The organism is Burkholderia sp. BC1, from assembly GCF_052683555.1.
On the sequence record NZ_JBQYLP010000009.1, the window covers coordinates 57,399 to 113,618 of the forward strand.

General features: G+C 69.2%; 50 protein-coding genes (2 of these 50 running past the window's edge). 23 read left to right on the top strand and 27 right to left on the bottom strand.

Translation table 11 applies throughout. The annotated features are described in order from the left end of the window. Positions 1-114: the 3' portion of an ABC transporter substrate-binding protein gene (locus tag ACSHSS_RS06555; RefSeq protein ID WP_445544742.1), read on the top strand. It extends 1,548 nt beyond the left edge of the window; 114 of the gene's 1,662 nt are visible here — the last part of the coding sequence; its start codon lies beyond the left edge, outside the window; its stop codon occupies positions 112-114. Between the two features lie 72 nt (positions 115-186). Here ACSHSS_RS06555 and ACSHSS_RS06560 read toward each other — a convergent pair whose 3' ends face one another. The 6 genes from ACSHSS_RS06560 to ACSHSS_RS06585 form a co-directional block, all read right to left on the bottom strand. Continuing rightward, positions 187-1,134 carry a TauD/TfdA dioxygenase family protein gene (locus ACSHSS_RS06560; RefSeq protein ID WP_035954476.1) on the bottom strand — a complete coding sequence of 316 codons (948 nt, stop codon included), beginning with the start codon at positions 1,132-1,134 and terminating at the stop codon, positions 187-189. Positions 1,135-1,308: 174 nt separating this feature from the next. After that, a complete protein-coding gene (locus ACSHSS_RS06565) occupies positions 1,309-2,253 on the bottom strand; it encodes a TauD/TfdA dioxygenase family protein (protein WP_006412438.1) in 945 nt (314 codons plus the stop codon). Between the two features lie 148 nt (positions 2,254-2,401). Beyond that, complete coding sequence (locus ACSHSS_RS06570; protein WP_445544743.1) at positions 2,402-3,247, bottom strand: ABC transporter ATP-binding protein; 846 nt, start codon at positions 3,245-3,247, stop codon at positions 2,402-2,404. 39 nt (positions 3,248-3,286) lie between these two features. Beyond that, a complete protein-coding gene (locus ACSHSS_RS06575; RefSeq protein WP_445544744.1) occupies positions 3,287-4,111 on the bottom strand; it encodes an ABC transporter permease in 825 nt (274 codons plus the stop codon). A 33-nt stretch (positions 4,112-4,144) separates the two neighbouring features. Next, on the bottom strand, positions 4,145-4,987 hold the full coding sequence (locus ACSHSS_RS06580) for an ABC transporter permease (RefSeq protein ID WP_445544745.1): 843 nt from the start codon (positions 4,985-4,987) through the stop codon (positions 4,145-4,147). Between the two features lie 13 nt (positions 4,988-5,000). Then, a complete protein-coding gene (locus ACSHSS_RS06585) occupies positions 5,001-6,068 on the bottom strand; it encodes an ABC transporter substrate-binding protein (RefSeq protein WP_445544746.1) in 1,068 nt (355 codons plus the stop codon). A 200-nt stretch (positions 6,069-6,268) separates the two neighbouring features. On the opposite strand from ACSHSS_RS06585, the gene ACSHSS_RS06590 reads away from it, so the two are divergent. Continuing rightward, complete coding sequence (locus ACSHSS_RS06590) at positions 6,269-6,643, top strand: phage protein NinX family protein (protein WP_445544747.1); 375 nt, start codon at positions 6,269-6,271, stop codon at positions 6,641-6,643. A gap of 17 nt (positions 6,644-6,660) precedes the next feature. Here the strand turns inward: ACSHSS_RS06590 and ACSHSS_RS06595 are convergent, their stop codons facing one another. Continuing rightward, a complete protein-coding gene (locus ACSHSS_RS06595; RefSeq protein WP_105773445.1) occupies positions 6,661-7,650 on the bottom strand; it encodes an ABC transporter substrate-binding protein in 990 nt (329 codons plus the stop codon). Positions 7,651-7,914: 264 nt separating this feature from the next. Here ACSHSS_RS06595 and ACSHSS_RS06600 point away from each other — a divergent pair, with 264 nt between their 5' ends. Further along, positions 7,915-8,859, top strand: coding sequence for an AEC family transporter (locus tag ACSHSS_RS06600; RefSeq protein WP_155821956.1), 945 nt, complete (start codon positions 7,915-7,917; stop codon positions 8,857-8,859). Between the two features lie 41 nt (positions 8,860-8,900). Here ACSHSS_RS06600 and ACSHSS_RS06605 read toward each other — a convergent pair whose 3' ends face one another. Then, positions 8,901-10,058, bottom strand: coding sequence for a LysR family transcriptional regulator (locus ACSHSS_RS06605; RefSeq protein WP_445544748.1), 1,158 nt, complete (start codon positions 10,056-10,058; stop codon positions 8,901-8,903). 413 nt (positions 10,059-10,471) lie between these two features. Next, positions 10,472-10,810 carry a hypothetical protein gene (locus tag ACSHSS_RS06610; RefSeq protein WP_039218805.1) on the bottom strand — a complete coding sequence of 113 codons (339 nt, stop codon included), beginning with the start codon at positions 10,808-10,810 and terminating at the stop codon, positions 10,472-10,474. Positions 10,811-10,881: 71 nt separating this feature from the next. Between ACSHSS_RS06610 and ACSHSS_RS06615 the strand changes: the two genes are divergently transcribed. Continuing rightward, positions 10,882-11,433 (top strand): DUF3005 domain-containing protein, encoded by a 552-nt coding sequence (locus ACSHSS_RS06615; protein WP_445544749.1) that lies wholly within the window; start codon positions 10,882-10,884, stop codon positions 11,431-11,433. Between the two features lie 78 nt (positions 11,434-11,511). Here ACSHSS_RS06615 and ACSHSS_RS06620 read toward each other — a convergent pair whose 3' ends face one another. The 3 genes from ACSHSS_RS06620 to ACSHSS_RS06630 are packed head-to-tail and all read right to left on the bottom strand — an operon-like array spanning position 11,512 to position 13,994. Further along, positions 11,512-12,279, bottom strand: coding sequence for a DUF4397 domain-containing protein (locus tag ACSHSS_RS06620; RefSeq protein WP_039218802.1), 768 nt, complete (start codon positions 12,277-12,279; stop codon positions 11,512-11,514). Beyond that, positions 12,276-12,635, bottom strand: a complete 360-nt coding sequence (locus ACSHSS_RS06625) for a hypothetical protein (protein WP_445544750.1) — start codon at positions 12,633-12,635, stop codon at positions 12,276-12,278. The genes ACSHSS_RS06620 and ACSHSS_RS06625 overlap by 4 nt, the downstream gene beginning before the upstream one ends. A gap of 51 nt (positions 12,636-12,686) precedes the next feature. Continuing rightward, on the bottom strand, positions 12,687-13,994 hold the full coding sequence (locus tag ACSHSS_RS06630; RefSeq protein ID WP_054317796.1) for an MFS transporter: 1,308 nt from the start codon (positions 13,992-13,994) through the stop codon (positions 12,687-12,689). A gap of 509 nt (positions 13,995-14,503) precedes the next feature. Here ACSHSS_RS06630 and ACSHSS_RS06635 point away from each other — a divergent pair. After that, the gene (locus tag ACSHSS_RS06635; protein WP_006399733.1) at positions 14,504-14,950 is read left to right on the top strand and encodes a MarR family winged helix-turn-helix transcriptional regulator; all 447 of its coding nucleotides are present in this window, start codon (positions 14,504-14,506) and stop codon (positions 14,948-14,950) included. A 52-nt stretch (positions 14,951-15,002) separates the two neighbouring features. Here the strand turns inward: ACSHSS_RS06635 and ACSHSS_RS06640 are convergent, their stop codons facing one another. The 5 genes from ACSHSS_RS06640 to ACSHSS_RS06660 all read right to left on the bottom strand — a co-directional run bounded on the left by ACSHSS_RS06640 (position 15,003) and on the right by ACSHSS_RS06660 (position 20,886). Then, a complete protein-coding gene (locus ACSHSS_RS06640) occupies positions 15,003-17,294 on the bottom strand; it encodes a molybdopterin cofactor-binding domain-containing protein (RefSeq protein ID WP_445544751.1) in 2,292 nt (763 codons plus the stop codon). Between the two features lie 221 nt (positions 17,295-17,515). After that, on the bottom strand, positions 17,516-18,187 hold the full coding sequence (locus ACSHSS_RS06645) for an isochorismatase family protein (RefSeq protein WP_445544752.1): 672 nt from the start codon (positions 18,185-18,187) through the stop codon (positions 17,516-17,518). A gap of 11 nt (positions 18,188-18,198) precedes the next feature. Continuing rightward, positions 18,199-19,239 (bottom strand): 2,5-dihydroxypyridine 5,6-dioxygenase, encoded by a 1,041-nt coding sequence (locus ACSHSS_RS06650; RefSeq protein WP_035954503.1) that lies wholly within the window; start codon positions 19,237-19,239, stop codon positions 18,199-18,201. Between the two features lie 36 nt (positions 19,240-19,275). After that, the gene (locus tag ACSHSS_RS06655) at positions 19,276-20,106 is read right to left on the bottom strand and encodes an alpha/beta fold hydrolase (protein ID WP_006399738.1); all 831 of its coding nucleotides are present in this window, start codon (positions 20,104-20,106) and stop codon (positions 19,276-19,278) included. 27 nt (positions 20,107-20,133) lie between these two features. Beyond that, complete coding sequence (locus ACSHSS_RS06660; protein WP_060099562.1) at positions 20,134-20,886, bottom strand: maleate cis-trans isomerase family protein; 753 nt, start codon at positions 20,884-20,886, stop codon at positions 20,134-20,136. Between the two features lie 299 nt (positions 20,887-21,185). On the opposite strand from ACSHSS_RS06660, the gene ACSHSS_RS06665 reads away from it, so the two are divergent. The 4 genes from ACSHSS_RS06665 to ACSHSS_RS06680 all read left to right on the top strand — a co-directional run bounded on the left by ACSHSS_RS06665 (position 21,186) and on the right by ACSHSS_RS06680 (position 26,103). After that, positions 21,186-22,343 carry an FAD-dependent monooxygenase gene (locus ACSHSS_RS06665; protein ID WP_006416588.1) on the top strand — a complete coding sequence of 386 codons (1,158 nt, stop codon included), beginning with the start codon at positions 21,186-21,188 and terminating at the stop codon, positions 22,341-22,343. A gap of 216 nt (positions 22,344-22,559) precedes the next feature. Continuing rightward, positions 22,560-23,063 (top strand): (2Fe-2S)-binding protein, encoded by a 504-nt coding sequence (locus ACSHSS_RS06670; RefSeq protein WP_006411088.1) that lies wholly within the window; start codon positions 22,560-22,562, stop codon positions 23,061-23,063. Further along, a complete protein-coding gene (locus ACSHSS_RS06675; protein ID WP_445544753.1) occupies positions 23,053-25,548 on the top strand; it encodes a c-type cytochrome in 2,496 nt (831 codons plus the stop codon). Before ACSHSS_RS06670 ends, ACSHSS_RS06675 begins: the two co-directional genes overlap by 11 nt. A gap of 222 nt (positions 25,549-25,770) precedes the next feature. Continuing rightward, complete coding sequence (locus tag ACSHSS_RS06680; RefSeq protein WP_012467877.1) at positions 25,771-26,103, top strand: hypothetical protein; 333 nt, start codon at positions 25,771-25,773, stop codon at positions 26,101-26,103. Positions 26,104-26,226: 123 nt separating this feature from the next. On the opposite strand, the gene mmsB is transcribed toward ACSHSS_RS06680, so the two are convergent. The 3 genes from mmsB to ACSHSS_RS06695 all read right to left on the bottom strand — a co-directional run bounded on the left by mmsB (position 26,227) and on the right by ACSHSS_RS06695 (position 30,084). Beyond that, the gene (gene mmsB, locus ACSHSS_RS06685) at positions 26,227-27,117 is read right to left on the bottom strand and encodes a 3-hydroxyisobutyrate dehydrogenase (RefSeq protein ID WP_445544754.1); all 891 of its coding nucleotides are present in this window, start codon (positions 27,115-27,117) and stop codon (positions 26,227-26,229) included. 11 nt (positions 27,118-27,128) lie between these two features. Continuing rightward, entirely contained in the window at positions 27,129-28,655 is a 1,527-nt protein-coding gene (locus ACSHSS_RS06690; RefSeq protein ID WP_445544755.1) for a CoA-acylating methylmalonate-semialdehyde dehydrogenase, read from the bottom strand. Between the two features lie 109 nt (positions 28,656-28,764). Beyond that, the gene (locus ACSHSS_RS06695) at positions 28,765-30,084 is read right to left on the bottom strand and encodes an MFS transporter (protein ID WP_006403883.1); all 1,320 of its coding nucleotides are present in this window, start codon (positions 30,082-30,084) and stop codon (positions 28,765-28,767) included. Between the two features lie 160 nt (positions 30,085-30,244). Between ACSHSS_RS06695 and ACSHSS_RS06700 the strand changes: the two genes are divergently transcribed. After that, on the top strand, positions 30,245-31,207 hold the full coding sequence (locus ACSHSS_RS06700) for a LysR family transcriptional regulator (protein WP_445544756.1): 963 nt from the start codon (positions 30,245-30,247) through the stop codon (positions 31,205-31,207). Between the two features lie 79 nt (positions 31,208-31,286). Here ACSHSS_RS06700 and ACSHSS_RS06705 read toward each other — a convergent pair whose 3' ends face one another. Together ACSHSS_RS06705 and ACSHSS_RS06710 are read right to left on the bottom strand one after the other, a co-directional pair. After that, positions 31,287-32,006, bottom strand: coding sequence for a haloacid dehalogenase type II (locus ACSHSS_RS06705; RefSeq protein ID WP_006399749.1), 720 nt, complete (start codon positions 32,004-32,006; stop codon positions 31,287-31,289). Positions 32,007-32,137: 131 nt separating this feature from the next. Continuing rightward, positions 32,138-33,109: an AraC family transcriptional regulator gene (locus ACSHSS_RS06710; RefSeq protein ID WP_445544757.1), complete on the bottom strand. Its 972-nt coding sequence runs from the start codon at positions 33,107-33,109 to the stop codon at positions 32,138-32,140. A gap of 94 nt (positions 33,110-33,203) precedes the next feature. Between ACSHSS_RS06710 and ACSHSS_RS06715 the strand changes: the two genes are divergently transcribed. Both ACSHSS_RS06715 and ACSHSS_RS06720 read left to right on the top strand, forming a co-directional pair. Continuing rightward, positions 33,204-34,037: an oxidoreductase gene (locus ACSHSS_RS06715; protein ID WP_253606410.1), complete on the top strand. Its 834-nt coding sequence runs from the start codon at positions 33,204-33,206 to the stop codon at positions 34,035-34,037. A 349-nt stretch (positions 34,038-34,386) separates the two neighbouring features. Continuing rightward, a complete protein-coding gene (locus tag ACSHSS_RS06720) occupies positions 34,387-36,636 on the top strand; it encodes a putative bifunctional diguanylate cyclase/phosphodiesterase (protein WP_060114224.1) in 2,250 nt (749 codons plus the stop codon). A gap of 20 nt (positions 36,637-36,656) precedes the next feature. Here ACSHSS_RS06720 and ACSHSS_RS06725 read toward each other — a convergent pair whose 3' ends face one another. The 3 genes from ACSHSS_RS06725 to ACSHSS_RS06735 form a co-directional block, all read right to left on the bottom strand. Beyond that, on the bottom strand, positions 36,657-37,691 hold the full coding sequence (locus tag ACSHSS_RS06725) for a diguanylate cyclase (RefSeq protein ID WP_276538302.1): 1,035 nt from the start codon (positions 37,689-37,691) through the stop codon (positions 36,657-36,659). Between the two features lie 54 nt (positions 37,692-37,745). After that, positions 37,746-38,750 carry a chemotaxis response regulator protein-glutamate methylesterase gene (locus tag ACSHSS_RS06730; RefSeq protein ID WP_445544758.1) on the bottom strand — a complete coding sequence of 335 codons (1,005 nt, stop codon included), beginning with the start codon at positions 38,748-38,750 and terminating at the stop codon, positions 37,746-37,748. Positions 38,751-39,200: 450 nt separating this feature from the next. Next, a complete protein-coding gene (locus ACSHSS_RS06735; protein WP_006399758.1) occupies positions 39,201-39,425 on the bottom strand; it encodes a hypothetical protein in 225 nt (74 codons plus the stop codon). Between the two features lie 227 nt (positions 39,426-39,652). Between ACSHSS_RS06735 and ACSHSS_RS06740 the strand changes: the two genes are divergently transcribed. Genes ACSHSS_RS06740 through ACSHSS_RS06750 form a run of 3 tightly spaced genes read left to right on the top strand, consistent with a single transcriptional unit; the run spans position 39,653 to position 42,330 of the window. Beyond that, positions 39,653-40,342 (top strand): DUF969 domain-containing protein, encoded by a 690-nt coding sequence (locus tag ACSHSS_RS06740; RefSeq protein WP_217059763.1) that lies wholly within the window; start codon positions 39,653-39,655, stop codon positions 40,340-40,342. Then, positions 40,339-41,289: a DUF979 domain-containing protein gene (locus ACSHSS_RS06745; RefSeq protein ID WP_006399760.1), complete on the top strand. Its 951-nt coding sequence runs from the start codon at positions 40,339-40,341 to the stop codon at positions 41,287-41,289. The genes ACSHSS_RS06740 and ACSHSS_RS06745 overlap by 4 nt, the downstream gene beginning before the upstream one ends. A gap of 18 nt (positions 41,290-41,307) precedes the next feature. Beyond that, the gene (locus tag ACSHSS_RS06750; RefSeq protein WP_217059765.1) at positions 41,308-42,330 is read left to right on the top strand and encodes a DUF2891 domain-containing protein; all 1,023 of its coding nucleotides are present in this window, start codon (positions 41,308-41,310) and stop codon (positions 42,328-42,330) included. Positions 42,331-42,428: 98 nt separating this feature from the next. On the opposite strand, the gene ACSHSS_RS06755 is transcribed toward ACSHSS_RS06750, so the two are convergent. Beyond that, positions 42,429-43,250 carry an IclR family transcriptional regulator gene (locus tag ACSHSS_RS06755; protein ID WP_006399762.1) on the bottom strand — a complete coding sequence of 274 codons (822 nt, stop codon included), beginning with the start codon at positions 43,248-43,250 and terminating at the stop codon, positions 42,429-42,431. Between the two features lie 182 nt (positions 43,251-43,432). On the opposite strand from ACSHSS_RS06755, the gene ACSHSS_RS06760 reads away from it, so the two are divergent. The 7 genes from ACSHSS_RS06760 (at position 43,433) to ACSHSS_RS06790 (ending at position 54,847) form a co-directional block, all read left to right on the top strand. Continuing rightward, positions 43,433-45,085: a GMC family oxidoreductase gene (locus ACSHSS_RS06760; RefSeq protein ID WP_060114215.1), complete on the top strand. Its 1,653-nt coding sequence runs from the start codon at positions 43,433-43,435 to the stop codon at positions 45,083-45,085. Positions 45,086-45,211: 126 nt separating this feature from the next. Continuing rightward, positions 45,212-46,516 carry an MFS transporter gene (locus ACSHSS_RS06765; RefSeq protein ID WP_445544759.1) on the top strand — a complete coding sequence of 435 codons (1,305 nt, stop codon included), beginning with the start codon at positions 45,212-45,214 and terminating at the stop codon, positions 46,514-46,516. Between the two features lie 405 nt (positions 46,517-46,921). Continuing rightward, positions 46,922-48,331 carry an NAD(P)/FAD-dependent oxidoreductase gene (locus ACSHSS_RS06770; protein WP_006399767.1) on the top strand — a complete coding sequence of 470 codons (1,410 nt, stop codon included), beginning with the start codon at positions 46,922-46,924 and terminating at the stop codon, positions 48,329-48,331. A gap of 191 nt (positions 48,332-48,522) precedes the next feature. After that, positions 48,523-49,944, top strand: a complete 1,422-nt coding sequence (locus ACSHSS_RS06775) for an amino acid permease (RefSeq protein ID WP_006403866.1) — start codon at positions 48,523-48,525, stop codon at positions 49,942-49,944. A 208-nt stretch (positions 49,945-50,152) separates the two neighbouring features. Next, the gene (locus tag ACSHSS_RS06780; protein WP_445544760.1) at positions 50,153-53,089 is read left to right on the top strand and encodes a molybdopterin-dependent oxidoreductase; all 2,937 of its coding nucleotides are present in this window, start codon (positions 50,153-50,155) and stop codon (positions 53,087-53,089) included. A 16-nt stretch (positions 53,090-53,105) separates the two neighbouring features. Further along, entirely contained in the window at positions 53,106-53,849 is a 744-nt protein-coding gene (locus tag ACSHSS_RS06785; protein ID WP_445544761.1) for a 4Fe-4S dicluster domain-containing protein, read from the top strand. Between the two features lie 50 nt (positions 53,850-53,899). Next, the gene (locus tag ACSHSS_RS06790; protein ID WP_445544762.1) at positions 53,900-54,847 is read left to right on the top strand and encodes a dimethyl sulfoxide reductase anchor subunit family protein; all 948 of its coding nucleotides are present in this window, start codon (positions 53,900-53,902) and stop codon (positions 54,845-54,847) included. A 14-nt stretch (positions 54,848-54,861) separates the two neighbouring features. Here the strand turns inward: ACSHSS_RS06790 and ACSHSS_RS06795 are convergent, their stop codons facing one another. Then, positions 54,862-55,614 carry an IclR family transcriptional regulator gene (locus ACSHSS_RS06795; RefSeq protein WP_053298768.1) on the bottom strand — a complete coding sequence of 251 codons (753 nt, stop codon included), beginning with the start codon at positions 55,612-55,614 and terminating at the stop codon, positions 54,862-54,864. A gap of 188 nt (positions 55,615-55,802) precedes the next feature. Here ACSHSS_RS06795 and ACSHSS_RS06800 point away from each other — a divergent pair, with 188 nt between their 5' ends. After that, on the top strand, positions 55,803-56,220 hold the 5' end (the start) of the coding sequence (locus tag ACSHSS_RS06800; RefSeq protein ID WP_012217220.1) for an AAA family ATPase. Its footprint extends 569 nt past the window's final position; 418 of the gene's 987 nt are visible here — the first part of the coding sequence; its start codon is at positions 55,803-55,805; its stop codon lies off the right edge, out of view.

Consider the following 56,220-nt stretch of genomic DNA (forward strand, 5'->3'; position numbering starts at 1 on the left):
CCGTTCACGCCGATCGCGACGTCGATCGTGTCGCTGCCGGTGTCGAAGCGTGTGCACGGGCTCGTGTTTTCGCCGCTCGGCGGGCATCGGTTCGACGGCGTGTGGCTCGAATGACGTGCAGCGGCGCAGCGAATCGCCGTGCTGACGACGACGGACCGGCGTGCCGGTCCGTGCGCGCGCGACGCGTCAATTGAGCGCGACCGCCGCCGCGGCTTCCACCGGCGAGCCTTCGAGTGCGACCGACGGCCGTCCGTCCGGACCGACCGGCACGTCGCCGACGAGCGTGGTGCGGTAGAGCTGGCGATCGAAGTCGAGATCGAAGATGTCGACGGGCGCGAGATGGGCCGTCGCGCGGTTGTCCCAGAACGCGATGCTGCGCGGTTCCCACTTGAAGCGGATCGTGAATTCCGGCCGCGTCACGTGTTCCCACAGCAGTTCGAGCAGTGCCTGGCTCTCGCGCGGCGTCAGGCCGACGATCGATTTCAGGAAACTCGGGCTCACGTACAGCGCACGCTCGCCGGTTTCCGGATGGACGCGCACGAGCGGGTGCTCGGTCACGAGCGGACGCCGCTCGACGGCTTCGTCGAAGGCGCCGGTCGCGCGCGCGCCGGCCGGCGGCGTGAAGCGGTGAATGCCGCGCAGCCCGTCGACGAAGCCGCGCAGCGGCGCGGACAGCGTCTCGTACGCGCGCACGAGATTGGTCCACTGCGTGTCGCCGCCGTACGGCGGAATCGTCACGCCGCGCAGGATCGACGCCCACGGCGGATTCACGGCTGCGGTGACGTCGGTATGCCAGCCGGTCCACGGCCGCCGCACCGGTTCGCCTTCGAAGCGCGTCGCCTTGCGATGCTTCGCGATCGAGTAGACGGCGGGGTGTCCTTCGACATGACCGAACACCGGATGGCCGACCGTCGGTTCGCCGAACTGCGCGGAGAACGCGACGTGCTGCTCGTGCGTGAGGAATTGTTCGCGGAAGAAAATCACGCGCCATTTCAGCAGTGCGTGGCGGATCGCGGCGATCTGCGCGCTGGTCAGCGGCTGGGTCAGGTCGACGCCGCGAATCTCCGCGCCGATGTGGGCGGACAGCGGAATCACGTCGATCGGCTGGCCGGCGGGTTCGAGTAGGGCGCTCATGCGACGCTCCTGGCGGAAGTGAACGGAACGAACGGCCGACATCGCGACAGGTGGGCGAGCCGGTTCGGCGGGCGAGGATGCATGGTCGGGTTTCCTGTCACGCGGCACGGGCCGCCGCGCAGGCACGAACGGCGACGCATCGCCGTTGCCGCCTGCGCGACACGCATTACTGCATTACTGCAGCGTCGCGCCCGGCCCTTTCAGCACGACGCTTTGCCGGCCGTCGATGCCCACCGGCACGTCGCCGTGAACCGTCGCGCGCCGCACGACGCGGCGCGCATCGCCGTAGTCGTTGATCGCGTAATGCTGCGTCGCGCGGTTGTCCCAGATCGCGACGTCGCCTTCCTGCCAGCTCCAGCGCACGGTGTTCTCGAGGCGCGTCACATGTTCGTGGAAGACCTGCAGCAGATGCGCGGAATCCTGCGTCGACAGGCCCTTGATCCGCTGCACGAAGTGGCCGAGCACGAGCGTGCGCTCGCCCGTTTCGGGATGCACGCGCACGACCGGGTGCTCGGTCTCGTAGACGGTCGAGGTGAACACTTCGCGGTAGCGCTTCAGTTGCGTTTCGTCGGCGTGCACATGCGTCGACGCGTAGTCGTACGCGTTCGTATGGACGGCCCACAGCGTATCGGCGAGCGTGCGCAGCGTGTCGGGCAGATGCGCATACGCGGCGGCCGTGTTGGCCCACACCGTGTCGCCGCCGACGGGCGGAATCACGACGGCACGCAGGATCGAGATCTTCGGATACGCGTCGACGAAGGTCACGTCGGTGTGCCACGAGTTGGCGCGCGCGCCGTGCGCGGAATCCAGTTCGAGCAGATGCGCGCTGCCGTCGACGGACGGCACGGTCGGATGCGCGACGGTGTCGCCGAAACGGCGCGCGAACGCTTCCTGCGCGGCATCGTCGAGATGATGCTGGCCGCGGAAGAACAGCACCTTGTGGCGCAGCAGCGCGGCCTGGATCGCGTCGAACGTCGCATCGTCGAGCGTGGCCGACAGCCGCACGCCGGAGATTTCGGCGCCGATCCGGCCGGCGACCTGACGAAGCTGGAGCGGGGCAGCGGCCGTGCGCGGCGCGGCGTGCGATGACGGGTGAGCGGCGTGCTGGACTTCGGACATCGGGAGTCTCCTGAGGTGAGGACGTGCGGGTTTCCATTCAAGCAGGGACCGCGCGGAACCGGAACCGATCAATCGTCACAACCTTAGCGTGCGGATGCGAACGATCGATATGCGCGGGCGTGCGATGCAACGATGCGTGCGTGTGCGCCTACCATGCGAGCCGCCACGCGCCGATCCGCTGCGCGTGCGGCTTATCGGCCCGCGCAGGCGTGCCGCCCGGCCGATCGTCGTCGCCGCCGTCGTCGAAGTCGGCGAGCACCGTGGCGCGCAGCCGCGCGAACTCCGCCGAATCGCGGCGGCGCGGGCGCGGCAGCGCGACGTCGACGATGCGCTCGATGCGGCCGGGGCGCGGCGCCATCGTGACGACGCGATCGCCGAGATAGACGGCCTCGTCGACGTCGTGCGTGACGAGGATCATCGTGATGCGTTCCTGTTCCCAGATGTGCAGCAGCTCGTTCTGCATGCGTGCGCGCGTCTGCGCGTCGAGCGCGCCGAACGGCTCGTCGAGCAGCAGCACGCGCGGACGGTTCACGAGGCCGCGCGCGATCGCGACGCGCTGCGCCATGCCGCCCGACAACTGGTTCGGATACGCGTGCTCGAAGCCGTTCAGGCCGACCAGCGCGATGTGGTCCGCCACTGCGCGGCGCTTCTGCTGCGCATCGAGCGGCGCGTTGCGCAGCGCGGCCTCGATGTTCTGAGCGACGGTCAGCCACGGGAACAGCCGATGGTCCTGGAACACGATGCCGCGTTGCAGCGAGGTGTCGCGCACGACCTCGTCGCCCGTGCGAATCTCGCCCGCATAGTCCGTGTCGAGCCCCGCGATCAGCCGCAGCAGTGTCGACTTGCCGCAGCCGCTCGCCCCGACGATCGTGACGAACTCGCCGGCACGCACGTGCAGCGACACGTCGTCGAGCACGGCAAGCGTTGCACCGCGCTGTGCATAGCGTTTGCTCACGTGAAGGATGTCGAGCGAATCGGAGGCGAGGGTCGTCATGGCGGAGCAGGCGTAGGAAGTCACGGAGAAAAGGGACGATCAGGCGTTCAGGTCGCCGCGCCGCGCGAGCACCTTGCGCTCGAGCGCGCGGGCGAGCGCGTTCAGCGCCCATCCGGTCGCGCCGACGACGATGATGCCGAACAGCACGAGATCCATGCGGAACTGCTCGCTGCCGTCGATCAGCGTGTTGCCGATGCCGCTGCCGGCGACGAGCAGGTATTCGGCGCCGAGCGTCGCGAGCCACGAATAGATGAGGCCGAGGTAGAGCCCGGTGAAGATCGACGGCAGCGCGGCCGGCAGGATCACGTCGCGCACGAGCTGAAGCCGCGAATAGCGCAGCGCACGCGCGACGTCGACATACGCGCGCGGCACCGCGTGAATGCCGTCGCAGGTATGCGCGGCCACCGGCAGTAGTGCGGCGAGCGACAGGAACACGACCTTCGCGACGTCGCCGAGGCCGAACCAGACCGAGATCAGCGGGATCCATGCGAACAGCGAGATCTGCTTGAAGGTGTCGAAACTCGGGCCGACGATGCGCGTCGCGATGCGCGACAGACCGAGCGCGGTGCCGAGCAGCAGCCCGCCCGTCGCGCCGATCGCGAAGCCGCATGCTTCGCGCGCAAGCGACGCCGATAGCGCGCGGGCCAGCGCGCCGCTCGCGATCTGCGTCCATGCCGTGCGCAGCACGTCGGCGGGGCTGACGAGCAGCCCGCTGTTGATCAGGTGCGCGGATGCGATCGCCCACCAGATCGCGAGCGCGGCCAGCGGCAGCACGAGGCCGCGCCAGTCGGGCGCATGGCGGCGTCGCGTCAAGACGGTAGCGCGCTGCGCGTCGTGCGATATCGGCGTAGCAGAATGCGGCATGACAGGATTCCTCGGGAAGCGCGGCACATGGCGTCAGCCGCGAAACGCGGACGGCACGCCGCGCCGCAGGCGCGCTTCGAGCGCGTCGAGCAGCCGGTTGATCAGCAGGCCGACCGCGCCGACCACGACGACGGCGGCCATCACGAGATCGAGCTGGAACAGTTGCCGGCCGTACACGATCAGGTAGCCGAGCCCTTCGGACGACGCGACGAGCTCGACGACGACGAGCGCGAGCCACGACTTCGTGAACGCGAGCCGCACGCCGGTCGCGAGCGTCGGCACGGCGGCCGGCAGCACGACGTGGACGATGCGCTGGCGGCGCGTGTAGCCGAATCCGCGCGCGACCTCGTCGAGCGCGGCGGGCGTCTGACGAAAGCCCTGCAGCGTGCTCAGCGTGACCGGCACCAATGCCGCATGCGCGATCAGCAGGTACTTGAGCGGCTCGCCGACGCCGACGAGCAGCAGCAGGAACGGCAGCCAGCCGAGCACAGGAATCTGCACCAGCGCATTGAAGCTCGGCAGCACGTACGCTTCGAACGTGCGCGACAGGCCGAGCGCCGCGCCGATCGCGAAGCCGAGCAGCGTGCCGGCCGCGAACCCGACCAGCACGCGCTGCAGGCTGATCAGCGTATGGCGCAGGAGATCGCCGCTCGCCGCGAGTTCGGCGAGCGCATGATAGACCTGATCGGGGGGCGGCAGGATCTGCGGCGCGATCCAGCCGCGCGCGCTGCCGATGCTCCATAGCGTGAACAGCAGCGCGGGCAGCGCCCACGGCGCGAGCAGCCACGCCAGCCGCTTCACGGCCGCGCGACGGCGCGACGACGCGCCGAGCGCATGCGGGTCGGACGACGGGATCGGGATCGCGGTGTCGCTCATCGGCGGCTCCGGTTCAGGACAGCGGCTTGCCGGACGCGTCGTAGCGCGGCCAGTACTGTTCGAGCTTCTGCGCGCGCAGCGCGTTGTCGAGATACTTCGGCTCGAACCAGCCGTCGACGTCGATCGGCTGGCGGATCAGCTTCAGCCGCAGCGCATCCTGCGCGACGGCCTTGTAGCGCGCGACGAGGAACGGGTCGATCAGCGGCGACAGGCGATCCTTCAGGCGCTGGTTCGCATAGTCGGCCTGCCACGACGACACCGGCACGCCGCTCTTCGCCCACAGCTTGAACAGCGCATCGCGGTTCGCTTCGTCGGACGACCAGCGCGCGCCTTTCACGACCGCGTCGACCACGCGCTGCACGATGTCGGGATGCGCGCGCTCGAAATCGTCGAGCACGAGCAGGTGTGTCTGGCGCGTGAACTGCGGGCCGTCGTTCTGCGATTCGTAGATGATTTTCGCGAGCCCCGCGTCGCGCAGCTTGTACAGCTGATAGTCGTTCACCGACGCGTCGATGCCCTTCGACGCCAGCGCGACCAGCGCGCTCGCGGTGTCGAGGTTGGTCACGCGCAGGTCGCGTTCGTCGAGGCCGTTCTTCGCGAGTGCGTTGTCGGCGACGAGCTGCAGGTTCGTGCCGCGGAAGATCGAGACGCGGCGGCCCTTCAGGTCCTTGATCGACTTGATGTCGGAATCGGGCGGCACCGCGATCTTGACGCCCGAGCGGACGCTGGTGGCGAGCAGCAGATGCGTCTTGAGCCCGTTGGCGCGCGCGAGCACGGCGGGCAGGTCGCCCTGGTACGCGAAGTCGAGCGCCTTGTTGGCGATCGCTTCGTTGACGGCCGGCCCGGCGCCCTTGAAGAACAGCCACTGCACCTTGATGCCGTCGGCCGCGAATTCCTTCTCGACGAGCTGCTGCAATTGCACGGTCGCGGCGGACGAGCCGCCGAAGGTCGGTGGGTCGCCGGCACCTTGCTGCGCGACGCCGATGCGGATGACGGCGGGTTTGTCCGCGTGCGCGGCGGCGGCCGGCAGCGCGAAGACGGAGGCGATCAGCAGCGATCGCAGCAGACGCAGTGGAAGCATGGATCGATCGAAGTGGAAACGTTAGGGGAACGAAACCGGGCGCGAACCCGTCGGGTCATTCTCGATGACGCTCCCGGCACGGACAAACAACGATTTGAACTATGCTTATCGCGTTGATGCGGAGATCAAAGACGGTGGCGCGGATAGGCGGCGCGCGCGGCGGCCGCGGTGCCGCCGGTCGATACGGAGCGGAGGCGGGCATGCAAGTCGAGGACCTGACGGGCGCGGCGCTCGATTACTGGGTGGCGATGGCGATAGATCGCGCCGCGCCGCGCGTCGACGCGTCGGGCTGCACGGTGGCTGGCCAGCCGGGCGGCGCGCCCGTGCCGTTCGCGCCGTCGTCGTCATGGGCCGACGGCGGCCCGATCGTCGAGCGGCTGCCGTTCGCCGCGTTCGAGCGCGAGGGCGGTAGCGGCCCGTGGCGCGCCGTGCTGCATCGCGCGGTGCCGGCCGCGGGCGAGCGCTGCACGTTCAACCAGTCGGGGCCGACGCTGCTGGTCGCCGCAATGCGCACGCTGGTCGCCTCGACGTTCGGCGACGACGTGCCGGATCTCGACATGTCCAAGCCGCGCTGAGGGCTGAGCGCCGTGCGCTACGTCGCGGAAACGTTCGGTATCGCGATCGACGCGACATCGACCCGTTTCGGCAGGATCGCATCGGCCGCCGCGCGGTCCGCGACGCGCTGCAGCACGTCGATATCGGCACGCGACACGCTGCGCTGCGCGAGTGCCGCACGGCGCGCGATATCGGCGGCTGCATCGGGCGGCAGGCGCGTGAGCGACGCATAGACGCTCGCGTAGTCGGCCGGATGCGACAGCGCCCATTGACCGGCGCGCGTGAGCCGTGCGAGTACGTCGGCGAGCGCCGCGCGTTTCGCGCGATCGTTCAGCGTGTCGACCGGCGACGTGAGAAATGCGAGTCCCGAATTGATGCCGCTGCCGTCGCGCACGACGCGCGCACCGCGCCGCACCACATGGCCGTAGTACGGATCGAAGGTCGCCCAGATCGCGATCTGCTTGGCCTCGAACGCGGCGAACGCATCGACGGGCAGCACGAAGCGCACGTCGACGTCGGTCGGGGCGAGCCCGTGCTCGCGCAGCGCGCCGTACAGCTGATACTGCGAGATGCTGCCGCGCGCCGACGATACGACGACGGTGCGTCCCTTCAGGTCCGCGACCGTGCGCACCGGCGAGTCGGGCTGCACGACGATGCCGAGCGAGGTCGGCGAGCCGACGCGCGTCGCGACGATCCGCAGCGCCGGATCGCCAAGCGCGGCGGTCAGCACGGGCAGGTCGCCGGCCGGCGCGAGGTCGATCGCACCCGCGCGGTGCGCTTCGAACAGCGGCGCGGCGCCTTGAAAATTCGCCCAGCGGAACCGGTACGGCACGCCGTCGAGCACCCGTGCGGCTTCGGCGAGTGCACGCAGGCCGCCTGCCTGATCGCCGAGCACGAGCGTGACGCCCGACACATCGGTGCCGGCTGCGCGCACGGGTCGCGCAAGGCTGCCGGTCAGCGGTGCGGCGGCGACGGCCGCGACGCGCAGCAGTGCGCGGCGTCGGCTGCGGGACGGAGACGAATGCATGGCGGCGGGTCCTCGGTCATCCGCGCGGGGTGCGCGGCTGACGGGCAGATTACGGATTCGGCCTCGCGCAGACAAACATCGAATCGCGAAATGCATATTCGTACTGCGCCGCCGCGGCATTCGGCGGCCCGCACGCTGCATACAAGTTGCTTACACAACCGGTTGCGACAGGCGGGGCGAGCCGTGCTCATCGGCGTGCACATTGGACTCAGCCGCGCGGAACCATTAAGCTTGCGCGTTCCGGTTTCACGCAGCGTGTCCAAGATGTCATCGACGATCGAGATTCTGTTGCCCGTGTTCGGGCTGATCGCGGCAGGTTTTTTGTGCCGCAAGCGTGGCGTGCTCGGTCCGGCGGCCGCGTCCGAACTGAACCGGTTCGTCGTCTGGCTCGCGCTGCCCGCGCTGCTGTTCCAGATCATGGCGCAGGCCTCGTGGCATCAGCTCTATCAGCCGGCCTTCGTCGCGACGTTCGCGCTGACCTGCGCGGCCGTGTTCGGCGGCGTGCTCATATGGCGTGTGCTCGCCGGGCGGCCGCTCGCCGATGCGAGCATCGACGCGATCGCCGCGTCGTATCCGAACACCGGCTATCTCGGCTTTCCGCTGTGTCTGCTGGCCTTCGGCACCGACAGCCTGACGCCGACCACGATCGCGACGATTCTGGTCGCCTGCGTGCTGTTCGCCGGCGCTATCGTCGTCATCGAGATCGGGCTGCAGCGCGACCGCGCGCCGCTGAGGCTCATGTGGAAGGTCGTCGGCGCGCTGCTGCGCAATCCGCTGATCGTCGCGCCGCTCGCGGGCGTCGGTGTCGCGGCCGCCCACGTGACGCTCGCCGCGCCCGCGCAGACGTTCCTGAAGCTGCTCGGCGCGGCGGCCAGCCCGTGCGCGCTCGTGAGCCTCGGGCTGTTTCTCGCGGAGAAGCGCGAGGCATCCGGCGACACGCCGCGCGGCAGCATCGCGCTGACCGCGACGAAGCTCTTCGTCCAGCCCGCGCTCGCATGGTGGCTCGGCGTGCGCGTGTTCGCGCTGCCGCCGGTGCTCGCGCAGATCGCCGTCGTGCTCGCGGCGCTGCCGACCGGCACGGGGCCTTATATGCTCGCGGAATTCTATGGACGCGAAGCGCAGGTGACGTCGCGCACGATCCTGCTGTCGACGATCGGGTCGATCGTGTCCTTGTCGGTGCTGCTTGCGTTCGCGCGGCACACATCATAAGAAAGCGCAGCGGGCGTGCGATCGCGCGTACGGCGCGACGGTCAGTGCGGTTTCGACGCGATACGTGTGTGACGTGCGCAGCGCGCGGTCCGAATGGAGCGCGACGTGCAACGTGACGGACGGCCACCCGGCCGTGCGCGCGCAGGTTCGGACGTCGCGGCGGTCGATGCAGCCGACGTCGCCGCGGCAGGCAGCGCCGTGACGGCCGGCTGCGCAGCCTCGGCATCGAACCAACTGCGCGTCGCTTCGGCAATCAGCTCGCGCAGCCAGCGCACGCCGTCGACGCACGAACCCGCTTCGTTCCATGTGATCCGATAGCCGACCTCGGGCGGATCGGCCGGTAACGCGATGACGCACAGCGGCAGCAGTTTCGCGTAATGACATGCGAGCCGGTACGTCGTGGTCAGCACGAGGTCCGAGCGCACGAGCGCATGCGCGGCCAGCTCGAAGTGCGGCAGCGTGACGACGATGCGCCGCCGCAGTCCGACGCGCTCGAGTTGCCGGTCGATCGCACCGGACGCTTCGAGCCACGACGGCGTCGGGCAGAGCTGCGGCGCATCGGCGAATTCTGCGGCCGAGATCGCGCCGCGCCGCGCGAGCGGGTGCGTCGCGCGCATCAGGCACACGATCCGGTCGTCGAACAGCCGATCCTGCCGAAATCGCGCGCCGCGCGCGGGGCGATTGTCGATCACGACATCGAGTTCGCCGTTGGCGAGCGCGCGTTCGTCGTCGAAGCCGTCGCCGAGCGGATGAAACACGAGCTGCGCCTGCGGCGCACGTGCGCGGAACAGCGCGACGAGCTTCGGCACGAACAGCACGTTCAGATAGTCGGGGCAGCCGATCCGGTACGTGCGTACCGACGTACGCGCGTCGAAGCGCGGCTGCTGGAGCCGGATGAAGTCGATCACGCGCAGCGCATTGCGCAGCGGCTCGATCAGCCGGCCGCCGAACTCGGTCGGCACCATCCCGTAGCGGCTGCGCACGAGCAGCGGATCGCCGAGCAGCGTACGCAGCCGTTTCAGCGCGGCACTCGTCGCCGGCTGCGACATGTTCAGCCGCACGGCCGCGCGCGACACCGTGCGCTCGGTCAGCAGCACGAGCAGCATGCGCATCAGCCGCGCATCGAGCATGTCGAGCGTGTTTGCGGCGTCGGCGTCGGCGTCGCGCTCGGCGACGTGCGGTGCTACGCGCTCACGCATGTCGCGGTCCGTCGCGGCGATGCGCCGGCGCTAGCGCTGGCGCCGCGAGCGCGAGTGCGCAGTCGCGGGCCCGGCGCAGGACCACGCGGGGCCGCGTCGATTCGATGCGACGCGTCGCCAGCGCCGAGCACGATGCCTGCGCGACAGGCAGTTTCCAGTTGCACGCCGGTGTCTCCTTCCGTATCGGCAATCCGGCCCCGGTCGCGGCTGCAGACGGCGTTGCGCACCGCATCGTGACCGTTATGGTCGGGATTCGTTCGCGAGTATGGTGGGCGCGTCCCGCGATGGGAAATTAAATATTCGGCTGGCCCTCATCTGAAAAACGAATGGCCAGGCCGGTACGCGTATTGCTCGTGAACGAGTTCCCATCCACCGACATCAGCGGGAGGTGTCATGCAGCGATATTCATTTCGTCACGTATGCCGAGCCGTTTTCGCCGGCGTCCTGATCGCCGGCATGGCGGCAGGCGCAGGCTGCCAGAAGAAATCGGACAGCACGAGTTCCGACCAGACGTCGTCGGGCAGCATGTCGAACGCGCCGGCGACCGCGCCGTCGGGCACGCCGAGCAGCGGCGCGGCCGGCACCGGGGCCGATACCGGCGCGAGCATGCCGGGTGCGGCGTCGACGCCGAGCGGCGCGAGCGGCGGCTGACGGACGCGTCGCGGCGCGCGGCTCGCGCGCCGCTGCGACGGCCGGCCGGGGCGCGTCGACGCGCCGGGCCGCGCCGTGCCCGTCGCATGAAAGATTTGCAAGGACCGTGTAGCGATTCCCGGAGCGGCGTGCCGGCTCGGCGCCGGTGCGCGCAGCCGGGACAGGAGATGTGATGCAGAACGCCGAATCGAACCCTACCCCGAAACAGCAGCAGGAAACGATCGCGCAAAGCCCCGCGAAAACGCCGGCGGCCGGCCACGAAATGCCGAGCGCCGCCACCCAGGCGAAGGAGTTCGCGCAGCGGCCGCTATCGCCGGAGGCCGTCGCGGGCAAGGCGCCGACCGGCTTGCCGCCGATCGATCGAGATGCGCACGCGGTGGACAGCGGCGATCCCGTGCGCCGCGCAGGCGGCCGCATCGTCACGATCGACAACGCCAACATGGCGATGACGGACAACGCGGTCGACGTCGACGGCAAGGGCCTCGAAGCCCGGACCGGCGCGTCGAAGTGGCACGACAACGTGATTTATTCGAATGCGTCGCTCGACGAAAGCGTCGACACGCCGGACGAGGGGCTCGGCGGCATCGAAAGCCGCCCGGACGGCAACATGCCGCTGATCGCGACGCGCCCCGGCTGGCGCGTGCGTCACGTCGGCGATGTCGAAGTCCCGCATGGCGATTCGAGCCGCGCCGAGCACGTGATCTGTCTGGAACGGATCGAATAAGGAAGAAAGGAAGAAAGCCGCCCGCGCACCAGGCGATGCGCGGGCCGCGCTGCCGGTGGCAGCGCATCGTGGGCCCTGTTACTGCGGCCCGAGTTCCTGTGCGGACGTGTCGGCGTCGTTGCCTTGCGCGACGAGCACGTGAATGTCGTTCGGCGTGACGTCGCCGATACCGCCCGACGGAATCGTCACGATCAGCCAGTCCGCGTTGTTGTTCAGCGTGACCGGCGCGGTCTTCAGAATCGGCGATTTGCTGCCCGCCGTCGTCACGACGATCTGATAGGTGCCGCCGTTCAGATAGACCGAGTCCTGACCGGAAGGCGGCGATGCGTTCTGGTACGCGGCGCCTGTCAGCGTCGGGGTTTGCGTCGTGATGTCGGTGTTCGGCGGCACGACATAGACGTCGACGTTCTGCGCGTTCGGCGATGCGTTGAAGCTGCGCACGCGCGCCTTGTCGGAGAGCAGGCCCTTGTCATACGGATCGTCGACGACCGAAATCGCGGACGACGTGCTCGGCAGCGCGATCGTCGTGTAGTGATGGCCGTTCGCCGCATTGAACGACTGCGACGCGACCGTCGTGTTCGTTCCCGATACGTCGTAGCTCGCGGTCTGCCCGCCCGAATCGATGTCGTGATACCGCGTCACGCCCTTGTACGCGACGCCCGACGCGTCGACCTTCGCGTTCAGGTAGTAGTCGAGGTTCGGGCCGGCCGGCACCGCGTTGATGAAGCGCGCCTGCGGCTTCGAGATCCCGAGTTCGGTACCGAGGTCGTTGCCGTCGCCTCCCCCGCATGCGGCGAGTACGGAGATCACCGAGCACAGCGCCACCAAAGTTCGAATGGATTTCATGTCGTCCTCTCGTTCAGAAAACCTGCTTGCGATGCGGTCCTGCCGCGCGAATCGTTCGCGCGGGGCGCAACGCCGGGTTCAGGGAAGTAGTCGTCTGCCGGGTCGGCAGGCGCGACCAAGTCGCAAAGAGCGTGCCCGTTCGGCACGAGGACGAGTGAAACGGCGGCCGCGCGACGATGCGGCGGTGCGATGGCGATCGTGCGATCGCGCGTGCGTTCGGTGGCACGATGATGCGCGCGTGCGATCGTTCCGACGATTGTAAAAAGGTGGCGATGCAATGCGGCATGCAGCATCGCGTAAGTGGTCACGACACGCGAAACCGTTTTAAACGATCGTCTTTCCAGCGTTTCCCACATCGACGATCGATGCGCGCACAACGATGCCGTGACGTTGCGCGCGCATGCGTTTTACCGGTTCACGAGCTTGGCCGGATATGCGAGCGCGAGCGCGCAGCCGATCAGCATGCAAGCGGCGAACGCGTAGAGGCCCGCGCTCTGCGAGTGGAACGTGTCGCGCAGCCAGCCGATGAAGTAGGTGCTGCCGAATCCGCCGAGGTTCGCGATCGAGCAGGCGAACGCAATGCCGCCGGCGGCCGCCGATCCCTTGAGGAACGTCGACGGCAGCGCCCACACGACCGGCATCGCGGCGGCCGCGCCCGCGTTGATCAGCGAGAACAGCACGACGGTGCCGACCGTGCCGTGCGACGACGTCGCCGCGATCGCCAGCGCGACCGCCGACACGACGAACGGCACGACGATATGCCAGCGTCGTTCGCGTGCGCGGTCGGAGCTCGCGCCGCAATAGAGCGTCGCGAGGACGGCCGCCGCGTTCGGAATCACCATCAGCCAGCCGATGTGATAGGCGTCCTTCACGCCGGTGTCGCGCAGGATCGTCGGCAGCCAGAAACTCACGGCGTACAGCCCGAGCAGCACGCACAGGTCGATCAGCCCGAGCGCCCATACCTTGGGATCGGAGAACGCACGACCGAGCGCGTGGCTCTTGTTCCCCGACGGATCGCGATCGAGGTTGGCGCGCAGTACGCGCTTCTCGTCGTCGTTCAGCCATTGCGCGGACTCGATCCGGTTCGGCAGCCAGCGGAGCACCGCGAAGCCGAGCAGTACCGACGGCAGCGCTTCGAGCAGGAACAGCCACTGCCATCCGCCGAGCCCGTGCACGCCGTCGAACGCCCGCATGATCCAGCCGGAGATCGGGCTGCCGATCATGCTCGACAGCGGCAGGCCGACCATGAACAGCGCGACGATCCGCGCGCGACGCGCGTCCGGATACCACTGCGTCAGATACAGCAGCACGCCCGGCAGGAAACCGGCTTCCGCGGCGCCGAGCAGGAAACGCACGACATAGAACTGCATCGGCGTCTGCACGAACATCGTCGCGCCCGACAGCAGCCCCCACGTGATCATGATTCGTGCGATCCACAGCTTCGCGCCGACACGTTGCAGGATCAGGTTGCTCGGCACCTCGAACAGGATGTAGCCGCCGAAGAACAGGCCGGCGCCGAGCCCGTACACGGCATCGCTGAACTTCAGCGCGTCGAGCATCTGCAGCTTCGCGAGCCCGATGTTGATGCGGTCGAGATACGCGGCGAAATAGCACAGACAGAACAGCGTGATCAGGCGCAGCGTGACCTTGCGGTAGAGCGCGCCGTGCTGCGCGTCGTCGGCGGCGACGGCGGCACTCGGGTGGGCGGTAGACATGGGATAACCCCTGTTCGTAAGTGACGGAGGAAATGGCTCGAGGGTCGACGCGAGCGTGCTTCGGCGCGCGCTTGAGTCTGTATAGCACGCCAATTAAAGAGCGTACACACTATAAAATAAGAAATCTCGGCGGGCTCCGGAAGCGCAGCGCGCGACAGGCGGAAAGGTATCGAAAACACTGGTGTAAACGCGATATTCGGCTGAGTTTCGTTGGGAATGATTGGCACCGTTACGAGGCACGAAGCGTGCAGGAAAATTGTATGACTACGCTCGAAAATGGCGCGTGTACGCTGGATCGGGGGCGCGGCGTAGCGATGCGTGCGATTCATGCACCGAACGCGCCGGAGTCGCGCGGCGCTCGTTACACCGCGATGCGCGCGCCAGCCGCACGCATCGCGCCGCCGTCTGTTGACGCACCGCAATGAAGCATCGCCATGCACCGCTTGCGCCGATTTGAGGGTGTACACTCCATGTCTTTCCGTTTTCATGCGGTGCGAGCCGCGACTTTCATGGCGTCTTCCAGGGATTCCTACGACTTTCACGACCAGATCGGGCACTTGCTGCGCCGCGCGTATCAGCGACACGTCGCGATCTTCCAGGAAGCGATTCCGGATTCGGATCTGACGGCCGCGCAGTTCGTCACGCTGTGCGCGGTGAAGGAGCGGCAGGCGAGTTCGCTGAACGACATCGTGAAGGCGACCGCGATCGACCAGGCGACGATACGCGGCGTCGTCGAGCGGTTGAAGACGCGCGCGCTGATCGAGGTGTTGCCCGATCCGAACGATGGCCGCAAGCTGCTCGTGCGTGCGACGGCCGCCGGCCTCGCACTGATCGACCGCACGGTGCCGTTCGCGCGTCAGGTGACGGAACGCACGTACGGGACGCTCAATCCGGGCGAGCGCGTCGCGCTGCAGTTTCTGCTGCGCAAGATGATGGACGAAGAGGGCGCCGAGTGACGCGTGATCGGCGCGTTCCGTTCGCGGTCACCTCGATCGCGACGAACGGCGGCTAGGTGGTATCGGCCGCCGCGCGCGTGCCGGCCGCCTCGCCCGCGAGCAAGCGGCCGGCGTCGCGCAGTCCGGCGCGAATCGTCTCCGGCGTAAAAGGCGGCGCGTAGAACCGCACGCCGGTCGCGTCGAACAGCGCGTTCGCGACCGCGGCTGGCCCCGGCACCGACGCCGATTCGCCGGCACCGAGCGGCGGTTCGCCCTGTCGCGGCATCAGCACGACGTCGACGTCCGGCACTTCCGCGAAGGTCAGGATCGGATAGCTGGCCCATTCGCGCGACGCGACCTTGCCGTCGGCGAAGCGCACGCGCTCCTTCAGCGTGCGGCTCAGCACCTGGATCACGTTGCCGTGAATCTGATGGCGCACGCCGTCCGGATTGATCATCGTGCCGGTGTCCTGTCCGACCGTCACGCGCTCGACGCGGATCTCGCCGGTCACGCGATCGACGCTCAGATCCACGATCCACGCAGACCACGCCGCGCCGAAACCGGGAAAGCGGCTGTGCACGTAGCGCGCGTACGCGATGCCGCGCCCGCGTACGACGCGCGCCGGATCGGGATCGCGGCGTACGTGCGGCGCCCAGCCCGCGCGTTCGGCCACGGCATGCAGCAATTCGATCGCGCGCGCGTCCTGCAGATGGCGAATGCGGAACGCAAGCGGATCGACGCCCGTCAGCGCCGCACATTCGTCGACGAACGCATCGTGCGCGAACGAGTTCGGCAACGCCGAGACGCCGCGCAACCACGACGCGCGCACGAGCGGCGCGAGATCCTCGCAGACGAAGCGCCGATGCGCGCAGACATACGGCGACACGGCCGTGCGGTCGCCCATCTCGAACACGCGCGGCTCGGGTGCGATCGTGCCGCTCAGCAGCGCGGCAAGCAGCGGCGCGTCGTTCGACGGGTAGCGCGTCGCGAAGTCGTAGCCGACGAGGCGGCCGTCGCGCGATACGGTGCCCGTCACGCGCATCTGCTGGCCCGCGCCTTTCGGTTCCCACAGATGCTCGTCCGCACGCATCAGCTGCACGCGCACCGGGCGCCCGACCGCGCGCGACAGCAGCAGCGCATCGCCGCAGACGTCGTCGGCGCCGTTGCGGCCGTAGCAGCCGGCCGCTTCCATCCGCACGATGTCGATATCGGCTTCGTCGCGCGCGACGAGCGTCGCGAGGTCGTAGCGCAGCGACACCGGGTTCTGCGTGCCGGACCATACGGTGATGCGCCCGTCGCCGGGTGCGCGATAGTCGGCGACCGCGCACGACGGTCCGATCGACGCATGCATCTGGAACGGCCACGTATAGGTGCGCGTCAGCGTGAGCGTGTCGGGCAACGTGCGGGCGGCTTCGACGTCGCCTTCGTCGAGCAGCAGGCGCGGCTTCGCGGGCGCGGCGGCGATCGCCGCCGCCGGATCGTCGAGCGGCGGCAGCGGCGGATGCGGGCGCCATACGACGCGCAGCTGCCGCGCGGCGCGGATCGCGTGCTCCTCGCGCTCGGCGACGACGCCGACGAAGTCGCCGATCGTCACGACCGCGACGAGCCCCGGCACGTCGGCCACCGACGTGCGGTCGACGTCGAGCAGCGACGCGCCGACGAATGGGCCGCTGTCGTGGCCGGCATACGGCGGCCGCACGACGCGGCCGTGCAGCATGCCGGGCACGCGCACGTCGTGCACGAACGTGAGTTCGCCGGTCGCTTTCGCGGGCAGGTCGACACGCGGCGACGCGCGGCCGACGATGCGGTACTGCGCCGGATCCTTCGTGCGCGTGTGCGGGTCGAGCGTCAGCGCGATGCGGCGCTGCGCGACGAGTTCGGCGTAGCTTGCCCGGCGCAGCACGCCGCTGCGGTCGACGGCCGAGATCGTGCCGTCGTCGACGCGCAGTTGCCCGGCATCGACGCCGAACCGCTCGGCGGCCAGCGCAAGCAGCGCATGTCGCGCCTGTGCGGCGGCGCAGCGCAGCGGTGCGGCCGAAATCTGGATCGTCGCGCTCGCGATGGTCGGGCCCTGGTTCGGCGTCGCGGCCGTATCGCCGAGCACCATGGTCACGCGCGCGGCCGGCACGTCGAGTTCCTCGGCGACGATCTGCGCGAGCGACGTGCGGATGCCGGTGCCGAGGTCGACGTGACCGTTGAAGGCGAGGATGCGACCGTCGTCGACGATCGCGACGAATACTTCGGGCAGCGCCGGCACATAGGACGACAGGCTGCCCGGCTGGCCGGGCGCCGGCTTCACCGGCGGTGCGGGCGGCCGAATCACGGTCAGGCAGCCGGTGCGCGCGAGCAGTTCGGAGCGGTTCACGGAGCAGGTGTCCTGGGTGGCGGCGCGGCGGGTGCCGCGCGAAAGTCGTTCGTGACGGTGCGCGGCACGATCGCCGCGTCGTTGCCGGGCCATTCCCGAACGATTCGCGCGGCCGCCCGATCGACTCTAGGCGGCCAAAAACGCGGCGTCAAAGGCGGATGTGGCCGGCGTCGAGCGCGTCGCGATCGGTGCGGCGCAGTTCGGCCGCGATGCGCATCGGCTCAGCGCGCGGGCGCGTGCGTCGCATGTGTCGCGTCCATCGCATCGATCGCCGCGATCGCATCGTCGAGCGGCATCACGGCCGCATATTTCTGCTGCATGTCGAACAGATTCGCTTCGTGCGGTGCGATCGCCCGATCGCCGACGCAATCGGCGAGCACGAGCGGACGGAACCCGTGCGACATCGCGTCGACGACGCTCGCGCGCACGCAGCCGCTCGTCACCGCACCGGCGACGAGCAGCGTCTGCACCGCGCGCTGCGCGAGCCAGGGCGCGAGCTGCGTGCCGAAGAACGCGGACGGCACGGTCTTGCGCACGACGAGCTCGCCGCGCGCGGGCGTCAGTTCCGGCACGATCGCGCTGTTCGGGTGGTGCTCGGTCAGCGTCGCCATGCCGGGCACCTTCAGCGAGAACACGTTGTCGTCGCTGCCGTCGTCTGCATAGACGATCCGGCTGTGCGCGACCGGCCAGCCGCGTTGCCGGGCGATCGCGAGCGCCTGCGTCGTGCGCGCGATCGCCGGCGCGATGTTGCCGCCGCCGAACGTCGCCGGATCGGCGAACCCGACGACGAAGTCGACGATCAGCAGCGCGAGATTGCCCTGCGGCGGCAACGGCGTGCCGAAACCCTGTTCGCGGTACACCTGCGCTTCGGCGTGGTGGGAGAGGTCGTTCATCGTGGGTCTCGTCAGGCGGGTTGGTCCGTCACGCGCCCGTCGCGCACGACGGCGTGGCCGTCGAGTTCGACCGTGCAGCGGCGCAGCGGGATGTCGATGTGGCACGTCGTCGTGCGGCTGCCGCCGCCTTCGTTGTTCGGGCCGAGCGAGAACAGGAAGTTGCCCTCGAAGGCGCGCGCGTCCATGCCGATCGTCGCTTCGCGGTCGTAGAGACCGAGCGTCGACCAGCGCGCGCGCGGCTGCAGCCCCCAGCCGATATGCGAGATCGCATAGCCTTCGGGATCGGCGAACGTGTCCATGTAGTCGCGCAGCAGATCGGCGTCGACGCCGCCTTCGATGCGCGTCGCATAGCCGCCCTCGACGGTCAGCACGATCGGCTCGCTCACGTAGTGCTTCTGCGGCAGCAGGATGTCGCCGCGATCGATGACGATCGTGCCGCGCGCCGTGCGATCGTTCGGGTAGGTGAGCGCGAAGCCGCTCGGCCAGTGATCCCAGCGGCCCGGCGCGTCGACGAAGCCGTACTCGGCCGTCGGCGCGAAATCGCCGAGCGGGCAGACGAACGCGGTGCCGGCGGCCGAGCTCACGCGCATCTCGCGCGCGGCGGCAATCTGCTTCGTCGCGGCCAGCACACGCGCGCGATCGGCGAGCGTCGGCACCATGCGCACCAGCACTTCGGGCGGCTCGACGGCGAGCAGGATCTTCGTGCCGGACTTCAGGATGTCGTGCTGCTCCGGCGAGAACAGCAGCGTCATCAGGTCGAGCACGAGATCGCTCGCCTGCAGCGCCGCGATCGCGGCGCGGTTGCCGGTCAGCGGCGTCGTGCCGAGGTACGCAAGCGGATCGCGGCTGAATGCCTTGTCGCCGTTGACGGGCGGCAGGTCGAGCCGGTTCACGATCGCGCCCATCGATTGCGTCGCGATCAGCGCGCACGACAGCGTCTGAGGATGGGTGGCCGCGCTCGTCAGGATCGTGACGGTCTGGCCCGGTTCGAGGCGCGACAGCGTGAGCACCTGCTTCCACGCGTCGATCAGTTGGGTGTCGCTGACTGGCATCGTCGGCTCCGGTAAAGGCGTGAGGGAAAGACGGCGTCAGGCCGCGAGCGGCGCGCCGAGGAAGTCGCCGAACGCCGCATAGAAGCCGCGTGCGTTGTCCCACGGAATCATGTGGCCGGCATCGGGCACGCGCACGTGCCGCATCGACGGCGTCGCGCGCTGCAGTTCCGCGACGTCGTCGTCGCGTACCACGTCGCCACGCTCGGCCGTGATCAGCAGCGACGGCACCGCGAGCTGCGCGGCGTCCGCGTGGAAGTCGTCGGTGTGAAAGCCTTCGTACGAGGCGCGCACCGCGCGCTCGTCGCAGGTATGCAGCCACTCGGCGCGCAGCTGCCGCTCCGCGTCGGTCCACGTCGGGCAGAACGCGCGCATCCCTTCGGCGTCGGTGCCCGCACGTGCGAGCGCGATCGAATCGATGTACCACGGCAGCTTGCCCGGATACGCGCGGCGGCCGGGGCCCGACACGGGCGGATCGACGAGCACGACCGATTCGAGCCCGCGGATGCCGCGCCGCGCGGCGCGTGCGGCGATGCGCGCGCCCATCGAATGGCCGACGAGGCTCGTGCGCGACAGGCCGAGCGCGGCGACCAGCGCCGCGACGTCGTCGGCCTGCGCATCGAGGCTGTAGTCGAGCGTGGGCGACGCGTCGGAGAGCCCGCGGCCGCGCACGTCGAGCACGTACGTATCGAACGCGGCGCCGAACACTTCGCCGACGAAGCCCCACGTGATCGCAGGGCTCGTGATGCCGGGAATCAGCACGATCGCCGCACGCGTCGCGCGCGCGCCGGTTGCGCCGCCGTAGCGCAGGTAGTGTTGGCGAATGCCGTTGGCGCGTACGTTCGCGCCGTACAGGAAAGTCGAGGACATCGTGAAAGCTCCGTCGGACACGCGCGTTCAGTACGCGCCGGACAACAGCGCGCCCGCGCCGGGCACGATCGGCTCGAGATCGAGTTCGCGCAGCATCGCGTAGGTCGTCGCGATCGCGGCCGTGATCACCGGCTTGCCGGTCATGGCCTCGACTTTCGCGACGGCCGGCAGCGACGGCATCTGCACGCAGGCGGACAGCACGATCGCGTCGGCGTCCTGATACGGGAGCGTCTTGACGATGTCGGGCAGCCGCGCCGGATCGTGGCGGCCGACCTCGAGGTTGTCGGGGATTTCGAGCGCACGATACGCAATCACGTCGTAGCCCTCGTTGCGGATGTAGTCGACCACGAGCTCGGTCAGCGGCTTCATGTACGGCGCGACGACGACGATCCGCTTCGCGCCGATCACGCGCAGCGCGTCGACGAGCGCGCCCGCGCTCGTCAGCACCGGCGCGCGCGCACCGTTGTCGGCCGTATGTTCGGTCAGGCGCGCCTGCGACACGCGGTGATAGCCGTGCCCCATCGCCATGATCGCGACGAGGCAGGCGTAGCCGAGCACGTCGACGCGCGCGTCGGACAGCTCGACCGCGCAGCGGTCGGATTCGGCGTCCATTGCCGCCAGCTCTTCCTTGACGACCTGCTTCATCCGCATCCGGCTCGAGTGGTACGTGAAGCGCTCGGGCCGGATCGTTTCGCGCAGCCGCAGCATCGCGGGGATTTCCGTTTCCATCGTCGTGTTGGAACTCGGCACGATCTGGCCGATGCGATAGGTCTTGCTCATGACGGGGAGGCTCCGTGTCGGTGAGGGAGGGGCGCTGTGCTGGCGGGCGATCGCGCGGGTTCGAGCAAAGTCTAGTGTGTACATTTGAAAATGACAATGGGTCAAAATTCAGCGACGAGCCCTCATAACGACGGAATATAAGAGTTAATGGCGAAATATTGGTGTTTTCCCGAAGCTGAAAACACGTGCCGACAATCCGCTTGTCACAAATAAATTGAGTGTGTACGCTACATCAACACCGTTCAATCCGCCCGTTCTCGCGTCAGGTCCGGCGCCGGGCTCACGATCAGGAGATCCGCATGAGCACACCCCGTATCGCAATCATCGGCGCCGGTCTCGGCGGCACGGCCGCCGCGGCGCTGCTGCAGCGCGCCGGCCACGACGTCGTGCTGTACGAGCAGGCGCCCGCGTTTTCGCGCCTCGGCGCGGGGATTCATCTCGGCCCGAACGTCATGAAGATCATGCGGCGGATCGGCTGCGAGGACGCGCTCGATGCGATGGGCTCGCATCCCGATTGCTGGTACAGCCGCGACTGGCGCACGGCCGACGTGCTCGCGCGGATTCCGCTCGGCGACCATGCGCGCAGCACGTACGGCGCGAGCTATCTGACCGTCCATCGCGGCGATTTCCATGCGCTGATGACGCAGGCCGTGACGCCCGGCACGATCCGCTTCGGCAAGCGGCTCGCCTCGGTGGAGGACACGGGCGACGACGTGCGGCTCACGTTCGCCGACGGCAGCGTCGACACGGCCGACATCGTGATCGGCGCCGACGGCGTGAATTCGCGGATCCGCGAGCACCTGCTCGGCGCGGAGCCGCCGCGCTATACGGGCTACGTCGCGCATCGCGCGGTGTTCCCGGCGTCGCTGCTCGGCAACAAGCCGTACGACATGTGCGTGAAGTGGTGGTCGGAGGATCGCCACATGATGGTCTACTACGTGACCGAGAAGCGCGACGAGTACTACTACGTGACGGGCGTGCCGCAGGCCGAATGGCCCGAGGGCGTGTCGATGGTCGACAGCAATCGCGACGAGATGCGCGAGGCGTTCGCCGGTTTTCATGCGGACATCCAGCACCTGATCGACGTGTCGCCGTCGATCACGAAGTGGCCGCTGCTCGAGCGCGATCCGCTGCCGCTGTGGAGCCGCGGCCGGCTCGTGCTGCTCGGCGACGCGTGTCATCCGATGAAGCCGCACATGGCGCAGGGCGCCGCGATGGCAATCGAGGATGCGGCGATGCTCACGCGCTGTATCGGCGAGGTCGGCATCGGCGACTACACGGGTGCGTTCGCGTTGTACGAGGCGAATCGCGCGGCGCGCGCATCGAAGGTGCAGCGCGTGTCGCACGACAACACGTGGCTGCGCACGAACGAGGATCCGTCGTGGGTGTTCGGCTACGACGTGTTCGACGTGCCGCTCGTCTCGCCGTCGCGCGACAGCGTCGCGGCGGTCGCCTGACGCATCGCACGACGATGCGCGGCTTCGCCGCCGGCGCGCGCTGCGCCCGTCGTTCGTGCGACGCCGCGCGCGGTGCCGGTACGCGGCGATTTCGGCGTGTTATACGTCGATGTCGCGCGCGCCGGCGATCGGCGTCGCCGCGCGCCGGTCTGCGCCGGCCGCCGGCCATGCCTGCCGTCGGCTGACGTTCGCCCGCACCCGCTTCCGGATCTGCCCATGTCCCATTCCGCTTCCGCGCCGCGGCCGCTCGCGTTTCGTGTCAACGGCGTGCCGCACCGCTTCGACGCCGCCGCCCCCGATACGCCGCTGCTGCTGGTCCTGCGCAACGATTGCGCGCTGAACGGCCCGAAATACGGCTGCGGACTCGGTCAGTGCGGCGCGTGCACGGTGCTGATCGACGGGCAGCCGGCGCGCGCCTGCGTGCTGCCGGCGGCGGCCGCATCGGGGCGCGACGTGACGACGCTCGAAGGGCTCGGCTCGCGCGATGCGCCGCATCCGGTCCAGCGCGCATTCATCGACGAGCAGGCCGCGCAATGCGGCTATTGCCTGAACGGGATGATCATGAGCACGAAGGCGCTGCTCGACCGCAACCCGACGCCGGACGACGCGGCGATTCGCGAGGCGCTGCGCTTCAATCTGTGTCGCTGCGGCACGCATCTGGAGATCGTTCGCGCGGTGCATCGCGCGGCACGCTATGTGCGGGGCGACGATGCAGCGTGATCCGAACCTGCCGGCACATGCGCGCGCCGCGCACGACGCGCTCGAATCGCGCGATGCGTCGGGCGCCGACGACGCGGGCCTGCGCGCGCATCGTGCGCGCTACGGCTGGCCGGCCGGCGACGCGCGCGATGCCGCGTCGCTCGACATCGAAACGCACACCGCACCCGATGGACGGATGACCGCCTGGCGTTACCGCGCGCGGCTCGCCGCGACGGCGGCCGACGGCGAAGCGGTACGCGTCGCGTCGTCCGGCGCATCGTCGCGCGCCGCGCCGCCGGCGGTGCCGTTCGTGTACCGGCACGCGCACACGGCGATCGACATGACGGACGCCGACGCGATCCCGCGTCATGCGCACGTATTCGCGCGCGAGTCGTTCGTCGACGAACTCGCGGGCACGTTGCGCCGCGATCCGGTCGCGCTGCGCTTGCAGCATCTCGATGCGTCGGCGGATGCGGGCCCGCGCGAGGTCATCCGGATGGTCAGCGAACGTGCGGCCTGGGGTGCGCAGACCGCGCACGATCGCGGCATGCCGACGCGGCTGACCGGTCGCGGTTTCGCGTTCGACGGTGCGGCGGCCAACGCACCGGCCGCGGCGCTCGCCCGCGCGAACGCGCGGGCGGCTCGCGCCGAAGCGCACGACGCCACGCACGCCGGCGAAGCGAACTGGTCCGCATGGGTCGTCGATCTCGACGTCGATCGCGCGACCGGCGATGTCGCCGTGCGCCGCGTCGTGGCCGGGCAGGGCAGCGGCGAGCCGGGCCGCGCGGCGCTGTCCGGCTTGCCTGCGTGGCAGATCGAGGCGGCGATCTCGCGCGTGATGGGCGCGCCGTTGATCGCGCGCGCGGCGCACGACGAAGCCGAGGCCGGCGCACGCGACTCGGCACTCGCACACGAACTGATCGCGGCCGACGTGCACGAAGCCGGCGCGCGCCGCGCAGTGTCGCCCGACGACGCACGCCGGATCGAGCATGCGGCCGCACCGGCAGCGGCGGCGATCGCGAATGCGCTCTACGACGCGACGGGTGTGCGGTTTCGCGCGCCGCCGTTCGATCCGATGCGGATACGCGCGGCACTCGCGCGGCCGTCGCAGGCAGACGTCGCGGACGCGGCCGGCGATGCAAGCCGGCCCGAACGCGACGCCGCGCCGACCCGCGCGCCGCGTTCTCCGTCGCGCTGGCGCCGATGGCTCGCGGGCGGCGGCATCGGCGGCGTGGTGGGCGGCCTGGTCGGGCTCGCCTGCGCGATCTTGCCGGGGCCGGCCCCGATCGCGCCGATCGCACCGGGCGGCGCGGACGGCGCGATGTGGAGCGCCGCGACGCTCGAACGCGGGCGCCAGATCGCGATCGCCGGCGATTGCGCGGTATGCCACACGGCGCCGGGCGGCGCGACGAATGCGGGCGGCCTTGCGCTCGACACGCCGTTCGGCACGATCTACACGACGAACATCACGCCGGACCGCGACACCGGCATCGGCGCGTGGTCGTATCCGGCCTTCGCACGCGCGATGCGCGACGGCATCTCGCGCGACGGCACGCACCTGTATCCCGCCTTCCCGTACACCGCCTTCGCCAAGCTGAGCGAGCCCGACATGCTCGCGCTCTATGCGTATCTGATGTCGCAGCCGCCGGTGCAGCACGTGCCGCCGAAGACGAAGCTGCCGTTTCCTCTGGACCGGCGCCGGCTCGTCGCGGGCTGGAACTGGCTGTTCCACGACGCGCGTCCGTTCGCGCCGGACCCCGCGCGCTCGGCGCTCTGGAATCGCGGCCGCTATCTCGTCGACGGCGCCGGGCATTGCGGCGCGTGCCACACGCCGCGCAACGCGCTCGGCGCGGAGAAGGGCGGGTTCGCCTATCTGTCCGGCGGCGAAGCGGAAGGCTGGATCGCGCCGCCGCTCGTCGCATCGCGCGCCGCGCCGGTGCCGTGGACGGAGGCCGCGCTATTCGACTATCTGCGTACCGGGTTTTCCGCGCAGCATGGCGTCGCGGCCGGACCGATGGCGCCGGTCGTCGCGGGGCTCGCCGCGCTACCCGAAGCCGACGTGCGTGCGATCGCGCATTACATCGCATCGCTGTCGCCACCGGTCGATGCGGCGACGGCTGCCGACGCGGCGGCCCGTCACGCGCGCGGCGCGGAAGCAGTCGCGACGCTCGGCCTCGAAAACGGCCGGCGCGCGTTCGACGCTGCATGCGCGGTGTGCCATGCCGAATCGGGCGGCGTCGGCCATTTCGGCGTGCGTCCGCTGATGGGGCTGAACACGAGCGTGAGCCAGGCGACGCCCGACAACCTGCTGCGCGTGCTCCATCACGGGATTGACCGGCCGGCGACCGACGCGCTCGGCTATATGCCGGGCTTTCGCGATGCGTTCGACGATCGGCAGATGGCCGAGCTTGCCGCGTTCATCCGCGCGCGCTATGCGCCCGGACAACCGGCATGGCGCGATCTCGAGCAGGCGTCTGCGCGGATCCGTCGCGAAGCCGTGCACTGACGGCGCGATGGCGCGCAGGCCGGCGCCGCGCGCGTGCGGTCGGTCGGACAAAATGACGGGCGATGGGCGACGAAGCGTAAATATTGCGGCGTGAAGCGCGATCGTTTAACCATTCGAAACAATGTGTTCACGGAAAAGGGCATGATCTCGGGCGATCGAGCAGGCATACTGTCGCCCATGTTGCCGAATGCCGTCGAAGCGACGCGCGCTTGCCCTTTCCCCATGTCCAGTCCTGCCTCTTTTCGAATCCTGCGAGGGTTGACCGTCGCGGCCGCCGCCAGTGTGCTCGCCGCGTGTTCGACCGCCTCCGACGTCGCCGCCACGTCGAACCCGAATGTCTTCACCGTGACGACGCGCACGCTCGGCGTGTCGACGTCGTGGGCCGACGCGCATGCGAAGGCCGTCAGCGAAGCGACGAACTACTGCGAACAGCGCGGCATGCGCGCGAGCATGAAACAGGAGTCGCTGACCGGCGGCCGCCGCGTCGATGCGCGCTCCGAGCTGTCGTTCGAGTGCCACCCGACCTTCGAAACGGCGTCGAACCCGCGCGGCTGAGCGGCCGCGCGCCGGCCGCCCGCGCATGAGGCGGCGCGCCGCACACGAAGGGCTTTTCCCCGATTCCGACCGACCCGCGATGCCGCGCATGCGCATCGCGGGTCGACGCACGCCGGTCGTCGGTCAACTGCCCGGCGGCGCGTACAGCTTCACGCACGCCGAGAAGTCGAGCGCGCCGAGCCCTTGCTGGCTCATCGACTGATAGAGCTGTTGCGCGAGCGCGCCCATCCATACCGGCTGCCGTGCGTGCCGCGCGGCGTCGGTCGCGAGCCCGAGATCCTTCAGCATCAGATTCGTCGCGAAACCGCCCGTGTAGCCGCGCGACGACGGCGCGGCGTCGCTGACGCCCGGATACGGGTTATACGAGTCCGAGCTCCAGCAGCGTCCGGTCGACGTGTTGATGATGCCCGCGAGCACGGACGGATCGATGCCGAGTGCAACGCCGAGCGCCATCGCCTCCGATACGCCCATCATCGAAATCCCGAGCAGCAGGTTGTTGCAGAGCTTCGCGATCTGGCCGGTGCCGGTGCCGCCGCAATGGACGACGTGCTTGCCCATCGCGAGCAGCACCGGACGGATCTGCTCGAACAGCGCCGGCTCCGCACCGACCATGAACGTCAGCGTGCCGGCCTGCGCGCCGCCGGTGCCGCCCGACACCGGCGCATCGGCGAGCCGGCAGTCGCGTAGCGCGGCCGCGTCGGCGAGCGTGCGCACGGTGTCGGGGTCGATCGTGCTGCAGTCGATCAGCCACGCGCCGCCGCGCGCACCGGCCAGCACGCCGTCGTCGCCCTCGTAGACGCCGCGTACGTGCGCGGCGGCCGGCAGCATCGTGATCACGACCGTCGCGCGCGCGGCGGCCTCGCGCGGCGAGCGTGCCGCCGTCGCGCCCGCACGCACCGCGGCGTCGACCGCGTGCGCATCGAGGTCGAATACCGTCAGCGCGTGCCCGGCGCGCAGCAGATTGGCGGCCATGGGGCCGCCCATGTTGCCGAGTCCGATGAATGCGATGTCCATGCGGCCTCCGGTCAGCGCAGCGCGATCGTCGTATTGACGCCGCCGGCCGTCGCCTCGTCGTCGAACCAGCGCGCGGTGACGGTCTTCGTCTGCGTGTAGAACTGCACGACCTGCTTGCCGTACGGGCCGAGATCGCCGAGCTTCGAGCCGCGCGAGCCGGTGAAGCTGAAGTAGGGCACCGGCACCGGAATCGGGATGTTGATGCCGACCTGCCCGATGTCGATCTCGCTCTGGAACTTGCGCGCGGCCGCGCCGCTCTGCGTGAACAGCCCGACGCCGTTGCCGAACGGGTTCGCGTTGACGAGCGCAATCGCGTCGTCGAGCGTGTCGGCTTCGAGCACGACGACGACCGGCCCGAAGATCTCTTCCGTATAGATCGACATGTCGGTCGTCACGCCCGAGAAGATCGTCGGGCCGATGAAGTTGCCGTGCTCGTAGCCGGGCACCTTCACTTCGCGCCCGTCGAGTTCGAGTGTCGCGCCGGCCTTCACGCCTTCGTCGATCAGCGCCGCGATGCGCGCATGGGCGGCTTTCGATACGACCGGCCCGACGTCGGTGCCGGGCTCGTGGCCCGCGTTGACCTTCAGCGCCTTCGCCTTCTCGACGAGCTCGGGCAGCCAGTCGCGCGCCGCGCCGACCAGCACGACGACCGACGTCGCCATGCAGCGCTGGCCGGCCGCGCCGAAGCCCGCGCCGACGAGCGCGTTGATCGTCTGCTCGCGATGCGCATCGGGCAGCACGACCGCGTGGTTCTTCGCGCCCATCATCGACTGCACGCGCTTGCCGTGCTGACTGCCGAGCTGGTAGACGTGCGTGCCGACGCGCGTCGAGCCGACGAACGAAATCGCCTTCACGTCCGGATGCGTGCAGAGACGATCGACCGCGGTCTTCCCGCCATGCACGACGTTCAGCACGCCCGGCGGCACGCCGGCCTCGAGCGCGAGCTCGACGAGCTGCATCGTCGACAGCGGATCCTGCTCGGACGGCTTCAGCACGAACGTGTTGCCGCAGACGATCGCCATCGGAAACATCCAGAGCGGAATCATCGCGGGGAAATTGAACGGCGTGATGCCTGCACAGACGCCGATCGGCTGGCGCAGCGTGTACGTATCGACGCCGCCCGCGACGTTCTCCGCGAATTCGCCGAGCTGCAGCGTGCCGATCGAACACGCATGCTCGATCACTTCGAGGCCACGGAAAATGTCGCCCTGCGCGTCGGGCAGCGTCTTGCCCTGTTCGGCGGTCAGCGTCTGCGCGATGCGTTCGAGATGGCGGCGCACGAGGTCCTGAAACTTCAGCATGATCCGCACGCGCGTGCCGATCGGCGTCGTCTTCCAGGTGTGGAACGCGCGCTGCGCGGCGGCGATGGCCGCATCGATCTCGTCGAGCGTCGCGTACGGCACGCGGCCGATCACCTGCTGCGTGGCGGGGTTCACGATGTCGCCCCATTCGGTGCTGCGCGAATCGACGAACGAGCCGTCGATCAGCAGCTTGGCGGTGGGCAACGCGAGGGCGGTCTGGGGAACTGCGGCGTTCATGGAAGTCTCCGGAAGAACGGGGTGATGAAGAAACAGGGCGGCCGCGTCCGCCGCGCGCAGCATGGCGCGCGGACGCGGAACGTGGAGGGAAGCCGGCGCGGCCGGCGTGTCAGTGGCGTGCGGGACGCATCAGCGCCGTGCACACGAGCGCGAACACGCCGAAGCCGACGAGATACGCGATGACGTAGTGCGGCTGACCGCCGCCGGCCTTGAGCAGCGAGGTCGCGATCATCGGCGCGAAGCCGCCGCCGATCACGCCGGCGAGCTGGACCGACAGCGAGATGCCGCTGTAGCGGATTTCCGCGGGGAACTGCTGCGCGAACAGCAGCGATTCGGGTGCGTACAGAATCGGAAACACGACGCCGAGGCCGAGCACGATCGCCCACCACGCGAGCGAGGTCTGCTGCGTGCCGAGCATCATGAAAAACGGTGCGGCGAACACGCACATCAGCACGAGCCCGATCGCGAACATCCGGCGCTGGCCGATCAGGTCGCTCAGATGGCCGCACAGCGGCATCGTGACGAGCGACAGCAGCGCGCCGGCCGTGATCGCGTGCAGCATCTCGGCCTTCGGCAGATGGAGCTGCTGCGTCGCATACGACAGCGCGAACGTGACGACCATGTAGAACCAGGTGTTCTCGGCCGCACGCGCGCCGACGATCGTCAGCACTTCACGCGGATGGCGGCGCAGCGCGGCCGTCACCGGCGATTTCTCGGCCTTGCCCTGGCGCTGCATCTTCTCGAAGTCGGGCGATTCCGGCACCTTCGCGCGGATGAACCAGCCGAGGCCGACCAGCGCGATGCTCGCGAGGAACGGCACGCGCCAGCCCCACGACAGCATGTCGGCTTCCGGCAGCGCGGCAACCGCGGCCATCGCGAGTGACGAGAGGATCAGGCCGAGCCCGACGCCCGTCTGCGGCAGGCTGCCGAACAGCCCCTTGCGGCCCTTCGGCGCATGCTCGACGGCCATCAGCACCGCGCCGCCCCATTCGCCGCCGACCGCCATCCCCTGCAGGAAGCGCATCGCGATCAGCAGCGCGGCCGCCCAGTAGCCGATGCGGTCGTACGACGGGATCAGCCCGATGATCATGCTCGGCACGCCCATCAGCAGCAGCGTGATCATCAGCATCGACTTGCGGCCGATGCGATCGCCGAAGTGGCCGAACACGATGCCGCCCATCGGCCGCCCGATGAAGCCCACCGCGAACGTGCCGAACGCGGCGAGCGTACCGACGACCGGGTCGAGCGACGGAAAGAAGATGCGGTTGAACACGAGCGCGGCGGCGGTGCCGTAGAGGAAGAAGTCGTACCACTCGATCGTCGTGCCGGCCATGCTGGCCCAGCCGGCCAGCAGGTGATGCCGCGCGGTGCGCGCGGGGGCCGGCAGCGCGGCGGTTGCATGCTCGTCGAGCGTGGATCGCGTCTGCATGGTGTCTCCATATTTGGTGTGCGCCGGCGGCTCATGGCCCACCGGTCACGGTCGAGTATAGTTATGCGCAGATTCGCGATGTACCGACAAAGAAACCGGTTGGATGTGCATGAATGCATATCGCGGCCGGCCCGGAGACCCTTCTCATTCGATCCCGCCGATGCGACATCCGACCGAGCCGGTTGCCGGCAAGCTGAACTGGGACGACCTGCGCTTTTTTCTCGAAGTCGCGCGCACGCAGCGGGCGAGCGGTGCCGCGAAGCGGCTCGGCGTCGACTACACGACCGTCGCACGGCGCATCCGCGCGCTGGAGGCGTCGCTCGGCACGCTGCTGTTCGACAAGTCGCGCGCGGAAGGCTTCACGCTGACGGCCGAAGGGCAGCGGCTCGTCGCCTACGCGGACGCGATGGAGACGACCGTGCAGTCCGCCTGCGACCAGGTCGCGCATACGGGCGAGGCGTTGTCCGGCCACGTGCGGATCGGGTCGACCGAAGGGTTCGGCTGCTTCTTTCTCGCGCCGCAGCTCGCGCGGTTTCGTGCCGCGCATCCGCGCGTGACGGTCGATCTGCTGCCGGTGCCGCATTTCGTCAGCCTCACGAAGCGCGAGGCCGATCTCGCCGTCACGCTCGAGCGGCCGGAGCGCGGCCCTTACGTCTGCACGAAGCTTTGCGACTATCAGTTGCGGCTTTACGCGACGCGCGACTACCTGGCGAGCCATCCGCCGATCGCCGGCACCGACGATCTCGCGCGGCATACCTTCATCAGCTATGTCGACGATCTCGCGTTCAGCAGCGAGCTGCTCTATCTCGAGCGCGCGGTGCCGGGCGCGACGGCCGGACTCAGAACGACGAGCGTGATCGCGCAGTCCTTCGCCGCGCTGCACGGCGGCGGGCTCGCGATCCTGCCGTGCTTCATCGCGGCCGCGCAGCCGGCGCTCGTGCCGGTGCTGCCGGATCGGGTCGTCGTCACACGCTGCTTCTGGCTGACCTGCCGCGAGGACCTGCGCAAGCTGCGGCGCGTGACCGCGCTGTGGGACTATCTGCGCGCGGCGGCGGACGCGAACCGCGCGTTGCTGTCGGGTGAGTCGAGCGAGTTGCGGTTCGTCGGGGAGCCGGGCGGTTGAGCGCGGGCGCGTAGCGTGTCGTGGCCCCGGCGGGCGGCGACGCGCCTCGCACATCGAGTACCACGCGTCCGCGCGCCGCTCAGTCGCCGCAGCCCAACTGCCGCGCCAGCGCGTGCAGATCGTCGACGACGAAATCCCACGCGTCTTCCGGCTGCAGATCCGTCTGCTGGCCGGGCCCGTATTCGGTCGGGCGCCGCACGAACGCGGTCGACAGGCCGACGCGGCGCGCCGCCGCGAGATCGTTGTTGTGCGCGGCCACCATGCAGATCTCGGCCGGCGCGACGCCGAGAATCTCGACCGCTTCGTTGTAAACCTTCGGCGCCGGCTTGTACGCGCGCGCGACTTCGGCGCCGAGGATCGCGTCCCACGGCAGGCCCGCATGCTTCGCGATGTCGACCATCAGCCGGATGTTGCCGTTCGACAGCGGCGCGATGATGAAGCGCTGCTTGAGCCGCGTCAGTGCATCGACCGAATCGGGCCATGGGTCGAGGCGGTGCCACGCGAGATTGAGCGCGTCGATCGCCGCATCCGGCACGCCGGCGATCCCGTAGCGCTCGATGATGCGAACGAGATTCTCGCGATGCAGGATGTCGAGCCGCACGTACGAACGGCGTCCGCTGCGGATTTCCTCCATCGACGGCACGTATTCGCGCCGCCATGCGTCGGCGAACTCGAACGCGTCGAGCGTCGGTGCGTAACGCTGCAGAAAGACGCCGGCTTCGCGTGCGACGGTGGTTCTCCAGTCGACGATCGTGCCGAACACATCGAACACGAGCGCCTTGATTTCGGTACGGTTCATATGCGGTCCTGTGCGGGCGGGGGATCGGAGCGGGCCGCAGCGCGTCGGGCACGGACGGTCGCGGCCGCTTGCATCGGCATTAGACCATGCCGGCGCGCCGCGCGTATCGCGGCCGCGGTCGTTCGCGGGCGTCAGTGCGACGACACGTACTCGGCATCGGCGAACGCGGGCGGCAATGCGAAGCTTTCGCGCATGCGCTTCGTTTCGGACGCGGGCGTCGCGCCGAACAGCCGCTTGAACTCGCGGCTGAACTGCGACGGGCTCGCGTAGCCGACCGCGTGGCTCGCCGCTTCCGCCGTCAAGCCCTGTCGCACCATCAGCAGCCGCGCCTGATGCAGCCGCGTCGACTTCACGTACTGCATCGGCGACACCTGCGTGACGGCCTTGAAGTGACTGTGGAAGCTCGGCACGCTCATGCCGGCTTCGCGCGCGAGCTGCGCGACGTCGAGCGGCTGCGCGTAGCCGGCATGGATCGCGCGCAGCGCGCGGCCGATCCGGCCGAACTGGCCGCGCATCGCGAGCGCCGCGCGCATCGACGGGCCCTGCGCGCCGGTCAGCACGCGAAAGTAGAGTTCGCGCAGCAGGCCCGGCCCGAGCACGGCCGCCTCGAGCGGCCGCGTCAGCGCATCGAGCAGACGCAGCACCGATGTGTGCATCGCGTCGTCCATCGGCGTCGACATCATGCTGCGCGGCGCATGCACGGGCGGCGTGCCGCCGGCGCGGTCGATCTGCGCGGCCAGCTCGGCCGCCATCGCGAAATCGAGATGCAGATACAGCGCGAGCAGCGGCCGCGTCGGCGTCGCGTCGGTTTCCATGCTGAACGGCACGGGCACCGAGACGGCCAGATAGTGACGCTCGTCGTAGAGGTAGAGCGCGTCGCCGAAGTAGCCGCGCTTGCGGCCCTGGCAGACGATCACGATGCCGGGGTCGTACAGCACCGGCGTGCGCGCGAGTGCGCGGTCCGAGCGCAGGATGCGCACGCTCGGCAGCGCGGTCAGGTTGTAGCCTTCGCGCGGCGCGAGCGCGGCGGACAGCGCGACGATCCGGTTCCGGCGATCCGGCGCGCGCTCGCCGCCGTGGCGGTCAGCCTGCGTTACGTTCATAGTTTTAGGCAAGAAAAACAGCGGAATTCGCGTTAAACGGCTTCACGATCGACACTAGTATGCAGGCTTCAATCGATTTTCGGGAGAGACTGCAATGGCATCGAACACGCTTCTGCTCATCACCGGCGTCAGCAGCGGCTTCGGCCGCGCACTCGCGCAAGCGGCGCTGGAAGCGGGGCATACGGTCGTCGGCACCGTGCGCAGCGAGCAGGCCGCGCGCGATTTCGAAGCGCTCGGCGCGCAGCGCGCGATCGCGCGCGTGCTCGACGTGACCGACTTCGACGCGATCGACGGCGTCGTCGCCGAGATCGAGCGCACGGTCGGCGCGATCGACGTGCTCGTCAACAACGCGGGTTACGGACACGAAGGCGTGATGGAGGAGTCGCCGCTGTCGGAGCTGCGCCGGCAGTTCGACGTGAACGTGTTCGGCGCGGTCGCGATGATGAAGGCCGTGCTGCCGTTCATGCGCATGCGGCGGCGCGGCCACATCGTCAACATCACGTCGATGGGCGGGCACATCACGATGCCGGGGCTGACCTATTACTGCGGCAGCAAGTTCGCACTCGAAGGCATTTCGGACGCGCTGCGCCAGGAGGTCGCGCCGCTCGGCATCGCCGTGACGGCCGTCGCACCCGGCTCGTTCCGTACCGACTGGGCCGGGCGCTCGATGGTGCGCACGCCGCGCTCGATCGCGGACTACGACGGGCTGTTCGATCCGGTCCGCGCCGCACGCGTCGCGCGCAGCGGCAAGCAGCCGGGCGATCCGCACAAGGCCGCGCGCGCGATCCTCGCGGTGCTCGCCGCCGAGCAACCGCCCGCGCATCTGCTGCTCGGCAGCGATGCGCTCGGCCTCGTCACGCAGCGGCTGTCGGCCTGGCAGGACGAAATCCGCGCGTGGGAGGCGCTGACCGTGTCGACCGACGGTTGAGCGCGCACACAGTGCGGCCGGCCGCGCACACCGCGGTGGGTGTGCACGGCCGGTCCGTCCGGCGCCGCTCGCATGGCGGCACCCGATGCATCGAACGAATACCTGGGCGACCCAGGATTCGCACGCTGCATGCTGCACCGCACCCACGCGTAACTCCCGATGCCGATCGATGCGCCGGCCGTCACGGATTGGTGTTAAATGGATTCGTGTGAATGGTGGGCGGCGCGCCCGATGCGGCGCGCGAAATCGGGGCGCTCCGGCGTGCGGTGTGGATCCGGGGCGAAAGCGGTACGAAAGATCGAAAACGAATCGGGGTGTCGGCCCGGTCGAACGGACGGCAGGATTCATCTTGAATACCGAACCGCACAGTGCGCGCTACAGCCTCGGCCTCGCGGCAGAAGTGCTCGCGTCCGAACAAAGCGTGCTGAAGCTGATCACGCGCAATACGCCGCTGCCGGAACTGCTCGTCGAGGTCTGCCGGCGAGCGGAGGCGCTGCTCGGGAAAGGCGCGGCATGCTCGATCCTGCTGCTCGACGAGGACGGCGTGCACGTGCGCGTCGGCGCCGCACCGTCGCTGCCCGCGCAGTACAGCGCCGCGATCGACGGCGCGGCGATCGGGCCCGCGGCCGGCTCGTGCGGCACCGCGATGTACATGCGGCGGATGATCGCCGTCGAGGACATCGAGACCGATCCGTTGTGGGATGCATACCGGTCGATCGCGCTGGCGTTCGGGCTGCGCGCGTGCTGGTCGGTGCCGTTCGAGGACGACACGGGCGTCGTGCTCGGCGCGTTCGCCGTCTACTACCGCGCACCGCGCCGGCCGAGTCACGAGGAAACCGCGCTGCTGCTCGACATCAGCAACAGCGTCGGGCTCGCCGTGCATCAGGACCGCATCGCGCAGCAGCTCGCGCGCAGCGAGGAACATCACCGGCTCGTCGTCAACAGCCTCAACGAAGGGATTCTCGTCGTGTCGCGCGACGGCGTGGTGATCGCGAGCAATCCGAGCGCGAACCGGATGCTGCGCGCGAAGGGCGAACTCGTCGGGCGCCGGATGTCGACGGTGATCCTGCGCAAGCTGTCCGAGGACGGCACGCCGATCGCGCCCGATCGCTGGCCAAGCCGGCGCGCGCTGACGAGCGGGGCGCCGGTGCTCGACTACACGGTCGGCTTCGGCCTCGCGGACGGCGACGTGATCTGGGTGCGCGGCAACGCGGTGCCGATCGTGAAGCCGGGCGACACGCAGGCCGCGTCGGTGCTCGTGTCGTTCCACGACATCGGCCCCGTGCGCGAAGCGCAGCAGCAGCTGCGCTACCTCGCGACGCGCGACGCGCTGACGGGCCTCTACAACCGCCGCTGGCTGTCCGACCGCATGCGCGAGCTGTTCGGCGGCCGCGATCCCGCGGGCGGCCCGGCGCGCGTCGCGATCCTGTTTCTCGATCTGGTCGGCTTCAAGAAGGTCAACGACACGGCCGGCCACGACGCCGGCGATGCGCTGCTGCGCAGCGTCGCGGCGCGGCTCGCGGCGTGCATGCGCGGCCGGCATGCCCTGACGCGCGTCGGCGGCGACGAGTTCGTGATCCTCGTCGACGATTGCGACGATCCCGAGGCGCTCGCGGCGCTCGCGCGCGAAGTGATCGACGCAATCGCGAAGCCGTTCGCGATCGCGAACAACGAATACTGGCTCGGCGTGTCGATCGGCATCAGCATCGCGCCGCGCGACGGCGACGATGCGGCGACGCTGATGCGCAACGCCGATTCGGCGATGTACGACGCGAAGCAGCGCGGCCGCAATCACTTCACGTTCTTCACCGCGCAGCTGAACCTGCGGCTGCAGCGCCGTTTCGCGATCGAGCAGTCGTTGCGGCGCGCGCTCGCGTCGAACGCGCTGCGGCTCGCGTATCAGCCCGTCGTCGATGCGCGCACCGGCCGCACGGTCGGCGCCGAGGCGCTGCTGCGCTGGACGAGCCCCGAACTCGGGCCGATGTCGCCGGCCGAATTCATTCCCGTCGCCGAGGATACGGGGTTGATCGTCGCGATCGGCCAGTGGGTGCTCGAAACCGCGTGCCGGCAGGCGGCCGAATGGCGCCGCACGATCGCGCCGGACCTGATGCTCGCGGTCAATCTCTCACCGCGCCAGTTCCACGACGGGCTCGTCGAATCGGTGAGCCGCTGCCTCGCGCAGACGCGGCTCGACCCCGGCGCGCTCGAACTCGAGATCACCGAAGGCGTGCTGATGAACGACACGGCGACGGTGCTGCCGATGCTCGAGGCGCTGACCGAGATGAACGTGCGGATCTCGGTCGACGATTTCGGCACCGGCTATTCGTCGCTCGCCTATCTGAAGCGCTTTCCGCTGCACAACCTGAAGGTCGACCGTTCGTTCGTGTCGGGCGTGCCCGATCATCGCGACGCGGTCGCGATCACGCAGGCGGTCGTCGCGATGGCGCATTCGCTCGGGATGAAGGTGACGGCCGAAGGCGTCGAGACCGAGGCGCAGTCGTGGTTTCTGCAGCAGATCGGCTGCGACATGCAGCAGGGCTATCTGTTCAGCCGGCCGCTCGATCCCGTCGACTACGCACGGCGTTTCGCGCTGGTGTGACGATCGCGCGCCGCGCGCACTCAACGCGCGGGCGGCGGCGCGTCGACCTCGACGCGGTTGCGGCCGTCGTGCTTCGCGCGATAGAGCGCGCGGTCGGCGGCTTCGATCAGCGCCGTCGTCGGCAGGCCGGGCGCCGGCACGATGCTCGCGCCGCCGATGCTGACCGTCACGTGGCCGGCCGTCGACTGCCCGTGCTCGAGCCGCAGCGCGTCGACCGCGAGCCGTATCTTTTCGCCGAGCAGTCGCGCGGCGCCCGCCGACGTGCCGGGCATCACGACCGCGAACTCCTCGCCGCCGAAACGCGCGGCGAGATCGCCGGACGGGCGCAGGCACTGCGCGATGGTCGCCGCGACCTGCCGCAGTACGTGGTCGCCCGAGACGTGGCCGTACGTGTCGTTGTACAGCTTGAAGTGGTCGACGTCGATCATCAGCAGCGACAGCTCCGCGCGCTCGCGCGTGCAGCGCCGCCACTCGGCGGCCAGGTATTCGTCGAGATAGCGGCGGTTCGACAGCCCGGTCAGACCGTCCGAATGCATGAGACGCCGCAGTTCGAGATTGGCTTCGAGCAGTTGCTGCTGCGATTGCCGCAGTGCGCGGTAGGCATCGTCGCGCTGCAGCAGGTTCATGTACGAGCGCGAGTGGTAGCGGATGCGCGCGACGAGCTCGATGCGGTCCGGCAGCTTCACGAGATAGTCGTTCGCGCCGGCCGCGAACGCGGCGCGCTTGATCGTCGGCTCTTCCTGCGTCGAGAGGACGATGATCGGCACGTCGCGCGTCGCCGGATTCGCACGATACGCGTGCACGAGCGTCAGCCCGTCGGTGCCGGGCATCACGAGGTCCTGCAGGATCACGGTCGGGCGCGTATCGATCGCCGCGGCCATCGCGTCGTCGGAGCGCGCGCAGTAGTGGAAGTCGATGCCGGCCTCGTCGATGAGCGCGCGTCGCACGGCTTCCGCGACGATCGTCTGATCGTCGACCAGCAGCACCATCGCCGGTGCATCGGCGGGCGGGTACGGCGCGTGAACGGGCGGCAGGCGCGTCGGGTCGCTAGTCATGGTCGATGCGTGGGTCTGTCATGGCGGGAAGGGCGTCGGTGGGGCGCGGCAGGTTCAGATGCGCACGAGCGTCGCGAGTTCGCCCGCGATGCGCTCGAGCGGCAGGATCGCGCGCGCGGCGCCGAGCGTCGCGGCCGCCTTCGGCATCCCGTAGACGGCGCTGGTCGCTTCGTCCTGCGCGATCGTATGGTAGCCCTTCATCCGCAGCGCCTTGAGCCCGATCGCGCCGTCGCGGCCCATGCCCGTCAGCAGCACGCCGATCACGTTGCCGGACCAGTGCTCGGTCAGGCTGTTGAAGAACACGTCGACCGACGGCCGGTACGGCGTCGCGACGGGTTCGCACGTGTACGCGAGCGTGCCGGCGCGCGTCATCCGCAGATGATCGTCGGTCGCGGCGAGCAGCGCGACGCCCGGCTGCGGGCGGTCGCCTTCGCGCGCGACGCGCACGGTGAGCGGCGTCTGACCGTCGAGCCATTGCGCCATGCCTTCGGCGAACGCGCGATCGACGTGCTGGACGATCACGATCGGCGCATCGAAGTCGGCCGGCAGGCTGCCGAGAATCGCCGCGAGCGCGCCCGGGCCGCCGGCCGACGCACCGATCGCGACGAGCGGGCCGCCGTGCGTGCGATGCGTCGCGCAGCCGGCGCGCACGCCGCCCGGCGCGTCGAGCAGCCGGCCGATCTGGTCGATCTTCGCGAGCAGCAGATCGGCGGTGTCGCCGGCCGTGCCTTCGCGCAGCTGCGGCGTATCGACGGCGTCGAGCGCGCCGGCGCCCATCGCCTCGTACACGCGCCAGGTGTTCGCGCCGATGCTGCTCGTGACGATCAGGATCGCGCACGGGCGTGCGGAACGCATGATGCGCCGCGTTGCCTCGATTCCGTCGAACTTCGGCATGATCAGATCCATCAGCACGATGTCGGGCGGCTGTGCGGCGCAGAGCTCGACGGCTTGCGCGCCGTCGGTCGCGACCCACAGCACGCGGTGCTCGGGGCGCCGCGCGAGCACGCGGCGCAGTGCCTCGACGGCAAGCGGCAGGTCGTTGACGATGCCGATGTTCACAAGCGGGACTCTCCGGTCGGGTCGTTATCGTGAAGTTGGGCCGGTTTCATCGATGAGGGCCTGTTCGCGTGCGCCGCGCCGGCTTCGATGGCCGGGCGGCGCGGATTGTTTTCGGTTCGCATCGCCCCGCATGCTGTCATGCGGCGCGATTCGCGGCAATCGAAAAATGGGTGAGCGATGCGTTTGTCAGTGCGTTCGCGCACCGAACGCGCATGTCGGCAGCGTGCGGCGGCCAAGCCCGGCGGCGCCGGAAGCGGGGAATGCCGTGTTCGCACGGCGTACGAGGGGCTGCGCCGCGCCGCCGGCGGCGTCGGCGCGGGCCAGTCGAAAGCCGCGTCCAAGCCGCGCCGGGCGAAGCGGGCAATGAGCAACCGGCAGCGGTCAAGCGGCGGACATGCCCGATGCATGCGCATTGCCGCCGCATCGAACACCGACGGCGGCGGCCGCCGTTCAGTGGCTGCGCGCGTACCCCTGGATCAGTGCGCGCATCATGCCTTCGACCGTCGCATCGCGCAGGTCGGCCTCCTGCTCGGACGCCTCGACGAGGGCGGCATAGGCCGTGGCGAGCGTCACGCGGTCGACTTCGTGGCGCTGTTCCATCAGCGTCACCATGCCGTCCTTCGCCAGATGAGCGGAGAACGCGCGGCTGCCGATGGTCTGGAAAACGTCAATCATGGCGGCTCTCCCGAACGTTGCCGGTGCCTTCCAGTGTAGGTCGCGGCCGCACGCGGCGCCATGCGCGACGCAGCGCGCCGCGATCGCCGCCCGTTCAATGTTTACCCGAATCCACAAATCATCGATTTTTTATCGATAAATTCTCGTGATAGATTGCGCGCTCCGAACCCGGTCGAAACCGGGAACGCGGCGGCTCGTGGCGCCGCGCATTCAACGAAGGAGGCGTCATGCTGGTGCTGATTGGAGTACCGATCGTCGTGATGGGATTTGCGCTGCGCTTCAACGCGCTGCTGGTGGTGACCGTCGCGGGGCTCGCGACGGGGCTCGCGGCCGGAATCGGCATCGTCGACATCGTCAGCGCGTTCGGCAAGGCGTTCACCGACAATCGCTACATGGGGCTCATCTGGCTGACGCTGCCGGTCATCGCGCTGCTCGAGCGCAACGGGCTGAAGGAGCAGGCGAAGCGGATGATCTCGCGCGTGCATGCGGCCACGACGGGCCGCGTGCTGATGTTGTACTTCGTGCTGCGCCAGGCGACGGCCGCGCTCGGCCTCACGTCGCTCGGCGGGCACGCGCAGATGGTGCGGCCGCTGATCGCGCCGATGGCCGAGGCGGCGGCGGTCAGCCGCCACGGCGACCTGCCGGAGTCGGTGCGCCAGCAGATCCGCGCGCATGCGTCGGCCGCCGACAACGTCGCGGTGTTCTTCGGCGAAGACATCTTCATCGCGATCCAGTCGATCCTGCTGATCAAGGGCTTTCTCGAGCAGAACGGCATCGCGATCGAGCCGCTGCAGCTGTCGGTCTGGGCGATTCCGACCGCGATCGCGGCGTTGCTGATCCATTGCACGCGGCTCGCGCTGCTCGATCGGCGGCTCTCGCGCGGGCTGGCAGCGTTCGGGCGGGAGGGCGCGCGATGATCGGCCTCGAATCGCTGTACACGCTCGCGGGGCTGATGTTCGCGGCATTCGCCTGCTTCAATCTCGCCGATCGCACGAACGCGCGCCGCGTCTTCAACTTCGCATTCTGGGCGATCTACGCGGTCACGTTCCTGTTCGGTGCGAAGCTGCCGCATTTCGTGACCGGCTGCCTCGCGATCGCGCTCGCGCTGATCGCGGGCTCCGGCAAGCTCGGCCGCGGCCAGTGCGACGCGGCCGGCGAAGCGGCGTCGAGGCGGCGCGAAGCGGGCGCGCTGCGCTTCGGCAACCGGCTGTTCGTGCCCGCGCTGCTGATTCCGGCCGTCACGCTGATCGGCACGTTCGCGCTGAAGCACGTGCCGTTCGTCGACGCGAAGAGCGTGACGCTGATCTCGCTCGTGCTCGGCACCGTCGTCGCGTTCGTCGTCGCGCTCGCGATGCTGCGCGACTCGCCGGTGCACGCGCTGCGCGACGCGCATCACACGATGAACGCGGTCGGCTGGGCCGCGATCCTGCCGCAGATGCTCGCGGCGCTCGGCGCGTTGTTCGCGGTCGCGGGCGTCGGCGGCGTCGTGTCGGGGCTCGTGAAGGACTGGGTGCCGATCGATTCGCCGTTCGCGGTGGTCGCCGCGTATACGGTCGGCATGGCGCTGTTCACGATGATCATGGGCAACGGTTTCGCCGCGTTTCCGGTGATGACGGCCGGCATCGGGCTGCCGCTGATCGTCCATCAGTTCCACGGCAATCCGGCGATCCTCGGCGCGATCGGGATGCTGAGCGGCTTCTGCGGTACGCTGATGACGCCGATGGCCGCGAACTTCAACATCGTGCCGGCCGCGCTGCTCGAACTGAAGGACAAGAACGGCGTGATCAAGGCGCAATGGCCGACCGCCGTGCTGCTGCTCGCCGTGAACACGCTATTGATGTATGCGTTCGTGTTTCGTTTCTGACCCACCGACGAGATCCTCATGACCGACCGCCTCACGCCCGACCTCGCGTCGAAATTCGCCTCGCTCGCGCTCGCGCACCTTACGCGCGAATATCCGAACAAGCTCACGCATGCGCTCGCGGGCCCGCAGGACGTGCAGTCGCCGCGCGCACTGCATCCGATCTTCTACGGCAGCTACGACTGGCATTCGTGCGTGCACGGCTACTGGCTCGTGCTGCGCGTGCTCGAACGCCATCCGGCGCTGCCGGAAGCCGCGCGCATCGTCGACGTCGTCGATGCGCATTTCACCGATGCGAACGTCGCCGGCGAGCGCGCCTATCTCGCGCTGCCGCACAACGGCGGCTTCGAGCGGCCGTACGGCTGGGCCTGGCTGCTCGCGCTGTGCGGCCAGCTCGAGCGGCTCGCGCGACAGGGCACGGTGCCGCAGGCCGCGCGCTGGGAGAAGACGATGGCGCCGCTCGCCGAGCTGTTCGTCTCGCGCTTCGAAGCGTTCCTGCCGAAGGCGACCTATCCGCTGCGCGTCGGCACGCACTTCAACACCGCGTTCGCGCTGTCGCTCGCGCTCGACTTCGCGCGCGACACGCAGCGCGACGGACTTGCCGCGCTGATCGTCGATACCGCGCAACGCTGGCACCTGAACGACGTCGCGTGCCAGGCGTGGGAGCCGTCGGGCGACGAGTTCCTGTCGCCTGCGCTGATGGAAGCCGAGCTGATGCGGCGCGTGCTGCCGGCCGACGCCTTCGACGGCTGGTTCGCGCGCTTCCTGCCGGACCTCGCGCGCGGCGAACCGGCGACGCTATTCGAGCCCGCGACCGTCAGCGACCGCAGCGACGGCAAGATTGCGCATCTCGATGGCTTGAACCTGAGCCGCGCGTGGTGCCAGCGCTCGCTCGCGCGTGCGCTGCCGGAAGGCGACGCGCGCCGCACGAAGCTGCTCGACGCAGCCGAGCGCCATCTCGCGAGTGCGCTCGCGCATGTCGCGGGCGACTACATGGGCGAGCACTGGCTCGCGACGTTCGCGCTGCTCGCGATCGAAGCGTAAGCCTCATTCGCGGCCGCGCGATCGGCCGGTCATCGCGGCGCGATGCGTGTGTCTTGATCGCGGCTGCGCGGCGCGTGCCATGCGCGGCCGTGTCCTGCTCACGCGGGCTGCGCCGCGTCGGACGCATGCAGCAGCGGCGCGAGCCGGCTCGCCGCATCCTTCAGCTTCGGCACGGTCTCGAGCAGATCGGCGAGCGTCGCGCGCGCAGTCGGCGCATGCACGGCGAGCGCCGCGAGCACGCGTCCGCTCGCCGCATCCTTCACGGGCACCGCGACCGCCACCATCCCGCGCACGAATTCCTCGTTGTCGATGCCGACGCCGCGCACCGACAGCCGGTCGAGCTCGGCCGCGAGCAGTTGCGTATCGGTCAGCGTCCGGTAGGTCATCTTCTTCAGCGTGAGCCGCGCGAGCATCGCGTTGCGCTCCAGCGCGTTCATCTGCGACAGAAACAGCTTGCCGCTCGCCGTGCAATGCAGCGGCACGCGCATGCCGGGCCGCATTTCGAGCCGCAGCGGTTCGGTCGTTTCGACGCGTTCGACATACAGCACGGTGTCGCCGTCGAGGGCGGTCAGGTTGCAGGTCTCGCCGAGCACGTCGACAAGCGAACGCAGCACCGATCGGCAGCCGCGCGTGAACGTGTTGTTCGACAGCGCCGCGAGCGCGAATTGCGCGGCGCGCGGACCGAGCGCGATGCCGCGATCGTGGCCGCGCGAGTCGGGCATGTGGATCACGTAGCCGCGCGTTTCGAGCGATTCGATCAGCCGCAGCAGCGTCGCCTTCGGAATGTGCAGGCGCGCGGCGAGCTGCGACAGCGTATAGGGCTGACCGCCCGACGCGAGCGCTTCGAGGACGGCGAGCGCGCGCAGCACGCGCGCGTCGTCTGGGGCCGCATCGGGCGGCGCGGGGGCCGTATCGCGCATCTGTCTCCTCCGTCGGGATCGTCGTGCGTCCCGCGTCTGTGCTGCGTGAGAAATGAAACGAATTGAACGGTTTTTGTACCACATTCCCCGCGTGGACAATAAATCGGCTTGAACGTGTTCCGTGCGCTCAATAAATTTGGACAAAACATACCGAATTTTTCATATCGGAACGGAGACACGGAATGACACGCAGCTTCGACTATGTCGTGGTCGGCGCGGGATCGGCCGGTTGCGTCCTCGCCCATCGCTTGTCCGAGGGCGGCCGCCATACGGTCTGCCTGCTGGAAGCGGGCCCCGCGGACAACTACATGTGGATCCACGTGCCGATCGGTTACGGCAAGACGATGTTCCACCCCGTCTACAACTGGGGCTTTCATACCGATCCCGATCCGAACATGCACAACCGGCGGCTGTACTGGCCGCGCGGGCGCACGCTCGGCGGCTGCAGTTCGATCAACGGGCTGATCTACGTGCGCGGCCAGCAGCAGGACTACGACCATTGGGCCGCGCTCGGCAATCGCGGCTGGAGCTGGCGCGACTGCCTGCCGTACTTTCGGCGGCTCGAGCACAACACGCTCGGCGAAGGGCCGACGCGCGGCATCGGCGGCCCGCTGTGGGCGTCGACGATCCGCCAGCGTCACGAACTCGTCGACGCATTCATTGCCGCGTCGAACCGGCTCGGCGTGCGCAGCGTCGACGACTTCAATACCGGCGATCAGGAAGGCGTCGGCTACTACCAGCTGACGACACGCAACGGGCTGCGCTGCTCGACGGCGGTCGCGTATCTGAAGCCCGCGCGCGGGCGGCCGAACCTGCACGTCGAAACCGATGCGCAGGCGCTGAAGGTGCTGTTCGACGGCACGCAGGCACGCGGCGTGCGCTACGTGCGCCACGGCGAGACGCACGACGTGCACGCGCGGCGCGAGGTCGTGCTCGCGGCCGGCGCGCTGCAGTCGCCGCAACTGCTGCAGGTGTCGGGCGTCGGGCCCGCCGCGCTGCTGAACCGGCTCGGGATTCCGATCGTCGCCGATCGCGCGGGCGTCGGCGAGAACCTGCAGGATCATCTGCAGATTCGTCTGATCTACGAGGTCACGAAGCCGATCACGACGAACGACGCGCTGCATTCGTGGTTCGGCCGCGCGAAGATGGGGCTGCAATGGGCGCTGATGCGCGGCGGCCCGCTCGCAGTCGGCATCAATCAGGGCGGCATGTTCTGTCGCGCGCTGCCCGAATCGGCGACGCCCGACATTCAGTTTCATTTCTCGACGCTGTCCGCCGATTCGGCGGGCGGCAGCGTGCATCCGTTTCCCGGCTGCACGTATTCCGTGTGCCAGCTGCGGCCCGAATCGCGCGGCACCGTGCGCATCCGCACCGACGATGCGCGCGATGCGCCGTCGATCCAGCCGAACTATCTCGACACCGAACTCGACCGCCGCACGACGGTGGCCGGCGTGCGCTTCGCACGGCGCGTCGCGGCGACGGAGCCGATGGCGTCGCTGATGAAGCGCGAGGTGCGGCCCGGCGCCGATGCGCAGACCGACGACGAACTGCTCGAGTTCTGCCGCGAATACGGGCAGACGATCTTTCATCCGTCCGGCACCGCGAAGATGGGCGTCGCGAGCGATCCGCTCGCGGTCGTCGACGAGCGGCTGCGCGTCTACGGCACGCGCGGGCTGCGCGTGGTGGACTGCTCGATCATGCCGACGCTCGTGTCGGGCAACACCAACGTGCCGATCGTGATGGTCGCGGAAAAAGCGTCCGACATGATCCTCGAGGACGCACGCGAGGCCGACCGTGGCCGCAGCGTCGCGCCGGCCGTCGAAGCCGCCGCCTAGCGCGACACGCCGAATCGCCCGCGCGGCCCGTGCTCCTGCGCCCGGACGGCCGCCGCGCGCTCATCGGATGCCCCGCCGGTACGGCGTCGGGGCAGGTCGCGGCGCATCCACCCTGAAGGAGCTCGCATGGCAATCGATTCCCGGGTCGTCCGCCGCGTGGCCGCGGCCAGCGTGATCGGCGCGACGGTCGAGTGGTACGACTTTTTCCTGTACGGCGTCGTCGCCGGCATCGTGTTCGACAAGCAGTATTTCCCGGCCGACGATGCGTTCGTGTCGACGATGCTCGCGTATGCGACGTTCGCGGTCGGCTTCATCACGCGGCCGCTCGGCGGCCTCTTGTTCGGTCATCTCGGCGACCGCGTCGGCCGCAAGTCCGCGCTGATTCTGACGATGCTGATCATGGGCGTGTCGACGGCCGGCGTCGCGTTCCTGCCCACCTATGCGCAGATCGGCATGTGGGCGCCCGCGCTGCTCTTGACGCTGCGCGTGCTGCAGGGGATCGGCCTCGGCGGCGAGTGGGGCGGCGCGGTGCTGATGGCGTACGAATACGCGCCGCCGCATCGGCGCGGGCTCTATGCGAGCCTGCCGCAGATCGGGCTCGCGATCGGGCTGTGTCTCGCGGCCGGCGTCGTCGCCGCGCTGTCGCGCGTGCTGCCGGACGCCGCATTCCTGTCGTGGGGCTGGCGCATCGCGTTCGCGGCATCGCTGCTGCTCGTCGCGGTCGGCTTCTACATCCGCACGCGCGTGGCCGATACGCCCGAGTTCGTCGCACTGAAACGGCAGCGGCGCGACACGAAGCTGCCGGTCGTCGAGCTGCTCGGCAGCTACCGTCGCGCGATCCTGCTCGGCATGGGCGCGCGCTACATCGACGGCGTGTTCTTCAACGTGTTCGCGGTGTTCTCGATCGGCTACATGACGCGCAATCTGTCGATCTCGCGCGGCGACGCGCTGCTCGGCGTGATGAGCGCGGCGGTCGTGATGTGCGCGTTCATTCCCGTGTTCGGCAGCCTGTCCGACCGGCTCGGCCGAGCGAGCGTGTACCGCTGGGGCGCGACGCTTTGCGGGCTGTCGGTGCTGCCGGCGTTCTGGCTGCTGCACGCGCATTCGACGAACCTGCTCGCGGTGTGGCTCGCGCTCGTGATTCCGTTCGGGATTTTCTATGCGATGGCGTACGGGCCCGAGGCCGCGCTGTTTGCGGAGCTGTTCGACGCGAACGTCCGCTATACGGGCATTTCGTTCGTCTATCAGGTGTCGGGCATCTTCGCGAGCGGCATCACGCCGATCGTCGCGACCGCGCTGCTGCGTGCGAACGGCGGCGAGCCGTGGCTCGTCGGGGTTTACGTGATGCTCTCCGCACTGCTGTCGATCGTGTCCGCGCGCGCGATCGAGAAAAGCGGCGGTGTGGCCGGCGTCGCGGTGCGCGCGACCTGATCGCCGCGCGCCTGCGGCCGGCGGGGCGCGGCATTGCCGCGGCGCATGCCGCAGGCCGTGTGCGGACGCATCTGCGCGATCGCCGTGCGCGGCCGCGCGTGCGCAGGCAGCGGCTGCGTCGCGCCGCGCTCGCCGCGCCGGCAGGGGCCGCGCGCTGGTCCAAGCGAATCCGCCCGACTGGCCCTACCTGCGAAAAAACGGCCTGCCTACACTTTCCTCGACAGATCGCCGCATTGAAGCATCTGCGCTGGATCGACCCGAAGAGAACGATCAGGAGACAGGCATGACCAACAGGCAGTCGGCAGCATGCGCCCGTGCGGCGGATGCGCGCCCCGCAACCGTCAGTCGAATCGCCGTCGGCGCGCCGTGCGGCGTCGCGGCCGCCACCGTGTCGGAGGACTGACCATGTCGACCATCGAACGCACCGCGAGCGGCTTTGCGGCCGGACGCCAGCACGACACGCGCTACGATCCGACCTACGATCCGCTCGTGTCGCCCGGCCCCGGCTGCGGCAAGCAGTACGCGCCGACCTACTGGGTCGCGACGGCCGGCAGCCCGCCGCCCGACGACGGCCCCGTCACGCGCGACATGGACGTCGACGTCGCGATCATCGGCGCCGGCTACACGGGCCTCGCGACCGCGCTGTGCCTCGCCCGCGACCACGGTATCAAGGCGGTCGTGCTCGAAGCGAACCGCACGAGCTGGGGCTGCAGCAGCCGCAACGGCGGGCAGGGGCAGAACGCGTCGGGCCGCCTGTCGCGCTCGCAGTGGATCGAGCGCTGGGGCAAGGACGTCGCGCTGAAGATGCACGACGAGATCCTCGAAGGCTTCGAGCACTTCAAGTCGCTCGTCGCCGAAATCGACTGCGATCCGCAGCCCGGCGGCCACTTCCTGATCGCGCATCGTCCGCGCATCATGGCGAAGCTCGCGGCCGAGGCGAAGGTATGGAAGGACGTGTTCGGCTATCCGTCCGAACTGCTGAGCGCGGAGACGTTCCGCCGCGAATTCCTCAACGATCACGAAGCGGCCGGCGCGCTGCACGAGCCCGAAGGGATCGGCATTCATGCGCTGAAGCTCGCGTTCGGCTATCTGCGCCTCGCGCGCGAAGCGGGCGCGAAGGTCTATACGAGCAGCCCCGTGCTCGGCTTCGAGACAATCGGCGGCGTGCATCATCTGCGTACGCCGGGCGGTGTCGTGCGTGCGCGCGCGGTCGGCATCGCGACCGGCGCGTATACGGCGCAGACGCTCCATCCGTCGCTGCGCAGCAAGGTGATGCCGATCCTGTCCAATTCGATGGTCACGCGTCCGCTGACGGACGCGGAGATCGAAGCATGCAATTTCCGCACGACGCAGGTGCTGACCGACACGCGCACGCTGCGCTTCTACTACCGTTTTCTGCCCGATCGCCGGCTGCAGATCGGCAGCCGCAGCGCGATCACCGGCAGCGATGCGCCGAATCCGCGTCACCTCGACCTGCTCAAGGAAGGCATGGCGCGCAAGTTTCCCGCGCTGCGCGGCGTACAGATCGACTACTCGTGGTGGGGCTGGGTCGACGTCAGTCACGACATGATGCCGCGCGTCTGCCAGCCCGATCCGCATCAGTCGGTGTTCTACGCGCTCGGCTACGGCGGCAACGGCGTGTCGTACTCGCAGCAGGCCGGCCGGCGGCTCGCCGAGCGGATCGCCGGCAAGGGCGAGCGTCAGACGCTGCCGATTTTTACCTCGCCGCTGCCCGGTCATCCGTTCGCGCCGTTCCGGCGCATCGGGCAACGCATGCTCTACGTGTCGTACTTCAGGCGCGACGAGAAGCCCTGAGCGCGACCGCGCGCGGTGCACCGCGGACACCGCGGGCCCGCGCGATCGAATAACCCTCGACCGAATAACAACAGCAAGACCGATCCGTGCGGCCGGGGTCGCAGGACCTCGCTCGCCCGTCGACGGCGGCGCGCGTGCGATGCATCCCGTATCGCGCGAGCGGCGCCGGACAACCAGGATATGGAGAAGACATGCAACCCTCGAATCAGAGTGACCTGAAATGTGGCCTCAAGCAGCGCCACATGACGATGATCGCGCTTGGCGGCGTGATCGGTGCCGGGCTGTTCGTCGGCAGCGGCGTGGTGATTCAGCAGACCGGGCCGGCAGCGATCCTGTCGTTCCTGATCACGGGCGGGCTCGTCGTGCTCGTGATGCGCATGCTCGGCGAGATGGCCTGCGCGATGCCGGCCGTCGGTTCGTTCTATGAATATGCGCGGCTCGCGTTCGGCACCTGGCGCGGGCCCGGCAGGATGGCGGGCTTCCTGACCGGCTGGATGTACTGGTATTTCTGGGTGATCGTGGTCGCGCTCGAAGCGGTCGCGGGCGCGAAGCTGATCCAGTTCTGGCTACCCGACGTGCCCGCATGGATCATCAGTCTCGCGCTGCTGGTCGTGCTGACGCTGACGAACCTGATCTCGGTCGGCAGCTACGGCGAATTCGAGTTCTGGTTCTCGTCGATCAAGGTCGGCGCGATCATCGTGTTCCTGTTCCTCGGCGGCCTCTACGTGCTCGGTCTGTGGCCGTCGTCGATGCACACCACGGCGGTGCTGCCGACGCTGCTCGGTCACGGCGGCTTCATGCCGCTCGGCATCGGGCCGGTGATGAGCGGGGCCGTTGCGGCGACCGGTTTCTATTTCGGCGCCGAGATCGTCACGATCGCGGCGGCCGAGGCGCGCGAGCCGGCCAAGGCCGTTGCGAAGGCAACCAACTCGGTGATCACGCGCGTACTGGTGTTCTACGTCGGCTCGGTCGCGCTCGTCGTCGCGCTGGTGCCGTGGAATTCGCCGCAGATGTCGACGCCGTACGTCAGTGCGCTCGAAGTGATGGGGCTGCCGGCCGCAGCGAACGTGATGAACGCGATTGTGCTGACGGCCGTGCTGTCCGCGCTGAACTCGGGGCTGTACGCGGCGTCGCGGATGCTGTTCGCGCTGACGCGCCACGGCGACGCGCCGGCCGCGCTCGCGAAGGTCAGCAAGCGCGGTGTGCCGGTGCGCGCGATCCTGCTCGGCACGGTGTTCGGCTACGTGTCGGTCGTGATGTCCTACGTGTCGCCCGATACCGTGTTCGCGTTCCTCGTCAACTCGTACGGCACCGTCGCGATCTTCGTCTACGTGCTGATCGCGTTCTCGCAGCTGCGCCTGCGCAAGCGCCTCGATGCGGCCGCCGCCGCGAAGCTGCGCGTGAAGATGTGGGCGTATCCGTACCTGACGTGGGTCGCGATCGCCGGGATGATCAGCATCCTCGTCGCGATGGCCTTCATTCCCGATCAGCGCAAGCCGCTGTGGCTGGGCGTCGCGAGCCTCGCGGTGCTGCTCGTCGCCTATGCGCTCACGCGCCGCGGCCGCCGCGAGCATCTCGATGAAAGCGACCTGATCGCGTATCCGCCGCGCTGAGGCACGGCCGTACGCAGCGCCGAAGGCCCGGCGTTCCCGCCGGGCCTTTGCATGGGTGCGGCGCGTATCGATGCGCAAACAACTATCGCGCCGGCCGATAGCTTCGATCGGAGGATGCGACTTTTTGCGGGCGGCGCCCGCGCCTACGATAGACGGACCGATACACGCGTGCCCGCCGGGCACCGCGATCCGCGAACGAGGACAGACGATGGAGCAGCGTGCGCGCGCCCGCGACGAGCGGGCCGAAATCCGGACGACGACGTGCTACATGTGCGCATGCCGCTGCGGCATCCGCGTGCATCTGCGCGACGGCGAAGTCCGCTACATCGACGGCAACCCCGCGCATCCGCTGAACCAGGGCGTGATCTGCGCGAAGGGCTCGTCGGGGATCATGAAGCAGTATTCGCCCGCGCGGCTCACGCAACCGCTGATGCGCAAGCCGGGCGCGGAGCGCGGCGAGGCGCAGTTCGAGCCGGTGTCGTGGGAGGTCGCGTTCGACGTGCTCGAAAAGCGCCTCGCGCATCTGCGCGCGACCGATCCGAAGCGCTTCGCGCTGTTTACCGGCCGCGATCAGATGCAGGCGCTCACCGGGCTGTTCGCGAAGCAGTTCGGCACGCCGAACTACGCGGCGCACGGCGGCTTCTGTTCGGCGAACATGGCGGCCGGGATGATCTACACGATCGGCGGCTCGTTCTGGGAATTCGGCGGCCCCGATCTCGATCGCGCGAAGCTGTTCTTCATGATCGGCACGGCCGAGGATCATCATTCGAACCCGCTGAAGATCGCGCTCGCAAAATTCAAGCGCGCGGGCGGCCGCTTCATCGCGATCAATCCGGTGCGCACCGGTTATGCGGCGATCGCAGACGAGTGGATTCCGATCCGGCCGGGCACCGACGGCGCGCTGTTCATGGCGCTGATGCACGAGTTGATCGCGCGCGACGCGTTCGACACGGAGTTCGTCGCGCGCTTCACGAATGCCGGCGAACTCGTCGACTTGCGCGAGGACGCGGATACGTTCGGCCTGTTCGTGCGCGATCCCGCTGCGCCGGAAGTCAATCCGCTGTATCCGCAGAACCGCATGTGGTGGGACGTGAACACGCAGCGCGCGGTGCTGCATCACACCGAAGGCGCGGTGCCCGCGCTCGACGGCCGCTACGCGCTCGACGACGGCACGCCTGTCGCCCCGTCGTTCACGCTGCTGCGCGAGCAGGTCGCGCACTGCACGCCCGAATGGGCGGCCGACATCACGGGCATCGCGGCCGACACGATCCGCCGCCTCGCGCGCGAGATGGAGACCGTCGCGCGCGAACACGCGATCGAGCTGCCGGTGCGCTGGACCGATTCCTGGGGCAAGCAGCACGAGACGGTGAAGGGCGTGCCGATCGCGTTTCATGCGATGCGCGGGCTCGCCGCGCATTCGAACGGCTTCCAGACGATCCGTGCGCTCGCGGTGCTGATGTCGCTGCTCGGCACGATCGATCGGCCGGGCGGCTTCCGGCACAAGGCGCCGTATCCGCGCGCGGTGCCGCCGTCCGCGAAACCGCCGAACGATCCGGAGCAGGTGCGGCCGAACACGCCGCTCGCGACCGGCCCGCTCGGCTGGCCGGCCGGGCCGGAGGACCTGTTCGTGCATCCGGACGGTTCGCCGGCGCGGCTCGACAAGGCGTTCTCGTGGGAATACCCGCTCGCGGTGCACGGGCTCATGCATTCGGTCATCACGAACGCATGGCGCGGCGACCCCTATCCGATCGACACGCTGCTGATCTTCATGGCCAACATGGCGTGGAATTCGTCGATGAACACGACGGAAGTGCGCAAGATGCTGGTCGACAAGCGCGACGACGGTGAATACCGGATTCCGTTTCTCGTCGTCTGCGACGCGTTCGCGTCCGAGATGACGGCGTTCGCCGACCTGATCCTGCCCGACACGACCTATCTCGAACGGCACGACGTGATGTCGGTGCTCGATCGTCCGATCTCCGAATTCGACGGCCCGGTCGACTCGGTGCGCGTGCCGGTCGTGCCGCCGGCCGGCGAATGCAAGCCGTTCCAGGAAGTGCTGATCGAACTCGCGAGCCGGCTGAAGTTTCCGGCGTTCACGACGCCCGACGGTCGGCGCAAGTTCCGCGACTATCCGGACTTCGTCGTCAACTTCCAGACGGCGCCCGACTCGGGCACCGGCTTCCTGATCGGCTGGCGCGGACGCAACGGCGAGAAGGCCGTCGTCGGCGAGCCGAATCCCGAGCAGTGGCAGCGCTACGCGGAGAACAACTGCGTCTATCACTACCGGCTGCCGGAGTCGCTGCAATACATGCGCAACTGCAACGGGCCGTACATGGAGTGGGCCGTCGACAACGGCATGCGCAAGTTCGGCGTGCCGATCGTGATCCAGCTCTACTCGGACGTGATGCAGAAATTCCGGCTCGCCGCGCAAGGCCGCACGTCGGGGCGCCAGCCGCCCGACGCGCTGCGCGAGCGCATCGCGCGCTATTTCGATCCGCTGCCGTTCTGGTATCCGTCGCTCGAGCGCGGCCTGACCGACACGCAGCGCTATCCGCTCGCGGCGATCACGCAGCGGCCGATGGCGATGTATCACTCGTGGGACTCGCAGAATGCGTGGCTGCGGCAGATTCACGGCGAGAACCATCTGTTCGTGAATCCGGCGACCGCCGCCGCGCAGCAGATCGACGACGGCGCGTGGATCTACGTCGAATCGCCGTGGGGCAAGGTGCGCTGCCGCGCGCGCTACAGCGAGGCCGTCGAGCCCGGCACCGTGTGGACCTGGAACGCGATCGGCAAGGCGTCCGGCGCCTGGAACCTCGGCCCCGCTGCCGGCGAATCGCAGCGCGGCTTTCTGCTGAATCACGTGATCACCGACGAATTGCCGGACGCCGCACGCGACGGCGCGCGCATCTCGAACTCCGATCCGGTGACGGGGCAGGCCGGCTGGTACGACGTGCAGGTGCGCATCTATCCGGCCGAGGCCGATGCGCAGACGACGCTGCCGCAGTTCGCGCCGATGCCGGCGCTGCCCGGCTCGACGCGCGTACTGCAGCGCGTGCAGGCGTATTTCGCGGGCACCGGCGCATTCGCCGCGCGGCTGCGGCGTGCCGCGTCGCCGGGCCCGCAGTCGGACGACCGCTAAACGAAGGAGCGCAATCATGACCCAGATGGCTCTCGTCATCGACCTGAACGTGTGCGTCGGCTGCCATGCCTGCGTGACGAGCTGCAAGGAGTGGAACACGTCGGGCGAAGCCGGCAGTCTCGCCGACGTGCGGCCGTACGACGACGATCCGTCGGGCACGTTCTTCAACCGCGTACAGACGTACGAGGCCGGCGTGTTCCCGATGACCGACACGATCCACTTCCCGAAGTCGTGCCTGCATTGCGAGGATCCGCCCTGCGTGCCCGTGTGTCCGACCGGCGCGAGCTACAAGCGCAAGTCGGACGGGATCGTGCTCGTCGACTACGACAAGTGCATCGGCTGCAAGTATTGCGCGTGGGCGTGTCCGTACGGCGCGCGCGAGCTCGACGAAGCGCGCAAGGAGATGACGAAGTGCACGCTGTGCGCGGACCGCATCGACAACGCCGCGCTGCCCGAACGCGATCGCAAGCCGGCCTGCGTGCTCGCGTGCCCGACGTCCGCGCGGCTGTTCGGCGACGTGCACGATCCCGAGTCGGACGTGTCGCGCGCGATACGCGAGCGCGGCGGCTATACGCTGATGCCGGAGTGGGACACGCGGCCGTCGAACCACTACCTGCCGCGCGTCGCGACGCAGCCGTCGTGCGGCTGCGGCAGCGGCGGCAGCTGCGGCAGCGCGTCGAGCGCGGGCGAGGACGACTCGTTCGAGGCGCGCGCCGCGCGCGGCGACATCGACCTCGTCGCGCTCGCCGCGTCGCGCTGAGCGCGCGATCTTCATACGCTTACTTCACTGCATCGACGGAGCCGACCATCATGCGTCCAGCCTTTTCGGTCGTTTTTCTCACTACGCTGTGCGGCGCGGCGCAGGGCCTGCTGCTCACGCTCGTCGCGGTCGAGGCGCTCGCGCGCGCGACGGGCGCCGACGTCGGCAACGCGTTCTACGTGACGGGCGCCGCGCTCTCGGTCGCGCTTGGCGCGCTCGGCCTGTTCGCGTCGTTCTTCCATCTCGGCCATCCGGAGCGCGCCTGGCGCGCGATCGCGATGTGGCGCACGTCGTGGCTGTCGCGCGAATGCATCGCGCTGCCGGTGTTTCTTGCGTGCGCGTTCGCCTACGGCGCCGCGCATGCGCTCGGCTGGCGCGGCACGCTGCCGATCGGCGCGGCGGCCGCGCTCGCGAGCGTCGCGCTGTTCGTCTGCACCGCGATGATCTATGCGTGCCTGCGCTTCCTGCAGGAGTGGGCGAGCCCGCTGACGCTCGTGAACTTCGTGCTGCTCGGCTGCGCGTCGGGTTGCACGCTCGCGACCGCATGCGCCGCGTGGCTCGCACCGTCGCTCGTCGCCGCGCTGGCGCCGGCCGCCTGCGCGCTGACGCTCGCGGGCGGCGCGACACGGCTCGCGTCGCTGGCGCGCAATGCGCGGCTGCGGCCGAAGTCGACCGTGCAGAGCGCGACCGGCATCCGGCAGGCGAAGGTCGAACAGAAGTCGCGCGGGTTCACGGCCAGCGCGTTCAATACGCGCGAATTCTTCCACGGCAAGGGCGCCGGCACGCTGCGTGCGGTGAAGGCCGGCTTCCTGCTCGGCGCGTTCGCAGTGCCGTTCGTGCTGACCGGCGCGCTCGCGCTTGCGCCGACGTCGGCGCTCGCGGCCGCGATACTCGGTGCGGCGTTCGTGATCCAGTATGCGGGGCTCGTCGCGGAGCGGTGGTTCTTTTTCGCGGATGCGCACCATCCGCAGAACATCTACTACCAGCGCGCATCATGATGCGCGGCGCGGTGCTAGAACGTTTCGGCGAGCGCCCGCGCGGCCTCCTGCACGCGCGGCGCGCTGTCGAGCAGCCGCGACAGCGGCGCGCGCGACACGGGCGCATGCACGGCGACGGCGGCGACGCACGCGCCTTGCGCATCGACGATCGGCGCGGCGATGCAGACGATGCCGGGGACGAACTCCTCGTTGTCGATCGCGAGCCCGCGATGCGCGATGCGGTCGAGCTCGGCCTCGAGCAGCGCCGGATCGGCGATCGTGTTCGGCGTATGGCGCGGCAACGGCATCGCGCGCAGCAGCGCGTTGCGCTCGTCGCGCGGCAGCAGCGCGAGCAGCAGCTTGCCGCTCGCGCTGCAGTGCGCGGGCACGCGCGAGCCGGGCTTCAGGTCGAGCCGCAGCGGCCAGTCGGCCTCGACGCGGTCCAGATAGACGACGTCGGTGTCGTGCAGCATCGTCAGGTTGCAGGTTTCGCCGAGATCGGCGACGAGCCGCGCGAGGATCGCATGGCGCAGCCGCCGCGCGCCGGCATTGAGCATCACGCGCGCCCCGAGCCGCGCGAGCCGCGGGCCGACCGCGTAGGCGTTCCTGCGGCCCGGCTCGCGGATCACGAGGCCGCCCGCTTCGAGCGACGCGAGCATCCGGTGCAGCGACGCCTTCGGCATGTCGACCTCGCGCGCGAGATCGGCGAGCGACACGGCATCGCCCGCCTGGACCAGGTGTTCGAGCAGCGCAAACGCGCGCAGCGTGGGCGTATCGGCGGGAAGCATCGGCAGCATCGTTCCGGAAAATGGACTGCGGCCATTGTACCGAACGGCCCCGCACACGCGCCGCGCGGGCCGGCGTGCCGCGCGAAGCGGCCCGCATTTCACGCAACGGAACGGATCGTTCCGCAAACGGGGCGACGCGCATCGCATCGGCGCGCGTCCGGCCCGCAACGACAGAGGAGCGCAACGCAATGGAAGCGGTAGCGAGCAAGCCGGACTGCATGGTGTCGGTCCGCGAGCGGTTCGGCATCGATTCGGACCTGACGGTGCCCGCGTTCAGCGTGCGCGACGATCACGTGCCGGACGTCGACGACGCGTATCGATTCAATCCCGACGTGACGCTCGCGATTCTCGCCGGCTTCGCGCGCAACCGGCGCGTGCTCGTGCAGGGCATGCACGGCACCGGCAAGTCGACGCATATCGAGCAGGTCGCCGCACGGCTGAACTGGCCGTGCGTGCGCGTGAACCTCGACGGCCATATCAGCCGGCTCGACCTCGTCGGCAAGGACGCGATCGTCGTGCGCGACGACGTGCAGGTGACCGAGTTCCAGGAGGGCATCGTGCCGTGGGCGCTGCAGCGGCCGGTCGCGCTCATCTTCGACGAATACG

What these genes read in the sequence shown, in the direction of transcription:
- ACSHSS_RS06560 (WP_035954476.1), bottom strand. Translation starts at nt 1,134, where the DNA reads ATGAGCGCCCTACTCGAACCCGCCGGCCAGCCGATCGACGTGATTCCG.
- ACSHSS_RS06565 (WP_006412438.1), bottom strand. Translation starts at nt 2,253, where the DNA reads ATGTCCGAAGTCCAGCACGCCGCTCACCCGTCATCGCACGCCGCGCCG.
- ACSHSS_RS06570 (WP_445544743.1), bottom strand. Translation starts at nt 3,247, where the DNA reads ATGACGACCCTCGCCTCCGATTCGCTCGACATCCTTCACGTGAGCAAA.
- ACSHSS_RS06575 (WP_445544744.1), bottom strand. Translation starts at nt 4,111, where the DNA reads ATGCCGCATTCTGCTACGCCGATATCGCACGACGCGCAGCGCGCTACC.
- ACSHSS_RS06580 (WP_445544745.1), bottom strand. Translation starts at nt 4,987, where the DNA reads ATGAGCGACACCGCGATCCCGATCCCGTCGTCCGACCCGCATGCGCTC.
- ACSHSS_RS06585 (WP_445544746.1), bottom strand. Translation starts at nt 6,068, where the DNA reads ATGCTTCCACTGCGTCTGCTGCGATCGCTGCTGATCGCCTCCGTCTTC.
- ACSHSS_RS06590 (WP_445544747.1), top strand. Translation starts at nt 6,269, where the DNA reads ATGCAAGTCGAGGACCTGACGGGCGCGGCGCTCGATTACTGGGTGGCG.
- ACSHSS_RS06595 (WP_105773445.1), bottom strand. Translation starts at nt 7,650, where the DNA reads ATGCATTCGTCTCCGTCCCGCAGCCGACGCCGCGCACTGCTGCGCGTC.
- ACSHSS_RS06600 (WP_155821956.1), top strand. Translation starts at nt 7,915, where the DNA reads ATGTCATCGACGATCGAGATTCTGTTGCCCGTGTTCGGGCTGATCGCG.
- ACSHSS_RS06605 (WP_445544748.1), bottom strand. Translation starts at nt 10,058, where the DNA reads ATGCGTGAGCGCGTAGCACCGCACGTCGCCGAGCGCGACGCCGACGCC.
- ACSHSS_RS06615 (WP_445544749.1), top strand. Translation starts at nt 10,882, where the DNA reads ATGCAGAACGCCGAATCGAACCCTACCCCGAAACAGCAGCAGGAAACG.
- ACSHSS_RS06620 (WP_039218802.1), bottom strand. Translation starts at nt 12,279, where the DNA reads ATGAAATCCATTCGAACTTTGGTGGCGCTGTGCTCGGTGATCTCCGTA.
- ACSHSS_RS06625 (WP_445544750.1), bottom strand. Translation starts at nt 12,635, where the DNA reads ATGTGGGAAACGCTGGAAAGACGATCGTTTAAAACGGTTTCGCGTGTC.
- ACSHSS_RS06630 (WP_054317796.1), bottom strand. Translation starts at nt 13,994, where the DNA reads ATGTCTACCGCCCACCCGAGTGCCGCCGTCGCCGCCGACGACGCGCAG.
- ACSHSS_RS06635 (WP_006399733.1), top strand. Translation starts at nt 14,504, where the DNA reads ATGGCGTCTTCCAGGGATTCCTACGACTTTCACGACCAGATCGGGCAC.
- ACSHSS_RS06645 (WP_445544752.1), bottom strand. Translation starts at nt 18,187, where the DNA reads ATGAACGACCTCTCCCACCACGCCGAAGCGCAGGTGTACCGCGAACAG.
- ACSHSS_RS06650 (WP_035954503.1), bottom strand. Translation starts at nt 19,239, where the DNA reads ATGCCAGTCAGCGACACCCAACTGATCGACGCGTGGAAGCAGGTGCTC.
- ACSHSS_RS06655 (WP_006399738.1), bottom strand. Translation starts at nt 20,106, where the DNA reads ATGTCCTCGACTTTCCTGTACGGCGCGAACGTACGCGCCAACGGCATT.
- ACSHSS_RS06660 (WP_060099562.1), bottom strand. Translation starts at nt 20,886, where the DNA reads ATGAGCAAGACCTATCGCATCGGCCAGATCGTGCCGAGTTCCAACACG.
- ACSHSS_RS06665 (WP_006416588.1), top strand. Translation starts at nt 21,186, where the DNA reads ATGAGCACACCCCGTATCGCAATCATCGGCGCCGGTCTCGGCGGCACG.
- ACSHSS_RS06670 (WP_006411088.1), top strand. Translation starts at nt 22,560, where the DNA reads ATGTCCCATTCCGCTTCCGCGCCGCGGCCGCTCGCGTTTCGTGTCAAC.
- ACSHSS_RS06675 (WP_445544753.1), top strand. Translation starts at nt 23,053, where the DNA reads ATGCAGCGTGATCCGAACCTGCCGGCACATGCGCGCGCCGCGCACGAC.
- ACSHSS_RS06680 (WP_012467877.1), top strand. Translation starts at nt 25,771, where the DNA reads ATGTCCAGTCCTGCCTCTTTTCGAATCCTGCGAGGGTTGACCGTCGCG.
- mmsB (WP_445544754.1), bottom strand. Translation starts at nt 27,117, where the DNA reads ATGGACATCGCATTCATCGGACTCGGCAACATGGGCGGCCCCATGGCC.
- ACSHSS_RS06690 (WP_445544755.1), bottom strand. Translation starts at nt 28,655, where the DNA reads ATGAACGCCGCAGTTCCCCAGACCGCCCTCGCGTTGCCCACCGCCAAG.
- ACSHSS_RS06695 (WP_006403883.1), bottom strand. Translation starts at nt 30,084, where the DNA reads ATGCAGACGCGATCCACGCTCGACGAGCATGCAACCGCCGCGCTGCCG.
- ACSHSS_RS06700 (WP_445544756.1), top strand. Translation starts at nt 30,245, where the DNA reads ATGCGACATCCGACCGAGCCGGTTGCCGGCAAGCTGAACTGGGACGAC.
- ACSHSS_RS06705 (WP_006399749.1), bottom strand. Translation starts at nt 32,006, where the DNA reads ATGAACCGTACCGAAATCAAGGCGCTCGTGTTCGATGTGTTCGGCACG.
- ACSHSS_RS06710 (WP_445544757.1), bottom strand. Translation starts at nt 33,109, where the DNA reads ATGAACGTAACGCAGGCTGACCGCCACGGCGGCGAGCGCGCGCCGGAT.
- ACSHSS_RS06715 (WP_253606410.1), top strand. Translation starts at nt 33,204, where the DNA reads ATGGCATCGAACACGCTTCTGCTCATCACCGGCGTCAGCAGCGGCTTC.
- ACSHSS_RS06725 (WP_276538302.1), bottom strand. Translation starts at nt 37,691, where the DNA reads ATGACTAGCGACCCGACGCGCCTGCCGCCCGTTCACGCGCCGTACCCG.
- ACSHSS_RS06735 (WP_006399758.1), bottom strand. Translation starts at nt 39,425, where the DNA reads ATGATTGACGTTTTCCAGACCATCGGCAGCCGCGCGTTCTCCGCTCAT.
- ACSHSS_RS06740 (WP_217059763.1), top strand. Translation starts at nt 39,653, where the DNA reads ATGCTGGTGCTGATTGGAGTACCGATCGTCGTGATGGGATTTGCGCTG.
- ACSHSS_RS06745 (WP_006399760.1), top strand. Translation starts at nt 40,339, where the DNA reads ATGATCGGCCTCGAATCGCTGTACACGCTCGCGGGGCTGATGTTCGCG.
- ACSHSS_RS06750 (WP_217059765.1), top strand. Translation starts at nt 41,308, where the DNA reads ATGACCGACCGCCTCACGCCCGACCTCGCGTCGAAATTCGCCTCGCTC.
- ACSHSS_RS06755 (WP_006399762.1), bottom strand. Translation starts at nt 43,250, where the DNA reads ATGCGCGATACGGCCCCCGCGCCGCCCGATGCGGCCCCAGACGACGCG.
- ACSHSS_RS06760 (WP_060114215.1), top strand. Translation starts at nt 43,433, where the DNA reads ATGACACGCAGCTTCGACTATGTCGTGGTCGGCGCGGGATCGGCCGGT.
- ACSHSS_RS06765 (WP_445544759.1), top strand. Translation starts at nt 45,212, where the DNA reads ATGGCAATCGATTCCCGGGTCGTCCGCCGCGTGGCCGCGGCCAGCGTG.
- ACSHSS_RS06770 (WP_006399767.1), top strand. Translation starts at nt 46,922, where the DNA reads ATGTCGACCATCGAACGCACCGCGAGCGGCTTTGCGGCCGGACGCCAG.
- ACSHSS_RS06775 (WP_006403866.1), top strand. Translation starts at nt 48,523, where the DNA reads ATGCAACCCTCGAATCAGAGTGACCTGAAATGTGGCCTCAAGCAGCGC.
- ACSHSS_RS06780 (WP_445544760.1), top strand. Translation starts at nt 50,153, where the DNA reads ATGGAGCAGCGTGCGCGCGCCCGCGACGAGCGGGCCGAAATCCGGACG.
- ACSHSS_RS06785 (WP_445544761.1), top strand. Translation starts at nt 53,106, where the DNA reads ATGACCCAGATGGCTCTCGTCATCGACCTGAACGTGTGCGTCGGCTGC.
- ACSHSS_RS06790 (WP_445544762.1), top strand. Translation starts at nt 53,900, where the DNA reads ATGCGTCCAGCCTTTTCGGTCGTTTTTCTCACTACGCTGTGCGGCGCG.
- ACSHSS_RS06795 (WP_053298768.1), bottom strand. Translation starts at nt 55,614, where the DNA reads ATGCTTCCCGCCGATACGCCCACGCTGCGCGCGTTTGCGCTGCTCGAA.